Genomic DNA, 57671 nt, shown 5'->3' on the forward strand with positions numbered 1-57671 from the left:
CCCCATTCCCGCATCTCCCTAACAACTAAGTGGGCATTGAACAATAAATTCAGTGAGATTATTGGCACTTTTGGCGATGATGTTTCCCCCCATTTGTTCGACCAACTTTTTCACTAGTGCCAGTCCTAAACCAGTGCCACCATGTTTCCAGGGATCGTTTTGGGGTATGCGATAAAATTTATCAAAGATCCGGGGAAGTTCTGCGGTAGGAATTTCCACTCCTGTATTAGTCACGATGAATTGCAGCCAAGAAGATTGATTGATTAGAGAAATACTAGCTTCTTGTTGTGTTGTTTCTTGCTGAAAGGTGCTAAGTTCGATCGCAATCGTGCTACCTGCGGGAGTATATTTATAAGCATTATTCAATAGTTCTGTAACCACCCGACTGAGGCTGAATGAATCGCAACTTACTGTTGGCAAGTTTGGCGCAAGATTAACTTGAAAATATTGTCGATGATTTTGGCTGCGAACTTCAAACGGCTCAATAACATGGAGAAACCAATCTTTGAGGTTAATTCTTGCGAGTTGTTGCTGATAAGTTCCGGCTTCCAGATGTTGTAAGTTTAACAAGTCTTCTACTAAAAGAAGTTCCCGATCGCACTCTTCTTGTAAAATTGTCAAATACTGCAAAATTTGACGGTTTTGAGTTAATAAGTTAGAGTTTGCCTCCACTTGATTATCTTCTTGATTGGACAAAGTTGCCAATAGTTGAATTATCATTTTCATATTAGCGATCGGGGAGCGCAATTCGTGAGAAATGGTATGAAGAAAATCATCTTTAAGCTGATTGAGCCTTTGCAGTTCTTGGACTTGAGCTTGTGCTGCTTCATAAAGACGGGCTTGGCGGAGAGCGATCGCACATTGATTCGCCACCTGTTCCACCAAATTTACCTCCATTTCACCAAAACTAGAAGCACAAGTTTTGTATAACCACAAATCGCCTAAAATACCTGTTTCTGCTACTTGATTATCAAAAATTGGACAGGCAAAAATTGCTGCATGATTCCCACTTGAATCCGACTCAATCGGACAGAAAGCAAAGCAATATTTCTGCCTTAACTGCTGAAAAAGCTCAGGAAAATCTATGGGATAAAAAGTTTGTTCTTGAGTAAAATTTAGTCCAGGCTGTATCCATTGATATCGCATAATGGAATGTAAGCGATCGGAATGATAAAGGACAGCATGACAACAATTCACCTCCAACGCACTTCCCAATGCTTCCACAACCATTTGCAAAATTTGGTTTTGATCCAAACAGTCCCGCATTCGATCGGAAATCTGCTTTAAAGTGGCAGCAAAATTTAAGGATTGTTGTAATTGCAAGGTGCGAATTTGTACTCCTCGTTCCAAATTAATATTCAATTGCCGGACTTCTGCTTCGGCAAGTTGACGTTCATGAACTTCTCTTTCTAATTTCTGATTTTGTTCAACTAAAAGTTGCTGTTGTTGTTGAATTAATAATTGATTTTTAATTCTTGCTAATACTTCTAATTCTTGAAAAGGTTTACTAATATAATCTTGTCCGCCGATTTCAAATCCCCGGACTTTATCACTTATCTCATCCATAGCACTAATAAATATAATTGGAATATGGCTGGTAACTTCTGACTCTTTCAACTTTTGGCAAACTTCATAGCCATTCATTCCTGGCATATTAATGTCCAGCAAAATCAAATTCGGTGGATTTCGATGTACAGTTTGTAACGCTAATTTCCCAGTCAGGGATTTACGAACAACATAGCCTCGCAACTCTAGGATTTTAGCTAGCAACCGCAAATTGTCCGGGTGATCGTCTACAATCAGAATATTTGTTTCTGATGGGGACTTAAGTAAGTTAACCATAATAAAAAGATTTTTTGCTATAAACTATTGGCTATTTAAAGAGGAAAGAGTTGAGAGTAATTGAATAATTTCTTCAAACTGATAATTGTTTGCCAATTTAGTTAAATAGATGGCTAATTTAGATAGCATTGGCGGAAGTTGGACAATGAGTTCAGCAACGGCAACATCGTCTCCACAGACAGCAGAATTTTCCATTCGCATGAACCATTCTTCAGGTAATAAATTTAGTACTTTAAGATCGCATTCATCCCATAAATCTTGATTTTCTAACGCAGCAACAGAGTTTGGTTGCTGGTTTTCCTTGGGGTTGGGTTCTGCATAGGTGTATTCTAAACCCAAATATTCCTTCATTTTGAGAAATAAAGTTTCTTCTCGGAAGGGTTTGCTGATATAGTCGTTGCAACCTGCGGCTAGGGCGAGTGTGCGGTCGCTTTGCGTGCCGACAGGCGTATCGCTCTGAGAAGCTTGGGCAGTTAGAGCAATAATAATACTAGTAGGTTCCTTTTCCATTGCTCGAATTTGCTTGGTTGCTTCATATCCATCTAGTATTGGCATCCGAATATCCATCCAAATTAAATTAGGTTGCCATTGTTGCCAAATTTGCACTGCTTCTTGTCCGTTAGTAGCTTCTCGGACGGCAAAACCTAACTGCATGAGTAACTTAACTAACAGCAAGCGATTATCTTTTTGATCGTCAACTACTAAAATTCGCCACTGAGGTTGATTAGGAACTAAGCCAATCACTCGGCGGAAGTTCTCCTGAGACTCAATAATTACTGCATTTGTTAGAGTTACAGGAACAGTAAAGGTAAATGTACTTCCTTTTCCCAAAGTACTACGCACAGAAATTTCTCCTCCCATTAATTGCAGTAACTTGCGACTAATGGTTAAACCTAAACCAGTTCCATTGCTAGATTTTCTCCCCGCCTGCGCCTGAACAAAAGCATCAAAAATTGTCTCCAATTCTTCAGCTGCAATACCTACTCCCGTATCTGTCACTTGAAACTGAAGGGATAGCTTTGAGTTTTGAGTTGTAGGGGTAAGTTTTTCCCCAGATAAACCCGCCAACACTTCCCCTTGTCCCCTTGTCCCCTTGTCCCCTTGTCCCCTTGTCTCTTTGTCCTCAACTTCCCAACTTTCAGGCATAACTATAACTTGTAAAGTGATGCTACCTTGGTTGGTAAATTTAATGGCATTACTCAGGAGATTTAGCAAAATTTGACGTAATTTTTGAGCATCGCTAATAATAAATTGGGGTACTTCTGGAGCAATATCAAACAGCAATTGTAATTTTTTAGAACTTGCTCGTTCACCTAACATACTTTTGAGAGAGTGGAGTAGAGCAATTAAGTCAAAAGTCGTTTCTTCGAGCGTATAATGCCCGGATTCTATTTTGGAAAAGTCTAGAATATCGTTAATCAGGTTGAGTAGGTGATCGCCACTGCGACGAATGGTTTCTAAGTCTTCCTTTTGACTCAAAGTTAGGGAAAGATCGCGTTCCAATACTTGAGTAAAACCGAGAATTACATTGAGTGGCGTGCGTAATTCATGACTCATATTGGCTAAGAAAATACTTTTGGCTAAGTTTGCAGCTTCTGCGGCTTCTTTTGCTTGTCGTAGTTCGATTTCATTACGTTTGCGTTCGCGTAGCGCCGCTTGCTGTTCGCTAATATCTTGTCCGATGCCTAAAAAATATCCATTGGAAAGTTGCACATTTGCCCAGCTTGTCTCCAATTGTTGTCCAGTCGCAGTTAAGGTTTTCATATCTTGCCATTTTCCATTTGCCAACATCATGTGTTCCAACGCTGCTTGGTAATCTATCGGATCTGGATAACATTCTTGTAAAACATCTCGCTGTTGCCATGTTGCCAGTGACCAACCTAAAATTTTTTCCAATTCATGATTCACAAATTCTATTCTACCTTGAGAGTTAAACATGGCAATCATCACTGGAATGTGGCTGACAATTGTTTGAAACATTTCTTTTTGTTGCTTTAAGTCGGCTTCGGCTTGCTTGCGTTCGCAAAGTGCGGCTTGCCGTTCGGTAATGTCTCGTACCATAATCAACACTTCATCAGGCAGAAATGGCACTATTCGCACTTCTTCGTAACGTAGTTTCTCTTTAATTAAGATTTCATGTTCATAAATTTGCATCATGCCTGATTGCAGAGCTTTTTGAGTATACTGCATTCGCATTTGTGCTAAGTTTTGCGGTAGTATGTCATAAATGTTCACTCCGAGACGATCGCGATCGGGCCGAAAAATATTAAATTCATTACTAGCAATAAAATCTAAATAATCTCCGTTTGAGCGCATCCGAATCAACAAATCTGGAATTGCTTCAATAATTGCTTTTTTGGTGGCTTCGCTTTCCCGCAAAGCTTTTTCTGCCGCTTTTTTAGCTGTAATATCGCGGAGAAATGTGGTAAAAATTACCTCTCCGTTGAGCTTCAACTTAGAAATTGAAGCTTCAGCAGGAAATTCTGTACCATCTTTGCGCCGTCCAAAAATTTCTCCGCGATCTGCCATTTGTCGGGTTTCTCCCGGCGTGTTAGCATAATTTTGCACTTGGCGATCGTGAGATTTGGCAAAGCGTTCTGGTAATAGAAATGATAAAGGTTTTCCTAAAACTTCTTGATTTTTATAGCCAAAAATTTTCTCTGCTCCTTGATTGAACAAGATAATAGTTTGATTTTGATCGATTGAGATAATAGCATCGTTGGCAATGTCTAGAATTCCGGCTAATCGAGATTGAGAAATTTCTAAGGCTGTTTTAATTTCTTTTTTCTGGCTGATTTCCCATTGTAATTTTCGATTGGTTTGGGCAAATTGACGAATTCGCTGATAACTCAGTTGCACTAGATACACGACTAAGGCAAATAACCAAGCGGAAATTAATCCAGCTACTAGTACAACTTTTGGCAGCGGTGATTTTTCCTTTGCTAATAAGGCAAGATTTGGATAAACTTCTACTTGCCAATTAATTCCGTAAGCTTTAACTATGGTGGTTTTTTTCAGAGTTGATTGAGTTAGTAAGCCTTGACTGTAAATTAATTGGTTGCGATCGTATATTTGAACTTTGTAATCTTTGTTTATTGGTAAAATTCCCTCAAATATCTCAGGAAATTGAAAAACTCCTAAAATAAAGCCATCGAAGCGATCGCCCACAAATAACGGAATACTTACTAAAAATCCTTTGCCTCCTTGAGCTAAGGAAATAGATCCTGTAACAATTGGTTGACGAAGCGCTTGAGAAATCTTTAAACTAATTTGGCGACGAGGTTCTTGGCTCAGGTCTAGATTTTGTGCTGCTTCATTTCCCGCTAATGGTACTATCCAACGGACATGATATGAAGAATCGACATATTCGATCGCTCGATAACCATAAAAATCATTAACAAAAGCAGCTGCATCATTTTCCCAAACTGCTCTTGCTATTCCATTGCGGCTTTCCCATCGCTTTGCCATCCGCTGTAGAGCTCGGATTCGATTGCTCAGTTCATGGCTGAGATTTCTTTCTATTGTGGTTGCTTCAGCAAGAGTCAAATCTTCAATATATATATGTTGTTCTATGCTAAGCTGATACCACAAAAATAAAACAGCGACAGAAGCTATCACACCCAGTAATAACGACCAAATTTTCATCATGAGTGTGCGACGGATAACTTGCATAAGTGTGAGCGGGATTTTAATCATAACGCGATCGATCGATCGAGTCATTATAATTTAAAATATCTCGAATTTCCGGTGATTTCCCCCCCCGCTCAACAATCCGCAATATAAATTTTTGCTCCTAGATTATTATAGTAACAGAGTAAAATTTTAAATAATTTTTAATAGTCTGTTCGATGTGAATCTAGTACTAATGCAAGTTGCTACTTACTAACGTGGTGATAGGTAGTGGGTAGTGGGTAGTGGGTAGTAGGTAGTAGGAATCCCATTACCCATTACCTACTACCTACTACCAACCTCAATTTAATAACTAGGAACTGGAGTTATTAACAGAGAATGAGGTTTTTTCAATCCTACGGATCTAAGTGAAATATTAGGCAGAGATAAATTCTGCTGACAACTAACTAAATTAGGCATCTCTTGCCAACAATGACGACAAAACCAGTAAGTTTGATTTCCCCGAATGTGACGCAGCATTTGATCGGAGCAACAAGGGCAGGTAGCCATAATAAACCTCTTTTATTAAAACTTATTTTTTTAAAACGCTTTTCTTTGCCGATCGATCTCCTACCAGACACCTTGGTGAGGTAAGGAAACTGGGAACAAATCTTTCTCTGATTTCGTCCCAGCTTGGGTTATTAGCCACCTTCACTAAGCCATCAGCGCATTTTAGGTTAGAAAAAAATAATAAAAAATTAGTAAAGAACCTAAAATTATTACATTATTGATACATAGTTAAATATTTATTTACAATTTTCAACATTTGCTACCAGCCTAAAATTTCGGTTATTTCTTCGGTTAAAGTTATAGGTTGTACAGGTTTGGTAATGACTCCGGTAACGCCAATTTGAGTAAAACGATCGCGATCGCTAGGTAACACTTTTGCAGTGAGGAGAATTACCGGAATCGATTTTGTGGCTGGGTTAGACTGAAGTCTTTGATAAACTTCATAACCATCCATTCCTGGCATTGACACATCTAGGACAATAGCATCAAACCTTTGGGTTTGTACTATTTGCAAACATTCCTCCCCTGAAGCAGCTGTTATGGTCTTCCATCCCCCTAAATCTTCCAAACAAGCTTGCACTAGTTCCCGGAGATGTATTTCATCATCGACAACTAATATTGTTTTGCCGCTCATAAATTTATTTGTCGATAAGATATATTAGATATTGTCGCATATTTACTCATGCAAGCATAGCTCGATCGGGGATTCTCTCAAAGTTAGTTTTGAGAAAATTTTAGTATAAAAGAGTACTTGGTTATTATTAAATCCGTCAATGAGCTTATACCAATTCTCTATGAAGATGCGCTGCACGGAACCCCACCCCAAACCCCTCCCCGTACACGGGGAGGGGCAATGATTAAGCGCAATTTTACAGAGAATTGGTATTAACTCAAGTTGCTAGTTAGTTATATTTATTGTTTAGGCTGGTAGTGGGTAATTGGTAGTCGGTAGTAGGATTTTTATGAAATATTTTACTACCCATTACCCACTACCTACTACCAATTACGACTAGAAGTAAAGTAACTAGCAACTTGCGTTATCAGAAGGTTCCCCCCTTAGTAAGGCAGGCTAGTTCGGATCTAGGTTTCAGGCTCCAGAGTGCGTGAGTCCGTCAAGCTTGCGCTGTGACGGTGAAAGTGTCAACCGCAATTTCTCGGTAAAGTAAAGAAAAAAGTACTACCTTTACCTAGAACACTTTCAACCCAGATTTCTCCGCCATGCTGTTGAATAATACTCTGACAGATTGCTAATCCTAATCCTGTTCCTCCTTTGTCGCGGGAGTCGGAAGCATCAACTTGCTGAAAGCGCCCAAAGATAAGTTCTAATTGATCGGCGGGGATACCGCGTCCTCGATCGGTAACTTGGAACAAAACCAGATCCATTTGAGATTTAGCCTCAAGGGTAATTGTAGAATTAGGAGGGGAAAATTTGATCGCATTACTTAACAAATTTGTTAATGTTTGCACGATCGCATCCCGCGCCGCCCAGACTTGGACATCAGTAGAATTAATTTTTAGTGTAATCTGTTGAGCAGTGGCAAGTGCTTCCATGCCATTAACGGCTTGTTGGATTAAATCTACTGCTTGACAAATTGTTTTCTCTAAAACTACTCTTCCTGACTCTAACCGTTCTAAATCTAAAATATCGTTAACTAAATTTACTAAACGATTAGTATCAAGCAAAGCTATATCGAGCATTCGCTGAAACTTTTCGGGATTATTTTTATAAACTCCTGTTTTCAACAATCCTAAAGACATTTGAATTGCGGTTAAAGGTGTGCGAAGTTCATGGCTAACAATGCCAATAAATTCGTTTTTAATTTGTTCAATTTGTTGCTGTTCTGTGATGTCTTCGGCAATGCCAGCAACTCGAATAATTTCCCCGGCTTCATTTAGGATTGGGAAAGCTCGATCGCGAATCCAACGAATCGAACCATCGGGACGAATTATGCGATATTGCTCTTGTAATGGCTCTGTTCTTTTTCGATTAAAGAATGTAGATTCAACTTTTTGACGATCGTCTGGATGAATTGTATTTAGCCAATTAAAAGCGTTTTGAGAGAGACTTTCACAACTCCTTTGCCAGATAGTTTGATATGCTTGACTCACATAAAGATTGTTGTGAGTTTGAGCATCTTTGATCCAAAAAACTGCTTGAATGTTTTCGGCTAATTGACGGAACTTTTCTTCACTCTGTTGTAAAGCTTCTTCGGCTTGTTTGCGATCGGTGATGTCTTCAGCAATGCCAGCAACTCGAATAATTTTTCCGGCTTCATTTGCGATCGGGAAAGCTCGATCGCGAATCCAACCTACAGAATCATCGGGGCGAATAATCCGATATTCTAGATCGAAAGACTCTATATTTTGTAGTTCACAACATAAAAATTCAACACGCTGGCGATCGTCTGGATGAACTGTTTCTAGCCAATTTAAACGGTTTTGATAGACGCTTTCACAACTCCTGTGCCAGATAGTTTCGTAAGCCTTACTCAGATAAATAATTTTTTCAGTTTGAGTATCTTTGATCCAAAAAACTGCTTGGATATTTTCAGCTAATTGACGGAATTTTTCTTCACTAACGCGCAAAGCAGTTTCGATTTTTTTCTGTTCGCTAATATCTTTAATCAGCCAGCGAATCCCAGTAATTTTCGTTTTTTGATCGTAAATAGTAGAGGCAGTGATCGCTGCTGGGAAGAGATTGCCTTGGCGAGGTTTCATAGTTAACTCATAGCGTTGGCGAGCAAACCACTGCGTCAACTGGTTTAGAGCGGTGCGAAAAATAGTTCGATCTTGGTCAGAGATGTATATCGATAAGGGCTTGCCAACTAAGCTAGATTGACTGACCAGAAACAGGTTTTCTGCGGCTTGATTAGCTTCTTGAATCACTCCATTTGTATCTGTTACCAGATAACCATCTGGAGCAAAGTTAAACAAATCTTCATATCGGGAGCGATGCAGTTGTGAATCTGAGAGAGCGATCTCTAGTTGCTCATAGCTTTCTTGAAGGTTTTCCTGAATAATTTGTAGTTCTTCTAGAGTTACTTGTAATTCCTGATTGAGTTCTTCTAATTGAGTTGTGCGCTTTAGTAGTTCGGCATTAGCTTGTTGTAGGTCAATTTCTGCTCGTTGGCGATCGCGAAGTGCGGCTTGTCGATCGCTCACATCCTGTGCTAAAGAAAGAAGCGACACCAAATTCCCCGATTCATCGAGCAAAGCAGAATTGTACCATTCACAATCAATCACCCTGCCATCTTTGTGATAATTGCGATTATTACACAGGGTTTTATTTCCGTTTAACAAGTTTTCCTCGACTAATTTGACTTTTTCTAGGTCGGCTTCAAAAATAAATTGCCAATCGTACATTCTTTTACCCAAGACTTCTTGGGCACTCCAGCCAAAGATCCGCTCTGCTTGTTTTGACCACTGCTTAACTCGAAAATCGGCATCCCAAATAATAGTTGCCAAAGGGGTATTTTCAATGTGAAAAGTCAATTGATTATGAGTCAGTTTGAGAGCTTCTTCAATGCGTTTGCGCTCAGTGATGTCTAGCAAGAGCGAACCGATAGCGATTACCTGTCCAGTTTCGTCAAAAATGGGGAAATGAGAAACCAGCCAGTAATGCAGGGATTCGGGTAAACTTGGAGTAGTTCCTTTTATTTCTAACCTGCGAATCGCTTCTTTGGTATCAATTACCTTTTGTAGGGCTGGGATTATTTGGGGAGCCAAATCTGGTAATATTTCTGCTACATTTCTCCCAAAATATGCTTCGATCGGAAAACCGTTAATGTCTGCTAATGCTTGATTAATTTTGACGTAATTGAATTGTCGATCGTGAATCGCTAACCCGATATTGGCGGATGATGCGGCATTAAAGAAACTACCTAACAATCGTTCTCTTTCCATCACTTGCCGTTGTAATCTGGCACTAAGGATCAGTTCTTCTTGTAAGCGATCGTTTGCCTCTATCAATTCTGCCGTCCGTTGCGCTACTCGTGCTTCTAGTTCGGCATTCAATTGCTGTAAAGCAATTTCCGCTTGTTTGCGTTCTGTAATATCTTGGCAGATGCCAATCCACTCTTTGATTTCGCCATCACCATTGAAAATTGGCACAGCCCGAACCGCAAAATCCCGATAAGTACCATCTTTAATGCGAAGCCGAGACTCTGTTTCGTAAATAGTACCGTTGGTGCAGGATTCGATCCAGATTTGAGTGGTGCGATTGCGATCGTCAGGATGAATAACACTCAGCCAACCCCACCCCAAGCACTCTGCTGCGGGTTGTCCAGTTAGTTCTTCCCAACTATCCGACGCAATTATTGTTCTACCTTCAGCATCAGAACGCCAAACAATTTGAGTCGTAGCATGAACTAAGGAGCGGTATCGGAGTTCACTTTCTCGCAAGCTAGCTTCAATCTGTTTTCGTTCTTCTAGTTCAGTCTGTAACTGAGCAAATAACTCGGATTGCCCAATCGCAATGCTCACTTGTGCGGCTAACTGTCGCATCAATTCGATTTCGGAAGTTTGCCATTGCCGAGGCGCTTCGCAATGATGAGCAATCAATAATCCCCACAATTCATTTTGCTTGATAATGGGAACTACTATATTTGCCCTGACTTGGAAATTAGCCAATAGTTGTACGTGACAGGGATCGATTTCAGCTTTATAAATATCGGATTTGACAGTAATTAAGCCTTGTTTAAAAGGTTCAACATAGTTTTCGCCAAAGCAAGGATCGTAAATTTCAGTTGATAAAATAGCTGTCCATTCTGCGCCAACAGATTCTACTAGGACAGTTCCCCGCCATTGAGGGTTAAATTGAAAGATAATTACCCGATCGGTTTTTAGTATCCGGCGAATTTCATTTACAGTTATTTGCAGGGTTTCTGATAAATTAAGCGATGTGCGGATGCGTTGGTTGATTTCCATCACCAAGCGTTGTCGCTCAAATTGCTGCTGTAGTAAGTTTTGGGTTTGTTTGCGATCGTCAATTGCCGTAGCTGTTCCCGTCATCAAAATCGGTTCTCCCGCTTCATTATAAAAAGCGTGTCCCTTGCCCTCAACCCAATGAATGCTGCCATCTGCCCAAACTACCCGAAATTCTTGATAAAGAAGGCTATGATTTTGAATTGCCTCTTGTATTCCTTTGTGAACTGCTTCTTTGTCTTCAGGATGCAAACAATCTATAAAAGCTTGATATGTACTACCAAAGGTTCCGGGAACAAAACCAAATAACTGTTGTTGCTCTGGAGACCATTTCAATTTTCCTGTTACTATATTCCCATTCCACATCCCCATTTTTGCCGCTGCTGCTGCCATGAGTAAAGGTTCAACATTTTGCTGCACCAGTTTTTGGCTAAGTAGCTGAATCTTGTGTTGGCTATCTAAAAGATTACTGCTAAAAATGTTGATGGCTAAGGCAACTAGGAAGAAAACACCCAACCGCAATAAACTTTCTAATTGAAGACTTCCAATGTGATTCAAGGGAGGAATGAAGAAATAATCGATCGCCAATGTTGAGATGACAACTGCCACAAATCCAGGTCGAAAGCCGCCATACCAGGTACTTAAAATAATCGCCAGGTAAAAAAAGGAGCTAATTAAGGGATAGAGTAATGATTTCAACCAAAGTGTTAGTAGGAGGGCGATTACTGTTGAAGCGATCGCTACCATAAAAGGTAACAAATTTTGATACATTTTCTCGACTCCTCCCATTCCTTGTTTTGATTCAGATCTCTTACTCTCGTTCCCAGGTTGAACCTGAGAACGAAAACAGAGGCTCTGGCTCTAGATGCAAGAGTTCTATTTGATACTATTTTTACCTATTTTTTGATAAAAATCGATATCGATTACGTTCAATCCGGCTAAGTATCCTTGTTACCAATTCTGGCCCTAATACTGGTTTAGTAATAAAGTCATCGGCTCCAGCGGCAAAAGCTTGCTGAAGAGATTCTGCATCAATATGAGCAGTCACCACCAAAATTGGCAAATCTCCCCATTGAGAATCCTGTCGAATCACTTGGCACAATTCTAATCCACTAACTAAAGGCATTTCTACATCCAAAACTACTAAATTTGGGTTAGTGGCAATCAAGACTTCCCAAAATTTTTCCGGTTCAGCTAAAGTAAATACTTCTAAACCCCAAGGTGTCAACAATGCTTTTAAGTTAGTTAATACTAGTGGATCGTCATCTACGATTAATACTTTAGCTTCTGTAGTAACGGTTTGAAAAACACGGTTGATTGCCTGAAAAATTTGTTCAGTTGTGGCGGGTTTATGTAAAAATTGCCTTGCTCCTAAGCGTGAAACTGTTAAGCGATCGCTCAAACTATTTTTATCAGTAAACACAATTACCGGAATTTGTGGCGATTTTTCGACTAATTCCTGTAATAACATTAGCCCATGTTCTTCGGTATCAGAGAAACTCAAATCCAGCAGCACTAAGTCAGGAGGTGTTAAAGTAATTTGCGATCGCGCAGTTGACAAATTCAGTGCTACTTTGATCTCAATTGCCCAAGCGTCGGCTTCTGCTAATAGCTGTTCCATAAGTATGGCATCATTATCGATCGCCAAAACCCGATGTTTTTTTGGCACTGCTTCAGTTGTCAAATCTAAGGGAATAGGAGATTTACTTAATTCCTTTTGCAACGCTGTGACTAATTGGACAAACCGAGCCATATCTTCACTACTTAAAGGAAATTTTTTTTGCAAAAGATGTTCTATTGTCCGCGCCAATCTCGATCCTTCAGGATAACCAAATGAACCTAAAGAACCCGCCAATTTATGTGCTTCGTACTTGGCTGATTGGTATAATTTTTCGTCTAAATTTCCGGTTAAAAAAGCAGTTTTTGCCGCAGTTATCACAGCCAATTGTTCTTGCAATATATCGCGAAATTGCTCAATGACCTTATTAATAGATGTCATTACCTTGTGTTTTTTTTCTGTTTCTGCTTCCTGACTAACTGCACTATTTTTCGGACAAGGTTTCAGTCGATAACCCATACCATAAATAGTTTCGATAATCTCTTCAGTTAAACCCCCCGCCTTGAGTTTTTTTCGCACCTCTTTAATATGAGTATTAATTGCTCGTTCCGTAGGTGCGTCTTCAAATCCCCACAAGCGATCTAAAATAGCACTGCGGTTGAAAATGCGATCGGGATTTCGCAAAAACAACTCCAACAAATTATATTCCGTCGCCGTCAAAGGAATAACTTGTTCGCCAAAAGTTACCCTTCCAGAATTTAAATCTAAACAAAGATTTCCCCAAGTTAAGTGAGAAGATACTTGAACATCACTAGAAACAATAGCGCCACTTCGTCTCAATAAGGCCCGAATTCTTGCTAGCAATGCTTCTGGCGCATAAGGTTTGATGACATAATCATCCGCTCCCGCATCCAACCCAGCTACAATATCAGTATCAGAGCCTTTCGCCGTCAGCAAAAGAATTGGCTTAGTGTAACCTTGACTTCGCAGTTTTCGACACAAACTAATCCCATCAAGAATCGGAATTTGCAAATCTAGCACAATCAAGTCATATTCCCCGACTGTAACCAAATTTAGCCCAGTTTGCCCATCAGTCGCCAAATCAGTTATGTAGTGATGCGCCGCTAGCATCTTTTCCAGCGCCGTACTCACAAATGTATCATCTTCTACTAAAAGTATTTTCATCAGACTAAATTTTAATCAACTACTAAAAAATCCTAACTATTAACTTGCCAAATTAATTTTTTTATTTTGGGTTAACTGTTTATCACCACCGTTGCTAGAATTGTTTGAGAAGAAGTCCCGATCTGAGTTGATGAAATAGAACACAAATTTCTTATAGTCTAATTTATAGCATTCGCCACAATTGTTAGGGCAGTTCCTTTTTACCTGTATTCTCGTTCCCAGGTTGAACCTGGGAACGAGGTCTTGGGAGGTTCAACCTCCTTACTGGAACGCCCCTACCCTTAACCGAGAAGTATTGATTTCCTTTTTACCTGTTGCCTTTAAATCAAAATACAATGTCCTAACCGATATGTCCGTTGCTATATGACGATCGTCAAAATCAAAGAAGTGGGAAAAGTCGTAAAAGCAAAGGTTCTAGCCCTTCCTCCTGGGTTAACCGCCCTGACGGTTGCTATAATAAACTGCTACGCATTTAAATTGAATATTTAGGCTGATGGGGAGATGGGGGGATGGGGAGAGGGATTGACGGTTTTTGCCTAACACCAAAAATATACAATTTAGATGCGATGCAAGCTTATCACATCAATTACACAATATGCGATTAGAGTCCTGTTGTATTTGTTATTGGATAAATTAACAAACTAGTTTTTTGAATCCAAATTTTTCCAACATTATAGAAAATGCCAAAGAAATTAAGAGTAAGAATATCCAACCAAAGAATTTGATAATTAAGGCTTCTTTGAAGCTAAAAGTAAATTCACTAAACCAACGACTACCAAAAGACAGCAAGATTTGACTTAAAATACCATTAATACAAAAAATTCCTAAGCTGTATTTAGAGAGCAGATAAACTAATTTTCTGATTCCAGGTGAAACTTGACTTTCCACTACACTACTAAAACAGATAAACATTACAGGAACGCTGATAATACAGGAGTAAATTAAATAATCAAAAGGTGGAATCTTACCTTGAGTAAGGTTTGACAAAAGAGAATATTCACTTATGATTAAACAACTGAGTGATAGTAAAATTATGACCTTCCAAACCCTACTAAAACTAGTTGAAATTTGCATCAAAGAAGGCAGTTTATGATAAAAAAACACACCCATCGCTATATAGACAAACCAGTAAATGATTAAAGGTCGATCGATTTGTCTAAGAATCGGTATCAGACCCGGAAAAATTTGCTGAGATAAAGAAGCATAAATCAAAACAAAAATAACTACTTGACAGAAAACAGCAAGCAAAAAATTTCTAGCTTTTTTAAGTGAGTTTCTAACTAATATTAAAACTATAAAAAGTTGAAAGATAATCAAAAAATAGTAAGCCCCTGTAAATATATTACCAGTTAATATTTGTAAAGTTATAGTTTTTAAAGAATTTCCTGTAATCAGTTTCAACAAAGCGGCAATAGTAAACCAAAATCCAGCCGGAATTAAGAGCCTAGTCAGACGTTTTGTTAATAAATTCCACTTATTAAATTCTGGTTTATTTACTAATCCTCGTTCTAATAACAAAAAAGAAATTGTGAGTAATACGGGGACACAAAATTTTAATGGAGCAAACAAAATATCTAAAAGTAAGGCACTAGATTCATAACTAGAACGAGGTACAAACATGGCGTGAAAGGAAACAACTGCTGTAATGCTCATTGCTTTAAGAAGGTCAATAAAAAATAACCTATTGTTAAAGTTAGCTAATGCCTTTACTGAAGTATCCATATTTATCGAAGCTTGATGTTGTTGTTGCATTTCTTAATTAACTCTTTTTTTGAATCAAGATAAATTATTTTTTAAATCTTCACCGAGCTACAATTTTAGCCACTGCATAATAAGCAGGTTTCGGTTGGTAGTTTTGGTCAAAAAGTAGTGGTGCATCGGGACTTTTGTAAAAGATAGGAATCCAAGAAAAGCGATCGCTCAACCCCCAAGTTGTTAAAGTATTACAATTAGGTGCTGCTAAACAAATTCGAGTAATGTTTTCATAAACTTTGGCTTGCTCTGCTAACGTAACTGCAACTGGTTGATTGTGAATTTTAACATCCATTTCAGTAATTTTTACTTCTAATTTCAATTCATTTAACCGACGGATATTAGCGGCTACTTCTGCGTAATTCGGTGGTTTTTTAATACTAGTGTGCATCTGAAAACCTACGCCGTGAATCGGAACATTTTTTCGACGTAATTCTTTAACTAGATTATAAATAGTATCAGACTTTTTTCCTAAATCCTCAGCTTCAAAATCATTGTAAAACAAACGTGCATTCGGATTAGCTTCATGTGCCCAACGAAATGCCATTTCAATATATTCTGAGCCAATAGTCTTTAACCAAATTGAATCTCTGAAACTTCCGTCCTTGTTAACTGCTTCATTAACTACATCCCAAGAATTAACTTTTCCTTGGTAGCGTCCGACAACTGTATAAATATGCTTTTGCAAAATATCCATTAATTCTTGACGAGAAAACTGCCGATCTTTAAACCAATTGGGGAGATTGCGATACCAAACTAAAGTATGTCCATGTACCTGCATTTGATGATCTTGAGCAAAAGCAACTATATCATCAGCATCAGCAAAATTATAATTACCTCTTTCCTGACTTAATTTTCCAAATTTCATCGCGTTTTCTGGAGTTAAGGTATTAAATTCTCGTGCTAATACTTCTCGATATTTGGCATCTTTACGGAGTGGTTCAATTAGTACGGAAGTACCGATTTTCATCTGAGACTTTTGAGCTAATTGGCGTAAGGTTACATTGGTACTCGATCGAGCATTTACTAGATAATCAACTTCTTCATTTATAGTACTTTTTTCTTGAGAAATTCCCTGGTATTTATAGACAAAAATACTTAATACCAACATCACGCAAAATAGGATTATAAACAGAAATCTTTTTTTTAACATTATCTTATTTAAGCAATTAAATTTGCAGTTTATTTAACCTGAATTGATTTTTGTTTTGATTTCCAAATTTGCTTGAAAAGTGTTAGTACTGTGCGGGGAATTCGACCAGCAGACAGAAGTGAAATTAGGAAAGTATTAACTACAATTACAAGTAAAGGTTGGACGATCGCTTGGAGTGGTAAAGTTAAAGAATTAGTCAAGAAAATAACTATCCAAGTAGTCACAATTGCAGTAACGGTTGGTAAAATTACTGGGGTAGCTAATGTGTTCAGGCTCCATTTAGCAGCGCGACAAGTAGCAAACCAAAACCAAATAGTTGCTGCAATACCCATTACTAAAGTAACTGCGATCGCCACACCAACAGTTCCTCCTAATTTAGCACCAATAAAGTAAGCAGGAACAGATAAAGGAACTAAAGCCCAATTAATTGCTGCATTAATAGCAGGTTTATTAATCGCATTTAAAGCAGTTCCCAGAATTGACATAAATCCCCTAGCATAAGCAAAAATTAACACTATTTGAAACAAGGGAACTGACTCTCTCCATTCAGAACCATATACTAAGGGAATAATCCAAGGGGCAATAATAAAGCCAATACTATAAATCGGTGAATAAAATAAAGCATATAACTCCAGTATTTGACATAAATAAGATTTTCTTTTTTCATCATTATATTGAGAAAGAATAGAAAAATTTATCTTATTAATTTGGGATAAAGCAAAAGCTGGTAACATAGCTAACTGATAAGCTAAATTGTAATAGCCTAAAGATTTAGCTCCCAAGAATTTTCCTATTAAAAAATTATCACTATTGGTATTAGCATAAACTGCCAAATTAATGCTTACTAAACTACTAATAAAACTCCATACTTCACCCAATTTTTTTTTGTCTGGGAGAAGATAGTAAATAAATTGATAAGGGCAATACCAACGTTTTAATACTGCATCTGTAATTGCCCGACATATTTCTCCAGCAGCAAATGACCAAACACCTGCTCCGAATAAAGCAAATATTAATGCTCCTCCCATTCTGCCTATTCCTTCAGCCGTACTAATAATTGCTAGTTCTTTAAATTTCATTTGACGCTGGAGAATTGAACCACGAACGCCACTGCCAGCATTAATTAAAAACTTAAGAGAGACACAAGCAATTAACGGAAATAATATAGGTTGATTAAAAAACCAAGAAATAGGTAAACCAGCCAAACTTAAGAGCAAAAACATTGCAAAGGAGATATTAATGCCCAAACTGTAAACATTATCTACGAGTTTTTTATTATCTAATCCTCGCTGAATTAATACAGCACTTATAGCTTGTTCTTGAAATAAATCAGTTAAGGTTGTGATAATCAAAACCATTGCCCAAATTCCAAAATCTTTGGGAGAAAGAAGATGTGCTAAATAAATTTGAGCAACTAGCTGGGCAAGTTTATTAAGCGCGTAACTTATTGTTAGCCATAAACTGCTTTTCGCAATTTTACTAGCATTACTATCGGGCATAAACTCTCTACTTTTTATTTAAAGATAGATGGAACTATGGAGTATTTGTTGCTGGGCAAGTTCTTGTCCTTTTTGACCTAATTTTTCTCGCAGTTGTGGATTTTGACACAACAATGTTAGTGCATTAATAAGTTCTTCTGGTGAATTAGGATCGACTAGTAAGCCGTTTTCTTGATGAATTACTGCATCAACAACTCCACCAACACGAGCAGCTATTACAGGTTTACCAAAAAATCCGGCTTCTCGGTAAACTATGCCAAATCCTTCAATGCTTCGATCGGCAGTATCAAAGTAAGTAATCATGGCAAATATGTCGCACCCAAGGTAATATTTCGCTAATTCTTGATCGGGAACATAACCAGCAAAATGTACTCGGTTTTCTACTCCTAAATTTAAGGATAATGACCTTAATTCGGGTTCCATTACTCCTCGACCGCAAATGATGTAATGAACATCTAAATTTTTGGCGAGTAATTTAGGTAAAGTTTCAATAATGCGATCGAATCCTTTACGCGCAACTAAGCGACCTACTGATAAAATTACAATCGCATTTTCGGGAATACTATATTTTTGCCTCAGCTGAAAATGAAGTGTTCCAGGATTAAGGTCTGCGAGGGTTTTAATGCCAAATTTTTCTGGTCTAATATTTGGGTTAATCACATAAGTTGGCGTTGTAATATCAAAGTGTTGTTTGAGGTAATCACAGGTAAAAGAACTATTACAAACAACGCCTTCTACTCTCTGAAGCGTCCAATAAAATATAGCTTTAAATACAGGATTTTTTAAAGGACACAATAGGTCATTGCCATGCAAATAAATAAAGCATTTAACAGGTAACAAATAAGTTAATAGTAATAAGGAAGGAAAATCATAACCATGTGACCATTCAATGTAACGATAGCGGTAACGAAAATAAAGTTGAATTGCTAAAACAAATGAGCCAATTAGATTAAAAATCTGTTTAGCAAGACTGCTTAAAGTTCCAGTCTTGAGAAATTGTGGCAAATACCATCGATATACAGGAAATAGTTGCTTTCGATCGAATTTAGCAGCTTCTGGATAACTTGATGTTAAGACAATGATTCTTTGGGAGTCTTGCAAACAGCGATTGTAAACGTATTCTTCTATTCCTCCTTCTTTTGGTAAAAACGTTCGTGAAATAACTAAAATATCGCGTGAGGAAATTTGATTGTTAGTTACTGTGTCAATTCCAGTATGATTTTGCATAATAATTATTTACCTAGTTTTCATTATAGATTAGCTCATTTGTAGGCGTAAGTTGGGTAATTTCCATAATTTTGCGAGCATAGCCTTGTAAGCTACATTCAGTTTTTATCCAAAGTTGGCCTTGAGCAATTAAATTTCGCGAATTTGGATTATTTGCTATGTTAATGATTGTGTCAGCTGCGGCTTTAAAATCATTAGGAGCAACTGTCCATTCAGGGGCAAAATGATTTAGTATTTCGCTAATTCCACCAGTATTACTACCAACAACTGGTACGCCACAGGCGATCGCTTCTACCACAGTTCGACCAAAAGGTTCTCTAGGAGCTAATGTAACCACTACATCCGCATATTTGTAATAATTTTCTATTTCAAAAGTTGGTGGCAAAATTGAAAAACAATCTGCCACTCCTAACTTTGTTGCTTCTTCTTGTAAAGAACGGCTAGCTATTTGATTCGGCGTTTTATCTTCTCCTACAATAACACCATGATACTTGTAGCCTCTACGTTTAAGTTCAACTAACAGAGGCAATAAAGCAAATAAGTTCTTATCATTCATATCACCTGATAGTTTAATTCGGCTCGGTGTCAGTATTAATTTTTCTCCTTTATCCAAAATAGGTTTTAATTTCTCTGGCGGTGTCTTTTCAGAAAGATTAGAATTAAACTTTTCTAAATCAACTGGTTGATACAAAACTCCTTTTACAGGTGAAACAAAATTTTTAATATGACTAGCAGTATAGTGAGAATTGCAAATAGCCATAGGTTTCAACAAGGAAAAAAATACTTTTCTCCCCAGATATCCCAAATGATTATAAGATAAGGATAGATCGTGGAAAAAAAAGTAAACTGGACGACCGCTCCAGCGTAACTTAGGTGTCAAAATAGTAAGAGTGGGGACAACTTCACGCTGTACACAATTATCAAGCAATAAAGGAAAATCTTTAGGTTGTTGATGAATGAATTCTAAAGATTTTTGGAGAAATTCTTTCTGGTTTCCCGCTTGAATTATCTGTAAGTATTTTCCCGACCCTTTTTCTTTCAAATAGTTTTCTAACAAAGAACCCGAACAAGCTAATATTTTTAATTTATCACCCATACCACAGTCTGCAAATCCTTTGCTCATTAAAGATAAAGTTACTAAAGTTCCTCCTAATGTGTTCTGAGCACTAGGTAATATTAAAAGTTGTTTTTTTTGTACGTTTGAGATTAGCATAATTAAAAAAGATTTTACTAATTGTTTTTTTGTGGTTGTTTGCCTAATATTTTATACAAAGACAGTTTTTTGTTTTTGATCGCATTCAATTTATTTTTAACTAGCATTTGTCCATTCTATTAAACTAATAAACTAAAATCAGCAATCAACTAATCACTACCTATTGCTTTATAATTACTTATGGTTTTGAGTAAGTATTTTTGATTCACGAGAACGAATAATTAGAGATAAAATAACAAGCATCCAAGCTAATAATTCTCCATATTCCATTACAACACAGAGTAAAGTGTACATAATTAACACACTATAACTACACCAAGGTCTACCTTTAGAAGTTTGGAAAACCCAGGCAAATAAAGATATCCAAAAAGACAGAAACAACGTAGTTCCAACTAAACCAAGGTGATATAGTAAAGTTCCTAAAATAAAACTATGTGTACCAACCCGACCAAGCTCAAAACCTGGTAATACTGTCGGTCCAGGTTTCCAGTGACCTAAATATAAATTATCTGGAATCCGTTCAATAGTTTCTCGATAAATATCGCTACGAACTTTTGTCGAATCAGCACGGTATTTACCAGTTTCTTCTGACTTTTCATACGCAGTATTAATAAGAAAATTTGTTATGGGAGGAAATGATAAGGTTGTAAAACTAATTACTGCTATTAAAGCAAAACTTAAGTACCATCCCCGCTTTGTACCAAGCATGATTAAGTAACGCAAACTCAACATAATTGGTAAAGTTAACCAAACCGATCGAGTTCCACTTAATAATAATAAAAAAACACTTCCTCCGAATAGAAGTATTGACCACAGACGATTTTTTAAATCTAGAGCTAATGTAGCAATAAAAGCTACTACTAATGCTAGTAATTCTGGAATAATGAAGAAAAAACTCCAACGAGCAAATTTCCCAATACTAACATCACCTGGACGGTAAGGAATCAGATAATTTGCTAATCCTTTACCTGGTTCATAATTGCCTTCAGCATTACCTAGTAAACTGGAAAAAGGAGTACGAGGCGGAGTATAAGAGCCAGCACCTAAAATTAACTGACCGACTACCCAAAATGCTAACATTTGAATCACAAGAACTGAGCAAGCCCAAGCTACAACTTCTAGACGAATCTTAATTTTGTTGCTTTGAATATACCAAAGTAAAAAAGCAATAGGATACCAAAAAAGTAAGCTACGAACAAAAGCAGTAATACTTATTGGCTCCGAGTTAATTAAGTCATAAAAAAGTGAACCTAACTCACGATAAGTAGTAAAAATAAGTAAAGCTATTACAGTAATTTGTGGGCGTTTTAAGTGTATTTGTCCATAGTTACGTTTTTCGTAACAAAAAATCCCTAAAAGCAGCAAAGTTGGCATATATCTATATAGTCCTAATACCCACCATACGGGTATTAGGACTATATTTGCACAGACTAATTTTTCAGCAATGCTTAATATTTGCCAACGAATCAATAAATTATTAAATAAAGGTTCATTGTTTCTTAAAATTTTAGATAAGTCGCTAGGGAGGACTAAATTTTTCATGAATTTACCTCCTTGGTAATTTGCTGTTCATAAAGATAGCCTTCATTAGGTGTTTCCACTCTATTTACAACTAATCCAACCACACGAGCTTGGTGTCTTTTTAATAAATTAATGCTGTCGTTAAATGGGTTGCGATAACTATTTCCTGGGGAAACAACAAGTAAAACATTATTTACTACAAGTGCCATTAATAGAGATTCGCTTGTTAAGGTTAAAGGCATACTATCAATTAATACATAATCGTAATCTTTTGTTGTTTGAGCAAAATTCAAAGCCTTTTCAAACCCCCCTCGACTAATAAATTCATTAATGTTTTCTCCTTGGGGAATTATGGTCAATAAATCGAGATTGGGGCGAATAGATATTGGCAAAGAGGGAAAATCTAATTGTCGTCCTAGAGGAACTCCGAAGCGTTGAGTTAACTGAGTTGTATTAATATCTGCATCGACCATCAACACTCGAAATCCAAGAGAGGTTAAGGCGATCGCCAATCCCATTGTTACAGTAGTCTTTCCTTCCCCTGCGATCGCACTACTAACCAACAAACGACGATTAGGCAAAAGAATCATACTCACAGCTGATGCTAATCGTTGATACTCTATAGAAGTTTCCAACTGGGAATCATTACCAGTTGCAAAACTTTTAAAGCGAGGAATACTTCTTAGCACTGGAATATTCACTGTATGAATATCCTTAACATTGAGTAAAGGATTACCACTTTCTAGCCACAAAGCTAAGGCTACACTACCAAAAACAGACGCTAAAATTATTCCTAAAATAATCGGGCGTTTTCCGGCACCACTTGGTTTATCACCAGCTCTCGGTTGATCCAAAATTTGAACACTAGGGTAAGCACCAAAAGCATTTAACTTACTCTCCTTTACCCTAGCAACTAAACCATTATATATACCTTCCGCTATGTCAGTTTGTTGTTGCAATTCATTTAATTTAGCCTGATCTTTAGGAATTGCTTTCAATTCCGCACTCAATTGATTAATTTGATTTCTTAATTTTTCAGCCTGTTGTTCCAATGCAGCAAATTGACTTTCAGCTAAAATTAGTTGCTGCATTAAAGGAGCTGAATCATTACCAATTGACGAATCTACTTTCACTTGCGTCAATTGTTCACCAGTAGCTTGAGTTAAAAATCTTTGTTGCTGACTAAGTAGCCGATTACGCTGCTCTAGCAAATTACGAACTAGAGGATGAGTAGGTAAAAATTTACTTTGTGCTTCCACTAAAGCCGCTTCTACTTCAGACAACTTTTGTCGCAAGTATTGATAATTTGTATCTTCCTTTAACTTTAAAGATTGAACAGCTATATTAGGAGTTAAACCTAAACGGCTTGACAAAACAGCAACTTCAGTTTTTCTAGCTTGGGCTTCTGCTAGAGTTTGCGCTTCCAACGTTTTTAAGTTATTAATACTAATAACTATTTTATCAGTTTGGGAATCATTATTAACTAATCCAGAAGTTTGTTTAAAATTAGCCAAGGTTCTTTCTGCTGTTTGTAAATTATTAAAAGCTTGTTCAAGTTCTTTTTGTAAAAATTCTGTTCGTTGTTTGCCGTCATCTTGGCGTAATTCATTTAATCGTTCTTTAAATACTGAAATAAAAGCGTTAGCTCGTTTTTCTGCTAGTTCCGGTGTCGAGCCTTGAGCATCCACAGAAATGATCGTCGTCTCACTTTGCGGAGAAACTTTAAATAAAGACTTGTACAAATCCAATCGTGGATATTCTTGTTTTTCAGGATCGGTTTTCCATAGTTTACCGATTACTTCATCACTATTCATGATCGATCGCAAAGTATTCAAGGGATTAACTTGTTGAGAAAACTGAATCCCTTCATCGCTGAGATTCCCTAATTTTCCTAAGTTAGCGTTTAAATCACTACTTGGATTCGGAAGAATTAATTGAGCACTAGCTGTCCACTGAGGTTTTAAGGTTAATATGCTAAAAGCACCAATTACTAGAATAAATAAATTTAGTCCTAGTAAAGCTTTGCCATGTCTCATTACTATTGTAATAAACATTTTCATCTTTTTTGTATTCGCTTAATTTCCTACTTGTCTACATTCCTACTAAATTACCTTAATTCTCTCCTCTATTACTCAATGGATAAAGTATAAATCTTTTTTTTCCTTTTCTAGAATATTGGTATTTTTCGGCTTTTCAGCAGGATAGCACTTGACTAAGTGTTCGACTAGTTTGGGGCTATCAAATAGAGCACATGGTAGAGGAGAAGGTGGTTTCTTTATCGCTTCTTCAAGTGTTTCTAGGGATAAACAATGTTTCACACCTAATGATTCCACACACTGAGCAAATAATAATTGGTGATCGTCAATATGTTCTCCGTAACGCGCCAGTCTTGGTACTAGAATAAAAGAAGCTTTCTTAGCAGCTAAAGATCTAGTAGAACCTTGACCTGCGTGAGAAATCACTAGGCGCGACTTTTCCACCAATGTCACCATGTTACTTAGGCTAACAATTGAAAATGTAGTGACTTGTGGATATTTTTTTAAAGCAGAAATTTCTGTTACCCCATGCTGAATAACCACAGGTTCAGAAATTATGCCTTTTTCGATCAAGATACCTATCCAATCTATTACTCGATTAAAAGGATAGGGAATTGTTCCTAAAGTTACAGTAATCATTGGCTGTGTTTGGGTTAATTTGAAAATTTGCCTTGCTACAAGTAGAGCGCATCCCAAAGTAAAGACTTTTAATCAACATTGCAATGATGTTGACGATTTGACTGATTCTTCCTGATCCCAAGGGTTAAACAACGCCTTTATAAATTGCTTTGGGATACTTATCGCATAGGTTTGACCATTGCACATAAAACTCTTGGGAAAAATGATAGACAAGTTTACCACTAAGGCTTAAGTCATGAAACCGAGAAATGCTTTCAATATAAATAAAAGGAATTCCTAATAACTTAGCAATAATAGCAAAACTTACCGCAATGCTCGCTCCCGTTGACACTACTAAATCAGGTTTTTCTTTGATGATGATTTTAATTACCGCTGGTACATTCTTGAGGAAAGCTAATAAATCTCTTGGCCCTTGATAAGGCAACCAATGAACTGTTTCTTGCTCTTCAATCAGAACTTCTGTATCTTGCTTAAAGTCTGTAATCCACACTCTTTTGTGTTGAAACCAAAAATCTTTTAAACTACGCATTGTTGAAAAATGTCCACCTGATGTTGATGCTAAAAGTAATTTCATAGGTTACACCTCACAAATACCTATCTAAATCATGAATGCCCAAATCACGGTTTGTTTTGCTAGAGATTAAGAAAAGTCTCTTTTTTTTCAGTGGTTACCTCACTACTTTTGTAAATAAGTACGTGAAATTTACTAGAGAAAGTCGCTACTGGTGAAACTACATATTTTTTTTGTAAAGTTTCTTTGCTTAGTATATATTTCTAACATTTTTGCAATAATTAGTCAATTAACGTTAAATAATTCATAAAAAATTCTTATAATGTTAATATAGAATACGTATTTTTACTGTCGATCGACCTAGCTTTTCTCATTAAAGAGACAAGTTGACAAACTCAATTATATGAAGTTTTTTTGAAGAATAGAGAATTTCCCGGATTGATTTTTAAAGAGTAGAGAATTTCCCGGATTTTTTTTTAAATTAGAGAATAGCTATAAATGTACAGAAAGATAAAAATTATCAGTAATATAAGAATTTTTCATAAATATCTGCAATAGTTCCCATCCAACCTTTTTCATTGGCTGTCGGGGGTTACTCGCTTTGGGTTTATCCTATCAAGTAGTCATGGAACGTACCCGAACTCGCATTTGGCATGGATCGACAACCGCAGAAGTTGCCTTACAGCCTGACTACTTGAAAGATCCTAATGCCTGGGCTGCTTTTGTTGAGAAACTGACGCAAAAAACAGTTGTTACAAAAGAAGCAGATGATGGGGTGTTGCAACGAAAGATTCGAGCTTATGGCAATTTTACTGAGTATGTTCCGATCGGTTTGCTGTTTTCGATCGCACTGGAATTGATGCAAGCTTCAACTGGCTTGATTTGGATGCTGGGTGCAATAGACATCTCCAACAAAGAATGTAGAGACGTTGCATGCAAGGTCTCTACAAAGGTTTCAGACAACGCAACTTTATATTTCTGGAGATGTCTAATGTTAATTGTGGGAAGGATTGCCCATGCTTGGGGACTGATTCAAATTTATGGGCTTTCGCCGGGACGAGCGATCGGCTTTTTCGGCACTTGGCTAGTCTACATTATTGGTAGCATAGCTTGTCTATACTATAGTGTCCAGCAATTTTAAGTAGGTGAACTAATCATTTGTTTGTCGCTCAATTCAAACGGAAAACCACTTAGTTGCTGTAGTTATATTTGGGTAAAAGATCGCTATAAAAGGCGTAGCTAAGTTAAGACTTCGACAGATTATCTAAATGTAGCACCATATCATGTCCGGCTAATCAGCCATAGTATCCTTAATGCACAACTTTGTAGAGACGTTATATATAATGTAGAGACATTATGGGTAATCTTGCCAGACATGATATAAATTCATGAATTAACCCTACTAGAGTTTATTTTCTGAAATTAGCTTAAAGTTTCTTTATTTTTTCTATTTATTTACGCCATCTCAAATAGTATAAAAGGACAACCGACCAATCCTCAAAGGGCTTCAATTTCCCAACAAGTAACTCAAGCATTACTGGGTGAGGATTTACATCTGGTATTGGTTTAGGAGGTTCAGGTGAAACGATCGCTCTTTCATGAATGGATTCAACAATTCAAAAAGCAAATTCAACAAACCAGACAAATCAACCAAAAGTTACAGGCCCAAATCATCCAGCGACGGCAAGTAGAAGAGAGTTTGCGAGAAAGTGAAAGCAGATATCGTCAATTGATCGATCGCATAAATACTGGGTTCGTAGTTCACGCACCTGATACTAGCATTTTGTTATGTAATGCAACCGCTTGTGATTTATTAGGGCTGTCGATGGATCAAATGTTGGGAAAAACAGCGATCGATCCAGCATGGCATTTTATTCATGAAGATGGCACGATCGTACCCATAGAGGAATACCCTGTCAATCGAGTTTTATCTACAGGAATTCCCCTGGAAAATTATCTGCTAGGAATTAGTAGAGGCTGTGGGCCAAAAACTTGGTTATTAGTTAGTGGATTTCCCGAATTTGATGGCAAGGGTCAACTCAAACAAATTGTAGTTACCTTCATTGATATTAGCAAACTGAAGCAAGCAGAAGCAAACCTGCGAGAAATGACTGGGGTATTAGAAAATGCAGTCTCAGGCATTTCCAAACTAGACGTTCAAGGACGCTACCTCTACGTTAATAAAACTTATGCCAGCATCACTGGCTACCAACCAGAAGAAATGATTGGGATGTCTTGGGAACGGACAGTGCATCCTGATGAACTAGAGAAAATGCTGGTTCTTTATCACCAAATGGTAAAAGAAGGCAGAATAGAAGTTGAAACTAGGGGAGTTCGCAAGGATGGTGCAATTTTTTATAAACAATTGGTGATGATTGCATCCTACGACGAACAACACCAACTTTTGGGGCATTACTGTTTTCTGAAAGACATTAGCGATCGCAAACTTGCAGAACTTGCCCTGAAAAAAGAATCGCTACGCAGTAAAACACTTTTCGATATTTCAATGGATGGCATTGTTGCCATGAATCATCTAGGAGATGTAGTACAAGCCAGCCCCAGTTTTGCTCGGATGATTGGCTATACCGTAGAGGAAACCTTACAACTTAATGTAGCGGATTGGGATGCTCAGTGGACGAAAGAAGAACTACAAATTTTCATCAACAGAGATGAGATAATACCTCTGTTTGAAACAAAGCATCGCCGTAAAGATGGTTCTGTGTATGACGTAGAAATTAGCTGGAACCGAGTGGAATTAGAACACGAGAGAATACATTTTTGTATTTGTCGAGATATTAGCGATCGCAAACGCATTGAAAAAGAACGCCAACAAGCTGAAACTGCCCTACGCCTGAGTGAAGCTCGCTTTCAAGCATTCATGAATCATAGCCCTGCCGCTGCTTGGATTACCGATGCCAATGGCATAATACTATATCTCAGTCAGACTTATTACCAATCTTTTCTCATCCAAATTGAAGATTTAGTTGGTAAATCTATTTTTGAAATTTATCCTCAAGAAGTTGCCCAACAATTTCTGGAAAATATTCAAACAGTTGCTCAAACTCAGCAGGTACTTGAAGCAATTGAAATTGCTCCGCGTCGAAATGGTGAAATGGGCGATTTTCTAGTTTATAAATTCCCTATTCCTGACCCAACTGGACAAACATTGGTGGGCGGAGTAGCAGTTGATATGACTCTACAATATCGAGCCGAAGCAGCATTACGTCAAAGCGAAGCTACAAAACAAGCCATTATTGAAGCAATCCCAGATTTACTGATCCGAATGCGTTCTGATGGTACTTATCTAGATTTTATTTCTGAAAATAAGTTGACTCTGATCGATTCAGAGCAGATTAGTCAGAATCTCAATATTTTTGATGTCTTGCCTCATGAACTAGCTCAACTTTGCATGAATTCTATGCAACAGGCTCTCCAAACTGGAAAGACGCAAGTTTATGAGCATCAGATTTTAATCAAAAATCGACTTATTTATGAAGAAGTGCGAATTGTGCCATTACAGCTACAGCAAGATCAAGTATTGGTCATGGTACGCGATATTACCGATCCCAAACGTGCAGAAATCGAACTGAAACATCAAACAGAAATCTTACAAGCCATGTTTGACCACATTCCGATCATGGTAACGATGTTTAACGAAAACCACCATGTCGAATTCATCAATCCTGAATTGCAAAAAGTATTAGGCTGGTCACTAGAAGATTGGAAACAACGAAATTTGTTAGTTGAGTGTTATCCCGATCCCACCTATTACCAAGAAGTACTAGATCATATCACCGCAGCTAATGGTAAATGGAAAGACTATATTACCTTAACAGCTTCCGGTCAAAGCTTGTACACCTCTTGGGCAAATGTCCGACTTTCTAACGGCTACTATATTGGCATTGGACAAGATATTACAGAACGCAAGCAATTTGAAATTCAACTGCAACTAGCCAAAGAAGCCGCAGAAGTAGCAAATCAAGCCAAAAGTATCTTCCTAGCTAACATGAGCCATGAATTACGTACCCCGTTAAACGTAATTCTCGGATTTACGCAAGTAATGAGCCACGATCTATCCCTGAGTAGCGAACAGCAAGAAAACCTGCAAATTATTCGCCGCAGTGGGGATCATCTGCTCAACTTGATTAATGATGTGCTAGATTTATCAAAAATCGAAGCTGGACACACCACGCTTAACCTGTGCAATATTGACTTAGTAGCCCTATTGCATTCACTTCGCAGTATGTTTAGCCAAAGAGCGATCGCCAGAGATCTCGACTTTAACTTCTATATAGATCCAGATTTACCTCAATACATCAGCACCGATCCCAGCAAACTCCGTCAAATACTAATTAACCTCCTCAGCAATGCCATCAAATTCACCAAACGAGGCAGCATCTCCTTGCGCGTGAGAGTCGATCGTCAACAAGAAGAAGTAAAACACACAACAGAAAATCACCGTATTTCCTCAAAGCTTCACTTCCTGAGATTTGAAGTAGAAGATACTGGCAGCGGTATTGCTGAGAAAGATATGAATAAAATTTTTGATGCTTTCGTACAAGCTGAAGCTGGTAGAGGAACAACGGAAGGAACAGGATTAGGTTTAACCATTAGCCGTAAACTTGCCCATATATTAGGAGGAGAACTTAGCCTAACTAGCACAGTAGGAAAAGGCAGTTTATTCACACTGATCTTGCCAACTCAAATTGCTACTAGTGCAGAAATACAAATAGAGGAAAGCGATCGCCAAGTCATTGGACTGGTTCCTAATCAACCTAAATATCGCATATTAGTAGTCGACGATCAAACCGAAAACCGTTTACTGTTAGTTAAACTATTAACTCAGTTAGGATTGGACGTGCGAGAAGCAAGGAACGGACAAGATGCGATCGCCATTTGGAAAGAATGGCAACCTCATCTCACCTGGATGGATATTCGGATGCCTTTGGTTAATGGCTATGAAGCTACAAAATGGATTAGAGAGCAAGAAATTATCTTGCGGGAAAGTGAAACAGATGTGGAAAATGAGGAATCAAAATTCAATTTGCAACATCAACGATCGATTATTATTGCTCTGACTGCTCATGCTTCGCAAAGCGATCGTGACCTTGCCCTCGCCGCAGGTTGTGATGACTACATTTGCAAACCATTCCAGAAAGACACCTTATTTGAAAAAATGGCAAAATATTTAGGAATCTCTTATATTTATGCCGAAAATCAACCGGAATTGCACAATCATACCAACCTTTCTCCCGCCCAGACATTAACTACTGAGAGTTTATCTGTAATGTCAGAAGAATGGATTGCCCTATTAAACTACAAGGCGCTATCCTGCGATCAAGATGCAGTTTTGGAATTGCTCGAGCAAATTCCTGCTGAGAACAGCCAACTTGCAGATGGATTACGCCAACTGACACAAAACTTTGAATTTCCTGAAATCGTCAAGTTAGCTAATTTGCCTATGAATTGGGAATCCTAAAGTTGAGAGGGAAGTTTATTGTTATGAATATAACTACATCTGACCCAGACAAAAAAACCAAAATCAGTATTTTAATTGTCGATGACCAACCGGACAATTTAAGAACTTTGTCTGCAATTTTAAGAGATGAAACGTATACAGTGAGACAAGCGATTAGTGGCAAAATCGCTTTGGATGCAGTGCAAGCAAATCCCCCAGAACTGATTTTGTTGGATGTGCGAATGCCAGAAATGGATGGTTATGAAGTTTGTTCGATCCTGAAAGCTAATCCTGCCACTTGTCATATTCCAGTAATTTTCTTAAGTGCTTTGAATGATGTTAATGATAAAGTGAAAGCCTTTAAAGCTGGCGCAGCAGATTACATCACTAAACCGTTTCAAGCTGAAGAAGTGTTGGTTCGGATTGGGCATCAGCTAACAATTTATCAGCAGGAACAGCAACTATTAACTCAGAATCAACAGCTAAAAAAAACTGAGGAAATGTTGAGGTTTCAGGCAGAACAAGAACGGTTAATGGCTCAGATTATTCTCAAAATTAGGCAATCTCTTAATAAAGAAGTTGTTTTCCATACAACGGTTTCTGCGATTCAACAATTGTTGCAAGCCGATCGCGTATTAATTTATCAAGTATTTGCTAATCATACGGGAAAAGTAGTTGCTGAATCAGTTGTCGCAGGTTTTCCAGCTATTTTAGGAAAGTCTTTCCCAGAAGAAGTATTTCCTTTACCCTATCATGAACTTTATAATCATGGCAGAATTGGCATTATTAATGATATTTATGCCCAAAATTTAGACATGGCTCCTTGTTTAATTGAATTTGTGGAACAATGGGCAGTTAAAGCTAAATTAGTGGTGCCAATTTTGGCTAATGAAAAGCTTTGGGGATTGCTCATTATTCACCATTGTTCTGCTCCTAGAAGTTGGCTGAGTTCAGAAGTGAGTTTACTTTCGCAATTGGCTTGTCAAATAGCGATCGCTATTCAACAAGCCGAACTCTATAATGAAATTCAAAGCTTCAGTAACACTTTGGAAAGAGAAGTCTATATCCGTACTTTAGAACTACAGCAATCGCTCAATTTTGAAGCAACACTGAAACGGATTTCTGATAAAGTACGCGATTCATTGGATTCGCATCAAATTTTAGAAATTGCTGTCAAAGAATTAGCGGTCGCGATCGAAGCACAAGCTTGTGATGCTGCTCTCTATAGTCTCGATCGTCTTACCTCGAAAATTCATTATCAGTATGTTGTTCCAGGACTACCCACAAATCAAGGGCAAGAAATTCAAATCCGAGATGCTTTTGAGATTTATGGACAATTACAAAAAGGCTATTGCTTCGCCTTTTGTCAGACTCAAGCTACTAACATTCGCAATCATTCGGCAACTTTGGTCTGTCCGATTTTTGATGGACAATTGGAACAACCGGAAGTTATTGGCGATCTTTGGGTATTCAAATCCATTAATTCCAGCTTTAGCGAGATGGAAATTCATCTGGTGCAACAAGTTGCTAATCAATGTGCGATCGTACTCCGACAAGCTCGACTTTATGAAACGTCACAATCTCAAGTTAAAGAGCTCGAACGACTCAATCATCTCAAAGATGATTTTCTCAGTACCATCTCTCACGAACTGCGTACTCCAATTTCCAGTATTCACATGATTACTGGCTTATTAATGGGGCTTACCAATCAAGGAGAAACTTTCATTCAAGACACTGTTCAGTCAGAAGCACACAACAAAGAAGCAATTCACTATTTGAGAATTTTGCAAGAAGAATCTGAGCGGGAACTCAACTTAATAGAAGACTTACTTAATCTTCAGCACATAGAAGCTGGAGTTTATGCTACTCAACCTATCCCAATAAATTTACAAGATTGGCTGCCTCATGCGATCGAAAGTTTTGAAATTCGCGCATATAATCAACAGCAAACACTCCAACTAGAAATTGAACCTAATCTTCCGACCCTAACAGTTGACTTAAGTAGCTTTAGCCGCATATTCACCGAATTACTCAATAACGCTTGCAAATACACTCCATCAGGTGAGACGATCGCAATTTCTGCTTATACCCAAGGAAAAAATTTCTATCTGAGCATCACAAATACGGGTAGCGAAATTGCACCTGAAGAACTTCCTCATATCTTCAATAAGTTCTACCGCATACCCAACAACGATCCTTGGAAATACAGCGGTGTTGGCTTAGGATTGGCATTAGTGAAGAAACTGGTTGAACAGATAGGCGCGACAATTACCGTTCAAAGCAATAACAATCGCACTCAATTCATCGTTCAATTACCAATTATCGAATAAACAGCTCTTTTGTACTTCTGGTAAGGGAATGCAAGGGGACTGGGGACTGGCGAACTTCTGAGTTTTGATACCAAATCCGGGTCAGTTACCCCTTTTATGATTAGGCGATTAAAATACGTGCTATGCACACGCTACGCGAACGTGGCTACACAAACAAAGTCCGCCTACACGGACTAAAGAATAACGGGGGTATTTAAGCCGGACATGATATCAGGTGAGAAATTGTCTGCTAAACCCGCCCGTACAGAGTTGGAGGAAAGTTTAAGGAGTTGTACGTTTTGAGTTTTGAGTTAATGAACTTCTTCTTATCCCCTTGTCCCCTTGTCCCCTTGTCTCCTTGTCCCTCCTGCTCCCCTGCTCAAGAGCTCCCCTGCTCAAGAGTTCCCCTGCGACTTCAACTGGTTCTCTTAATACACTATGTAGCATTTGCATCAGTTCTTGAATAGTGAAGGGCTTATTGATGAAGTTTTTGATTCCGCTTGCCTCTTTCAATTTATCGTTAGACACAAATCCACTGACTGCGATCGCTTTAATGTGCGGATCAATTTTTTGCAAAGTTTGAATTGTGGTTATTCCATCCATTGATGGCATCATCATATCAACTAACGCTACAGCAATCTTGTTTTTGTGTTGAGCGCAAAGCGAAATAGCTTCAATTCCATCACTGGCTGTTAGCACGCGGTAGTTATAGGTTTCTAGCGAAACTTTAGTAGTTTCTAAAATTGCCTTTTCATCATCTACAACGAGAATCCATTCCGCATTTCCGTTGAGCGAATTAGGCGATTCTGCTTCTGGGGAAACGGATGCTTCTACGGCTGGTAAATATACTTTAAACTCACTTCCTTCACCAATCTTGCTAGACACATCAATGAATCCTCCATGACTTTTAACAATCCCCCTGACTGTAGAAAGCCCTAATCCTGTTCCTTTACCAATTTCTTTAGTTGTAAAAAACGGTTCAAAAATTTTATCTGCTATTTCAGCGGACATTCCAGTTCCTGTGTCTTTAACAGTAAGTTTAATGTAGGAGCCAACTGTTGCATCAATATTCATCCTGGAAAAGTTTTCATCTACAAATATGTTTTCGGCAGAGATGGTGAGTTTACCGCCATTTGGCATTGCATCACGAGCATTGACTACCAGATTCATCAGCACTTGATGCAGGTGAGTGGCATCGCCAGACACTAACCAAAGTTCTGATTCTACATTAACCAGTATTTCAATAGATTTAGGAAAAGTTTTCTCAGCAATTTGCTTAATTTCGTAGATCAGATGTTTCACTTGTACGATCGCTCTTTTACCCTCCACGCCACGAGTAAATTGAAGTACTTGTTTGACCAAAGCAGCGCCGCGTTTACTGTTTGTTTCAATGATTTCAAACAAATGCTGGCTTTGTTCGTCGGCGTTGGGGAACTTGAGTTTTAATAATTGTGCTGTAGCCAGAACTGGAGCCAAAATGTTGTTGAGATCGTGAGCAATACCGCCTGCAAGTGTACCCAAACTTTCCAGCCTTTGAGTGCGGAGAAATTGTCTTTCCAGTTGTTTTTTTTCCGTGATGTCTGTATTAACTGTCAAGACAGATTTTGGTTGTCCCTGTGTATCACACATTAACGTCCAACGGCTAGCAGCAATGATTTCTTTTCCTTGTTTATTGACTTGATATAATTCACCTTGCCAAGCACCAGATGCTGTTAAACTTTGCTGAACAATTTCCAGTTGCTCGACCAAATCTGGTCGATACAAAAGTTGATTCACGTTTCGATCGATCGCCTCTTCAAAATTCCATCCGTAGATCTGCTCTGCCCCTTTGTTCCAATACCGAATTTTATCGTCTAAATCTCGGACTATAATCGCATCTGTTGTGATGTTGAGTAGAGCTGCCTGTTCCCGAATCTTGTCTTCTGCTTGTTTGTGCTGAGTTAGGTCAAGAACAAAGCTAACGATCGCCTGTTGAGATTCATCAAGCAAAGCGCCGCCAATCATTACCGGAATGCGGCTTTTATCTTTGCGGAAGTACTCTTTCTCAAAGGTATTAAATGCTCCTGAACAGGTTAATTCTACGATCGCTGCTTGATTGAGATGAGCATATTCTGGAGGTGTGATTGTATGCCAGTTTAAATTTCCAGATGTTAGGTCTGTGCGATCGTATCCAATGATTTTTAGAAAAGCATCATTAGCATCTGTAATCGTGCCATCTGTCATGCTAAACACCACCCCAATTACATTGGATTCAATTAAACGTCTAAAGCGGGATTCACTGCGTTGTAAAGCTCTAAATGCTTGCTCCCGTTCTGCTTCTACCTGCTGACGCTGTTGAATTTCCTTTTCTAATCGCTCATTTTGTTCAGTTAATCGCTTAGTCAGATTTTGCAGCCGAAAGTGAGTATTAACTCGTGCTAAAACTTCCTCATGATTGAGCGGTTTGGTGATGTAATCGACTGCTCCGAGATGTAAGCCTTTGACTTTATCAACGTTGTCGGTAACAGCAGTGAGAAAGATGACTGGAATCTCTTTTGTAATTGAATTTATTTTTAAACGACGACAGGTTTCAAATCCGTCTATTCCGGGCATGAGAACATCTAGCAAAATCAAATCGGGTGGAGCGTATTCTGCTAGACCGATCGCTCTTTCTCCATCTTCCGCTACCACGACTTTGAAACCATCAGCCTCTAGCAAATCGAGTAGTACTTCTAGATTGGTGGGCGTATCATCGACTATTAAAATAATACCTTTCTCAGAAATATTTGTTTCCATAAATACCTCTTCAATACATTTCAATTTTGCTGCAAAAATTCTAAAATTTGCCGTCCCTTAAATTCTTTAGCAAGCTGTCTCAAGTGGCTGGCAAAATGGCTCCACTGCGGGTTCGATTCCTCTAATTGTGTAGCTCGTTTCGCGATCGCTCTTAAGTCTCCTCGCATAGCTAAATCGAGAAAAATAGCGACCTCTTCTCTAGATGGAATTGACATTACAGGAGAAATTGAAGAACTCACTTGGTTATTTTCCAATTTATCTTTCTCTTTTAATGGTTCCCCAATTTCGCTCTCATTTTCATAAATCCATTCCAACTTCAAATGTTGTTGCAATTTCTCAAGCAGATCCTCTTCTCGAATCGGTTTTGGTAAAAAATCATTACAGCCGACTTTAATACTTTGTTGTTGATCGAATTCAAAGACGCTTGCCGAGATAGCAATCACGATAATATCTTTCAAGGCAGGTATCGATCTGAGCCGACGAGTTGCTTCAAAACCGTCTAGATTCGGCATTACCAAATCAATTAGGATGGCATCAGGCTGAAATACTTGTGCCTTATTCAATCCATCTTCACCATCCACAGCGTCTAACACCTCAAATCCGATCGGCTCTAAAAAATTGACCAAGATAGAGCGATTCGTCGGTTTGTCGTCTACAACTAAAATTTTCCGCTTTTCGCCTTTGATTCCAATCACCGTGCGCTGTAAGACATTCGCCGCATTTGTCGATGAATGAATTTCCGGCAAGTCTAAGTCAAACCAGAAAGTGCTGCCTACACCCAAGCTACTCTTAACCTGAAGCTTTCCGCTCATCATCTCCACTAGTTGACCGCTGATGGCTAATCCTAATCCTGTTCCTTCTGTTTTGCGGCTATTTTCGCCTACCTGTTGAAACGGCTGAAAGATTTCGTCGAGCTCATCGGCAGCAATACCAACGCCTGAGTCTTTGATTTGAAAGCGAATCTTCTCCTCGTGATAACCTACTTTAAATGCGATCGCTCCCATTTCAGTAAACTTAATCGCATTTCCCAGTAGATTTAGCAAAATTTGGCGCAAACGTTTGTCATCTGCTCGCACCACTTTGGGCAGAGGAGATAATGTTTCATAAATTAACGTAATTCCTTTTTGTTCAGCTTTAATTTTGCAAATCTCGACAATACTTTGTAAAAATTCATCAAAATGAAACTCTCTGGGATAAAGTTCCATTTTGCGAGCTTCAATTTTAGACAAATCTAAAACATCATTGATCAGCGTTAGCAAGTGTTCTCCACATTGGTGAATGATGGCAATGCGATTCTTTTGCTGCTCAGATAAAGCTTGATCTTTTCGACAAATTTGAGTATAGCCTAAGATGCCATTAAGCGGTGTACGGAGTTCATGACTCATATTTGCTAAAAATTCACTCTTGGCGCGGTTAGCAGATTGGGCTATTTCCTCGGCGCGTTGGCGATCGCGTACTTCTTGCCGAAGTTGTAAAGTCCGTTCTTCCACTTTTAATTCCAGAGTTTTACTGTAATCCTCTAATTGTTCGTGAGATTTTTGCAAGTCAGCGTTAGCAGTTCCTAAATCTTGATACAGACGTGCATTTTCAATAGAAATCGCCGCCTGAGAAGATAAAACTTGTAAAACTTCTACTCGTTCTGCTGTAAAAGCACCCGTTGTTAAATTGTTTTCTAAATAAAGAATACCGATTAGTTTGCCTTGATGAACGATCGGCGCACATAAAACAGATTTCGGTTGTTGAGCAACAATATAGCTATCAGTTATAAAAATTCCCTCACGATTAGCATCATTTAAAACTACATTTTCCTGCGTTTGTTGCACATAATTAATAATCGATAATGGTAACTGTTGGCTGGTTTCTACAACAATAGATTGTTCGACAGTAATCTCATCTTGATTAACTCGTCCAGTTGCTTCTATAAAGAGTTGTGTAGATTTTTCTAAAATTAATATTCCTGTTTCTGCTCCCGCATTTTCCAGTAAAATCTGCATCAACTTTGTCAGCAATTTGCTGAGAATAATTTCACCCGAAAGAGCTTGCGCTGCTTTCATAACAGTAGCTAAATCCAGGTTTTTATCAGTTTCAGTATGATGGGTAGTTATTTGGTGATTTGTAGTATTTGTGCCATTCTTGACTGAAGTCCGAGTCAAAAATTGGGGATATTTTTCTTTTAAATACTCAACTTTAGCTTGAGCGCCCCAAACTTGATAAGCATAATGTGCCTTTTGGAGATAGAGTTGCGCGATCGCATCTTTCCCCCATGACAAATAGAATTTGGCAGCGAGTTCATTAGCAAGTGCTTCTTCATTCAAATATTTATTTTCTTTAGCCAATGCAATGGCTTTATCATACAGTTCCATTGCTTCTACTTTTTCACCTAAAACCCGATGCCGCTCTGCCTCTACTAAATAGAATTTGTGCAGATAATTCATGGGAGCATGATGCGCCCAATTCTGTATTTTTTCTTGATTAGCTTTTACTCTGCCAAGAATGTCTCGCTGTTCTGACTGGGGAACGTCAGAATATACCGCCAGCTTGACTAAAGAGTCATAGAAATGAAAGAGAGAAATATGGGGTGTTGCGACAACTGCGTCCAAATAATTTTCTTCGATTACGGCATTTTCGAGCGCTTCTGAGTAATTTTCAAATAAATAACAAAGTAAAAGTTTATTCAAATAGGTGTAAGCGATCGCTGCTCTGTCGTTTGCTTGCTCGTGTAGTGGCAGCCCTATTTGTTCATCGTAAGCTTCACCCTGGAGACGGCAAGGATTTTCACTTTGCCCCAGCAGATTTAAGGTAGCCTGCCAATAGATTTCATGATAATTAAGTGCTGTTTTTTGCTTGATTTTATCAATCGCATCTCTATTGATTGCCATCTCTCTTGCAAGGGCAGTCAATTCTTTGCTGCTGTAGTAAGCGAAATAGGATCTCACTAATAGACCAAAAGCACCAAATTCTAAATCTCCTGTCTCCATCCCAATAGAATAAGCTGACATCAAAGGCTCTAACGTTTGTCTCAGGTGCTCTTTCCAGGGTCGGATAAAGATATTGACGATGACGATTGTCTTAGCTTTAATTTCTTGAGTATTTAATCTTGACAGCAGATTTAAAGCTAATTGACCAAACTGATAGCCCGAATCAATATCTCCCACAACTCCGCACAGTAGAAGACCATAATTGGCATAAGCAGTAGGAGAAACCGGAGCATTACCGTGTTGGACTGATAGATCGACTTGTTTGCACACTGCCAATGGTAACAGTGTAGGAGCAGCAATATAGGCGGGAGCAAAGATACTTGCTAAAAGTTTAATAGCTGCTAGTTCGTAGGGATCGCTCATTTGAGGCAGATCGACTAAATCCTCAATTCGTCTCCCATTCAAAATCGCCGCAGTTTCGGAAAGTGCTTGTCCAATATCAGATGGAACTGGGTTTTCGGGAAAATTCACTTCCAACAGCTTTAAGGCTTGTAGTGCCGTATTAATTGCTTCTAGCAGTTTGTTCTGCAATACATGAGCTTGAATCTGAATCTCATATACTTTCACTTTATCCAACAAAGTTTTAGCGCAGTTTCGCACAATGTCAACGAATCGCTGTACTGCTTCAAAATCACTGCTCAAATATGCCGACTCTGCTGCTTCGGTATGCAGTGCTAATGTCAGTTCGTACTCAGTCTCCCAACTCAAATTTCCTAACAGTTCTAAACCGACTTGCAAATATTTGTTTGCCGCAACAGAAGCCATTGCTGCTTTGGCTTTCTGTCCAGCAATTAAATTAAGCTTGGCGATTTCAACTCGTTCCGCTGAATCTGTAATTAACTCAATGCCTAAATTGAGGTGATCGACAATTTCAAATATCTTTTCTGATAATGTTTCTGGTGACGTATTTTGCCAAAGCAAACGACCAATTTGTAAGTGAGTGGCTTGCTTAAAATTATCATCAATTAGCGCATCAGCTGCTTGTTGCACTCGGTCATGCAGAAACTTAAATCCCAGGTTCATTAGATGCGGATCGATCGAATCTTCTATTGGAAGTGTTAATTCAGAAGTTGGTAATATTAAGCCTTCTGCAATGGCTGGTAAAATATTTTGATAGGTAACGGTTGGCGATCGCTTATAAATAGTTGCCAGAGTTTGCAAGTCAAATCTATTACCCACACAAGCTGCTAACTGTAACACCTGTTGAGTAGATTCAGGTAATTTTCGCAACTTCTGAATCATCAATTCAACAACATTATCTGTAATGTCAAGTGCCTCAATTTGGGTAATATTCCATTGCCAATATGCTTTACTTCCCGGCGCTGAACTATTAAATTGAAGCAGATTTTCCTGATACAATGTTTTCAAAAATTGAGTAACAAAGAAGGGATTACCTGAAGTTTTTCGGATAACTAATTCAGCTAATGTTTGAACAGAAATTCTATCATTATGAAGTGTGTCAGCAATGAGGTTGCTAATATCTGCAAGGGCTAAGGGAGCCAAGGTAATTTCATGAATAATAATGCTTTTAGACAGCATTGAATCAAGAGCGATCACTAAAGGATGGCTCAAACTAACTTCATTATCTCGATAGGCTCCCAGTAAAAATAAATAGCCTGTTTCTGCATCAGTTAGGATCGCATCCAGCAATTTGAGTGTAGCAGAATCAGCCCATTGTAAATCATCCAGAAACAAAACTAAAGGGTGTTCTGGCGAGCAGAAAACACGAATAAACTTTTGAAAAACAACATTAAATCGGTTTTGGGCTTCCGTTGGAGCTAATTCTAGCGCAGTGGGTTGTTTGCCAATAATCAGTTCTATGTCTGGAACAACATCAATAATAATTTGAGCATTATTACCAAGAGCTTTTAAAAGTTTGGTTCCCCATTGGGTTAGTTGAATTTCATTTTCAGTCAAGAGTTGTTTTACTAATGATTGAAAGGCGGTAATAATTGCAGAGTAAGGAATATTGCGTTGAAATTGATCGAATTTGCCAGAGATGAAATATCCTCTCGCTCCAACAATAGGTTTGCGAATTTCATTAACTAATGACGATTTTCCAATACCAGAATAACCTTTAACTAACATGACTTCAGTTTTGCCATCTGTAACGCGAGCGAAAGTTTTCATTAACAAGTCAATTTCGCGATCGCGTCCATACAATTTTTCTGGAATCGAAAATTGGCTAAATAAATCGAATTCTCCTATCTTAAAACCAGAAATTGCACCAGAAAGATAAATTTCTAAATCAGCTTTCAATCCCAGCGCACTTTGATAACGTTCTTCTGCCGTCTTAGCTAGTAATTTCATCACAATATCGGACACTGCTTGTGGAATATCCGAATTGATAAGATGAGGTGGAATGGCTGTTTTAGCAATGTGGCAATGAATTATTTCTAAGGTATCAGTCGCTGGAAATGGCAGCTGCCCAGTCAACATTTCATAGAAAGTAACACCAAGAGAATAAAAGTCTGTGCGATAGTCGATCGATCGATTCATTCTCCCAGTCTGTTCTGGAGACATATAGGAGAGTGTTCCTTCCAGAACATTGATGCGATCGATCGTTGGACTTTCTGTTGATAAACGGGTAGAAATACCGAAATCAATTAACCTAACTTCACTTGTTTTTTCATTGACGAGAATGTTATGAGGTTTAATATCTTTATGAATAATATTTTGCTGATGCAGCTGCGCCAGAATTTCCGCTAAGTGAATGGCTATTGGTAAAAAATTGTTTAATTTAAATGGTTGTTTAGCGATCGCTTTTGCCAACGATTCTCCATCGAAATCAGACAGAATCAACGCTAATCCATTACCGTAGCTTTCTAAAGCTAATGGTTCAACAATTTCTGCAATTTCTAAGTCTTGTAAAATTTGATATTCGTGTTTTAACCGATTTAGCTGACCGATCGTTGGATACTCAGCTTTTAGAGTTTTAATAATGACAGACGTTGCTCCTAAATTGTTTTGACACGCTTTAGCTCGGTAAACACAGGTAGTAGCTCCTTCATAAAGGATTTCGAGCAAATTGTAACCAGCGATCGTCGTACTCATTATTTTTTCTGTGGTTTGTCCTCTAATTTGATAATATCAAATACCTCATTTGAGCACATTTCTCTGTTCCCCGCTCTCCGTTCCCTGTTTTCAATCAAAATCCTAATTAAACAGCGATCGTGCTAATCCTTGAATAACAGCGTTCGCGTAGCGTGTGCGTAGCACGTATTTCAATCGCCCAATCATAAAGGGAGTAGCTGACCCGGATTTGGTATAACAGATAATGGGTAGTGGGATTTCTACTACCCACTACCCACTACCCACTATTTACTAGGACTCAAGCGCAACAACATACCTATTAACTTGAGTTAATCTCAAGTTCCTATTGGCAAGCCATTACAGCAACGTGATAGGCATTGTTACGAGCGCTAGAAACATTAAAGTTAATCTGAAAAGGTTGCCTTCCAGAGGGAGAACGAAAATTTCCTGAATAACGCTGGAATCTTTGAGCTGCAATTGTTTTCCTAAATACTTCCGCACTGCTACCGTCATTGTATTTAAAAAACAATCTAGCATCGTAGTTAGCAGTGTTTTCTGGCAATAACATAGCAACGTATGATTTAAATCTGACTCCCGTAGGAACAGCAAAATCGGTATTTTCATTGCCTACCCGTACCACTTTTCTAACCTGCGGCTGCCCTGTAGTAACTTCCTTAAGAAAAACACAACTTTTCTGTAACGGGGGGAGAGGCGGGGGAGTTGCGGGAGCTGCGGGAGTTTGAGCATGGGAAATAGCGGTAAAAAAAGCAGCAGATACTCCAGCAGCAACAATTCCACAAAGTACTAAATGAGATGTTTTCATATTACGTCCTTAATTTTTTTACAGAAAATCAATGTCAAAATTGAAAGATTTGGGAAATCAATCGACCTTCAACAATGCCTATTTCGTCGAGCTTGCCAAGCATGATGCTGATATTTTTACCTTGGGCAACCATTACATTGTTTAAATGCCCTAGCCGCTCTTGCCTTTAAGCTTGTTGGGGCAGTGAATGCAAGTGCATAGCCGTCACATCGCAATAGAACAAGAATTACTTGCTCCTGTTTTACATCCCCCTAAAGAAAGAGAATATTTGGTTTCTTGCCTGTTGTCAAGGATCGCTTCGGAGTTGAACAGAGGGTTCAAAGCGGACTGGTTTAATCAATAAGGGATTTAGTACACTAAACTGCTAAGCATTTAAATTGAATATTTAGGCTGATGGGGAGATGGGGGGATGGGGAGAGGGATTGACGGTTTTTGCCTAACACCAAAAATATACAATTTTAGATGCGATGCAAGCTTAAGTACGGAAAAACCTCTCTGCCTGAAACCTAGATCCCCCCTAACCCCCCAAAACACAAGGGGGGAAGTTAATTAAGTCCCCAAAACACAAGGGGGGAAGTTAAGGGGGTTGGGGGATCGCCAGTGCGTAAGTCCTAAATTTAGCGATCGCTTTTTCCCTTTGGCATGAAATGACAAGAAATTGGTCTGTGCTTGTTCAAAAATTTAGATGTGCTTTGCGTAGGAGTGAGTCTTGTTATACTGATTTTTCTATATCTGGCTACCAATTCAAACTGAGACGAAGAAAGAAAATATTTGTTCCCTGTTCCCTTCCCCCACCAAAATTTCCGGTTCGCTAATCCAACAGTCTGTTTTCTAATGTGTGTACGATCGCGCAGATGCACATCAAATACATTTAGGGCTATAAGCATTTGGGTTCATTAATTAAAACTCATGATTTCATCAATTAACACCAGAGGTTAGGTTAACAATGAAAACCAAGGTTGAGGATTTTACCCCACACGATCTCTCCCAGCTTAATTTGGAACCGCGTGGAAGGGTTTTTCCCAGCCCCATGCTTTGGAAACATCATATTTTTTATCAAATATTGCCCGATCGCTTCAGCGATGGTCGGGAGGCAGAGCGTCCGATGTTCGACTATCGCCATCCCGAACAATACCGAACTCAAGACAAACGCGCCTGGATGTCAGCTGGCTTACGCTTCACAGGGGGAACGCTTCAGGGCATACGCAGCAAGTTGGATTACTTGCAAGGATTGGGAATTACAGGTTTGTGGCTGAATCCTGCTTTCAAGCAAAGAGCAGATTTGCAAACTTATCATGGCTATGCGATCCAGAATTTTCTCGATATTGACCCTCGTTTCGGCACGATTCAAGATTTGCGCGACCTGATCGATGATGCACACGATCGCGGAATGGTCGTTGTGTTAGATGTTGTGATCGACCATACTGGTAATAACTGGTTCTATGGGCCAGACCTGACTGGCATTACTGAAGAATCACTGCCTTACCGCTATGAGCCGCCTTACAGTTTTGCGGGCTGGCGTTCCGGCACGGGTGAGTGTATTCCTGAAATTCAAAGCCTGGAAGATGGCTGCTGGCCCAAGGAATTCCAATCTTTAGATGCCTATAACCGTCGGGGTGCGATCGTCAACTGGAGCAATCCCGACCCGATGGACCCGAATGCGGAATTTCGCCGGGGCGATTTTTTCGATTTGAAGAAGCTGGATGGCTACCACAAAGCCACGTTGGAAGCGATCGTTCGTTGCTATCAATACTGGATTGCTGTAACTGATTGTGACGGCTTCCGCATTGACGCTGCTAAACATATTCCCAAAGACATCTGTGCTCAGTTCAGTTTTGCGATCGCTCGCTATGCTCAATCGATCGGTAAGGAAAACTTTCTCCTCGTAGGCGAAATCACCGATAACTTGATGTCGTTCAACTATCTATCTTTGTTCGGCAGTGTTTTCGATCGAGCATTAACCGCAGTACTTGATATTAACAACTCCCCAAATCAGATGGCAGGGGCGGCTCGCGGTACACTCAATCCGATGGACTTCTTTCAACGCTTCCGTACCGATTCCGATCTGGCTCGTTACATCCAGACTGGACGGCTCCATGTCTCCATCCTGGATGACCATGATATGTCCTGCAAGTCCCACAAGCAGCGTTTTGCCGCCCATAACTCCACACCGCACAGCTACTGGCAATCGGCTCATGCGGTTGGCATTCAACTGCTAACTCCCGGTATTCCCTGTATCTACTACGGCACAGAGCAAGCTTTTGATGGCAATGAGGGTTATCACGACTACAGCATTGAACCCAACCGCTTTGGTGAAGACCGTTATATTCGGGAAGATATGTTTGGGGGGCCGTTTGGGGCATTTCAAACTACAGGTTGTCATTTCTTTAATCCTGAGCATCCCACCTATTTGCGGATTGCTGCGATCGCTCGAATTCGCAACGGTAATAATTCGATCGGACGCTCCCTAAGAATGGGTATTTGCTATCCTCGTGAAACCTCCTTCTGTGGCTATCCCTTCCAGATTCCAGGGGCAGGTGAACTCTTTGGCTGGTCTAGAATTCTCTCCTATCACGAGATTGTCATGGTGATGAATACTCATGGATTAGAACCTAGAGGAGCCGATGTCACCGTAGACGGAAACTTGAATCCTCCAGGGTCAAAACTGCGGGTGCTTTACCGGGCTGATTGGACAGATGAACAACTCAAACAGCCTCCCACTAACGAATTTATCGCTGTTGAGCAGACTGCCGAAGGTCGTGCTTATGTGCGGCTGTCTTTGCCACCAGCAGGGATGGTCATTTTGGGCTAAACACATTGCTTTTCCTCTCTTGATATTCATGTTCATGCAAACCATCCACGAGTAGATAGTGATAGTAAATGAGAAATTCAGCTAAGAATTTAGTAGGGTTATTCATCGCATTCCTTTTAACGCTTCTTTTAAGTAGTCTTAAATGGTTGCCATTAGCTGTAGCTCAACAGCCACCTTCCCCTCCTCATATCCTCTACATTATGTCGGATGACCAAGGATGGAAAGATGTCGGGTTTCACGGTTCCGATATCAAAACACCAAACCTCGATCGGCTTGCTCAGAGTGGGGTACAACTCGAACAATACTATGCCCAGCCCATGTGTACACCATCAAGAGCCGCACTGATGACTGGCAGATATCCCCATCGCTATGGACTACAAACATTAGTGATTCCTTCAGCTGGTAAATATGGTCTGGCAACCGACGAGTGGCTGCTACCCCAAGCACTGAAAGAAGTGGGTTACAAGACTGCCATCATAGGCAAGTGGCACCTTGGTCATGCCGATCGCAAGTATTGGCCCCGACAACGGGGATTTGATTACCAATACGGCCCGATTCTTGGCGAGATCGACTATTTCACTCACTCAGCACATAACAAGATTGATTGGTATCGAGACAATCAGTTGGTTGAAGAAGAAGGCTATGTGACGACATTGTTGGGTCAAGATGCAGTAAAACTGATCGGAGAACACAATCCAAAGACCCCACTTTTTCTTTACTTGGCATTTACCGCACCCCATGCTCCCTATCAAGCACCACCGGAGTATCTAGACCAGTACAAAAACATCACTGACCCTAACCGTCGTACCTATGCTGCCATGATTACAGCGATGGATAACCAGATTGGTCTGGTGCTGGCGGCGCTAGACAAGCGTGGGATGCGTGACAACACGCTCATTGTCTTCCAAAGCGACAATGGCGGACCCCGATCGGCTCAATTTACAGGTGAGGTCGATACCTCTGGCGGAACCATCCCTGCTGACAATGGTTCTTTCCGCGATGGCAAGGGATCGCTATACGAGGGCGGCACTCGCGTTGTTGCACTAGCCAACTGGCAGGGACACATCAAGCCAGGTTCGGTGGTTAATCAACCGATTCACATTGTAGATATGTACCCAACATTGACAGGTCTTGCTGGTGTGCCTTCTGGTAAGAGTAAACCACTCGATGGATTGAACGTTTGGTCAGCATTAAGTGGTGAGAAGCCCTCCGCCCGTAATGAAGTTGTTTACAACATCGAGCCATTTCGTGCCGCACTTCGTCAGGGAGACTGGAAATTGGTTTGGCAGGTGACGCTGCCGCCTCAAGTCGAACTCTTCAACCTGGTACAGGATTCTTCGGAGAAGACCAACCTTGCTGACAAAAACCCGGAGGTCGTGTCCAAGCTGAAGCAGCAGATTGAGGGGATGTCTGGTGATGCCGTCTTCCCGCTGTTTTTAAAAGAATCATTTGGTGCGGCAAAGAGCATACTTTTTACCTCTGTTTCCACGCCTGATGAGAAGGAGGCGATCGAAAATCAACCATGACGGTCATCCGGTTTTTGCAAAACAACTCCAGCAAAAGGGGCAAGGGCGATCTGATTTGTGTGAGAGTTCCAGAGTGTAGTTGAGTCAGTGGTCAGGATCGGTTGAGGTTGTTTCCAACGATCGGATAAAGACAAGGTGAATTTCTGAGTATGTGCGTTGAGTACGATCGCATACTCGCCACATTCATACCCATAAACACGATTAACATCATCAAGTAACCAAGATTGACGCGGTTGCTGCCAAAGTTCAGGCGTTTTCCGACGCAAGGCAATTAACTGTTTGTAGAACTCCAGCAAAGAGGTATCTTGTTCTGCGCCCCACAGCATTGGTAATCGAGATTCTTCCAAGCGCCCCACGTTTTCTAACTGACTTAAGCCCACTTCGGTTCCATAATAAATGATTGGGGGATTGGGTAAGGTAAATTGACATAATGCTGCCAGTTTCAGGCGGCGTTTATCGCCATCCACCACCCACAAAAACCGATTCATGTCGTGGTTATCTAAGAAACTGGGTAAGACTAAACTCGACCCGAAATAAGCCAAATGCTGTTCTAATGCACGATCGAACTGACTGACGCTGAGGTTTTCAAACACAAAGAAGCCGCGCAGGAGTTCTAATAATCTAAAGTCTAAACAACCATCCATTCGTCCGGTGTACGATCGCATTACCGATGGCGGTTGGGTAATTTCTCCCAGCGTCACACTATCTGATTTTGTGCGTCGAGTTGCGTCACGAAACATAGACCAGAAGGCATGAGTCACCCCATGAGCATAATCTAACCGAAAACCATCACAACCCTGTTGTAACCAATAACAGGCGTGTTCGATGAAATACTCCCGCACTCCCGGATTATCTGAATTTACTTCGGGTTGTCCAGGAACATCAAAAAAGCAATCGTATTCTAATGGATGGTCGCGAAATCGAAACCATTCGTAGCTAGGATGTAGACGATCGCTCAAAGCTGTTTGGAAGGCAGAATGTTTGTCGGAAACATGATTCACCACGTAATCTAAAATAATCCGAATTCCACGTTGATGGGCTTGTGAGATCAGGTTTTGCCAGTCTTCCATTGTGCCAAGGCGAGGTTCAATGGTGCTGTGATCGATCGGATCGTAGCCATGATGGGAAGGACTGGGAAAAATGGGCGTTAACCAGAGACAGTTTACGCCTAAATCTTGCAAGTAATCCAGTTTTGATAAAATTCCGTTTAAAGTGCCACCATAAATGCAACTGCGATCGTCTGGTGTGTGAAAAGCGGTTCCTGGATCTGGTGCAAAGCGATCGACAAAAATTTGATAAATAATCGCTTCTCCGATCCACGCTGGAATCTTTTCCCCATCAACAACGAATTGATAAATTTGCGGTTTATTGTTTCGATACAGCTTTTCTAATGCTTTGAAATCAAAATCTTCTGCGTTACTCGACTGTTTTAGCGCATCCACATCTACATAAGGACTGGCGATCGTTTGATTGGTTATCGTGGTTGCAGTTATCAAATATGATACTTGCGTTCCTTGCGCTTGACCTGGAATAGTAGCTTCCCAATGTTCTAGATAACACCATTGCAAAGTATCCCATTCAATCTGAGTACGTTGCATTGGTAGCGTTACGATCGATGGATGCTCGAAATCCAAGGAAGATAAGAGAGCAGAGGTATCTGTTGTGTAATGAAGGCTAACGGATTTAACCGCAATTTCTGCCCCCACTCGCACGGTGATGAGAATCGGTTCGTTTTCTGTGGGATCGATCGCTCTCAAGGTAACATCATGAAATAACCCGATTCGTTCCATCCGGGCTTGTTTCAATCGTCCCTGAGAGGTTGAAAGCGGACCAAAGATAAATTCAGGAAGTTGGGGAAATTGATCTTTCATCGATCCTATCAAATTGGCTAGTACAAGAAGGCTCCAAGGCAGAAGGCAGAAAGCAGAAGGAAAGAAGGCTTTTATATTCAGCTTTATTACCTTTTTTCAACTGATTGGTGATTTCTGCTGCGCTGCACTAGCTTTACAATATCCGATCTCCTGGTAAAAAATCCTTAAATAAATTTTTTGTTTGATAGGTTCTTAAATTACAAAACTTGCTGCGTGAAATGTCATGAGAACCGATTTTTAATTTCTTATGTGAACTTGTTAAAAAACTGGACAAGTCATTTCTAGAGGAGGGTAAATATTATTAATAGGTGCGACTAAGATGGATTTATGCACTATAGTAACCCAAGTTGTTAGTTACAAATATTGTCGATTCGATCCTCCCTAACCGCTTTAAAAGATCCCCCCTCCGCCCCCCTTAAAAATGGGGGAACCAGCGGAAGCTTTGCTATTAACATCACGGGGGGAATCGGATTCAAAGTCCCCCTTTTTAAGGGGGATTTAGGGGGATCTTGCGCTAGTAAGAATTTGCGATCGCTACTTTGATAACTGTTATAGTAGGGAGAAGATCAGCGTAGTTGTAAATTTATGAGTACTCCTACAAGAAAAAAGAAAACCATCCTATTTTTGGCAGCCAATCCTAAAAATACTAGCCCTTTGAGTTTAGAGCAAGAAGTTAAAGAAATTGAACATGGTTTACAAAGAGCAAAAAAGCGTCACAATTTCCAACTAGAAAAAGAATTGGCAGTGACACCCAGAGATATGCAGCGAGCAGTGTTAGGATTTAATCCAGAGATTGTCCATTTTGCAGGACATGGTGCGGGAGAGGATGGTTTAGCTTTTGAAGATGGAAATCAAAAGATCAAGTTGGTGAGTGCTAAAGCATTGGCAAGTTTGTTTGAGTTATTTAAAGACCAAGTGGAGTGTGTGGTACTGAATGCTTGCTACTCGGAAGTGCAAGCAAAAGCGATCGCACATCATATACCCTACGTTATCGGCATGAAACAAGCAGTAGGAGATAATGCGGCACGCGAATTTGCAGTAGGATTTTACGACGCATTAGGCGCGGGGAAAACAGTAGAATTTGCGTATAAAATGGGCTGCGTCAGTATCAGTATGGCGGGTATCCCAGAAGAACTTACGCCAATATTATTAAAAAGCTCAGATTTTGCTGATTCCGATTTACCAGAAGAACTAATTGAAGATGAAAATTCTGATTTGCCAGATAGCAGTACAATTGAGGAATCATCTGGGCGATCGACCATTGCACAACCCATTTCACTCACAGAATTAGATAACCCAGAAGGTTCTGTTAGTTTGAATTCTCCCCTATATATAGAACGTCCTCCCATTGAATCAGATTGTTATGAAACAATTGTTAAACCAGGTGCATTAATCAGAGTGAAAGCACCGCGACAAATGGGAAAAACTTCTCTTTTGCAACGCATTTTACACCATGCTAAACAACAAGGACATCAAACGGCTTATCTGAATTTTCAAGCTGCTGATGCAGAATTTCTTAGTAGCATAGATAAATTTTTACAATGGTTTTCTGCCAGTGTTGCTAATGAATTAAATTTGGACGATCGTCTAACAGAATATTGGAAAGGCGTACTAGGTAGCAAAAACAAATGTAGTAACTACTTTCAACGCTACTTACTCACATCTGTCACCGAACCATTAACATTAGGATTAGATGAAGTCGATCAGATATTCCATGATGAGAAAACTGCTCAAGAATTCTTTGGTTTACTAAGAGCATGGCACGAAAGAAGTAAAAACGAACCAACTTGGCAAAAACTACGTTTAGTCATCGTTCATTCTAAGGAAGTTTACATTCCTCTTAATATTAACCAGTCGCCGTTTAATGTTGGTTTACCCATTGAATTACCAGATTTAAACTCAACACAAGTTACTGAATTAATAAAACGTCACGGGTTAAATTGGTCGAATCATGAAATAGAACAATTAATCGGAATGGTAGACGGACATCCTTATTTATTGCGAAAAGCACTTTATAATTTTGCGCGAGGACAATTAACCCTAGAAAAGTTTTTAGAATCAGCGCCTACCGAAGCAGGAATTTACGACGATCATTTGCGGCGACATTTAACTAATATTAAAGCCGATCCGAAATTAGAAGCAGCAATGAAACAGGTAATATCTGCTTCTGTTCCAGTGCGGTTGGAACAAATGGAAGCGTTTAAACTAAGAAGTATGGGATTAGTAGAATTGCGAGGTAATGATGTAGTTCCATTATGCAACCTTTATCGCTTGTATTTCAAAGATATGTTAGGAGTCCGTTAAGGTACGTTGTTGCGCTTCAGCGCCAGCTATAGCGCTAAAGCGCAACAACGTACATTTATAATTCAAAATCAAAAATAAAAAGATGGTTTACGAATATCAAGTTGGTGGTAGTTTACCAATTAATGCGCCTACTTATGTCAGACGAAAAGCTGACGAAGATTTGTATGCAGCATTAAAAGCAGGTGAGTTTTGTTATGTACTCAATTCCCGACAAATGGGTAAGTCTAGTTTGCGGGTACAAACAATGCAACGCTTACAAAATGAGGGAGTTGCTTGTGCTGCTGTTGATATTACTGCTATAGGAACTTCCGATATTACTGCTGAACAATGGTATGCCGGAATCATCGATTATTTAGTAAATGGTTTTGAACTTTACGGCAACTTCGATTTAGATGATTGGTGGACGAGTCACGGCTTATTGTCTCCTGTACAAAAGTTTAGTAAATTTTTAGGTGAAATTCTTTTAGAATCTATTGATAAAAATATTGTAATTTTTGTTGATGAAATTGATAGTGTATTGGCTTTACCATTTAATATTGATGACTTTTTTGCGCTGATTCGGGATTGTTTTAATCAACGGGCAGATAAACCAGAATATAACCGTTTAACTTTTGCTTTGATTGGGGTGGCAACGCCTGCGGATTTGATTAGTGACCGTCGTCGTACACCATTTAATATTGGTCGGGCAATTGAGTTAACAGGGTTTCAATTAACGGAAGCTGAACCTTTAGCAAAAGGTTTCGCTAATCGAGTGGAAAATTCCCAAGAATTGTTAGCATCGGTGTTATCTTGGACTGGCGGACAGCCTTTTTTAACCCAAAAGATTTGTAAGTTAATCAACAATTCCCTCAATTCCCAATCAATCGAACATCCCCAGGTTTGGGTAGAAAATTTGGTGCAAAAGCGGGTAATTGAAAATTGGGAAACCCAGGATGTACCAGAGCATTTAAAGACGATTAGAGATCGCATTCTCAGAAGCGAACAACGCGCCAGCAGATTATTAGGAATATATCAGCAAATCCTCCAATCAGAACCGAGTCCCCAGTCCCCAGTCGATGGCGGTCCCCAACCTCCAGTCCCCGCAGACGATACACCAGAACAAATGGAACTGCGACTTACAGGATTAGTGGTCAAGCGTGAGGGGAAACTGAGAGTTTATAACCGAATTTATCAGACTGTTTTTAACTTTGATTGGGTAGAGAAAGCATTAGCTAATCTCCGTCCTTACAACGAAAACTTTCGGGCTTGGGTAGATTCTAATTATCAAGATGAATCGCGATTATTGCGGGGTCAAGCTTTGGAAATTGCCCAAGCTTGGGCGGCTGGGAAAAGTTTAAGTCACCAAGATTATCAGTTTTTGGATGCTAGTCGGGAGTTGGAAAGGCGGGAAGTTGAGCGTTCTTTGGCAACCGAGAGAGAAGCTAATCAAATTTTAAGTGAGGCGAGACAGAAAGCAGAGTTGGCGTTAGAGGATGAACGGGTAGCCAAACAACAAGCACAAAAGATTAGGACTAGGACTGCGATTTTTGCTGGGGTAGTTGGATTAATTGCAGTTGGGGCAGGTGTTTTTGCTATTTACCAAGTCATGCAAGCCCAGAATTTAAGATATGCAGTAGAGAAAACTGTCTTTTCCCAAGCATCATTTAATTCTGGAGATGGACTCAAAGCACTACTGGAAGCATTAAAGGCAGGGCAAGCATCCAAACAACTAAATTTTTCGGAAGAATCTATTACAAATTATATTCAAGAGCAAGCTATCGCTGTCCTTGAGCAAACAGTTAATAGGGGTGAAATCAGAGAACGCAATACTTTGTCAGGTCATCAGAGTTATGTCAATAGTGTCAGTTGGAGTCCCGATGGTCAAACTCTGGCAACCGGAAGTTGGGACAAGACGGTGAAACTGTGGAACCGACAAGGAAAGTTGCTGCAAACTCTCACAGGTCATCAGAGTTCTGTCAATAGTGTCAGTTGGAGTCCCGATGGTCAAACTCTGGCAACCGGAAGTTGGGACAAGACGGTGAAACTGTGGAACCGACAAGGAAAGTTGCTGCAAACTCTCACAGGTCATCAGAGTTCTGTCAATAGTGTCAGTTGGAGTCCCGATGGTCAAACTCTGGCAACCGGAAGTTGGGACAAGACGGTGAAACTGTGGAACCGACAAGGAAAGTTGCTGCAAACTCTCACAGGTCATCAGAGTTCTGTCAATAGTGTCAGTTGGAGTCCCGATGGTCAAACTCTGGCTACCGGAAGTTTAGACAAGACGGTGAAACTGTGGATTTTGGATGTCAATCAACTCATGGCTTCCGGCTGTGATTGGGTTAAAGATTATCTAGAAACTCATCCTGATGAAGCAAAGGAAGAACGGCGTATCTGTGCCAACCTCGCCAAAAAGTAGGTTCTCTGGTGTTTTTGGGGACTAGGTGACAAGGAGAGAAATCAATTTAACTACTGAGATCCCCCAACCCCCTTAAAAAGGGGGCTTAGAAGGTTCCCCCCTTTGTAAGGGGGGCTAGGGGGGATCTAAGTTTCAGGCTTCAGCACGCAAGCCCTAAAAATATACAATTTAGATTGCGCTTTAGTTTATTAACTGATTAGTAATTCTGTAGGTGTGATGAATGTTGTTAAAACCTAAATTTTTTAATTATTTAGCTTGGTTTGCGCTCTTATTTGGGATTATAATTCGCTGCTTTCAATATTTGAGTAATCGCTCTTTGTGGGGAGACGAAGCAAGTCTGGCGTTGAATATTGTCGATCGCTCTTACCTAGAATTACTACAACCTTTAGATCATAATCAAGCTGCACCTTTCGGGTTTTTGTGGATTGAAAAATTAGCAACTCAGCTATTTGGACACAGCGAATATTCATTGCGCTTGTTTCCTCTCATTGCTGGAATCGCTTCTTTATTTCTTCTTTATGAATTAGGTAAAAATACTGTATCTGTGGTTGCTTTACCGATCGCACTAATTCTATTCGCTTCCCTCAAAGAACCTCTTTATTATGCTACTGAAGTTAAGCAATATTCTAGCGATGTTATGGTAGCATTGCTGCTTTCTCTAGTTTTAATACCCCTAAAAAATCAAATTTTAACCTTACCCAAAATTATCTTATTTGGTGGCTTGGGAATATTAGCAATTTGTCTATCTCATCCAGCTATTTTTGTCTTAGCAGGAATTGAGAGTGCCAATTTTCTGTTAACTCCTGCTAAAAGACGAAGAGAAATTCTGATTAACCGTTTACCCCTCTATTTTATTTGGATTATTGGTTTTGGCTTTTTCTATTCTTTAACTTTAGCAAATGCCGCCAAAAATCAAAACTTACACAATGCTTGGAAACCTGAATATCCCCAATCTGTATTAGACTTAGGCTGGCTAATAAATTCTTTGAAAAGGTTCTTCAATAATCCATTAGGATTTGAAACTATAGACGAAATTTCTTTAATTGTGTTTATCATAGGTAGCATTATATTCCTGAGAAAAAACAAACAGATGTTTCTGGTGTTAATGTCTCCATTATTTGTAACTTTGGTGGCGGCATATCTTCATAAATATCCTTTTCGTAACCGCTTAATTTTATTTTTAACTCCTTTTTTCATTTTAATCATTGCTGAGGGTGCAGCATTTCTAACTTCTCAATTCAGTAAGCAGAAAAAGCTGAGAACAACAGCCGGAGTAATAATTATTAATTTATTAATCCTTCCACCTTTAATTTTATCAAGTATATTTTTCTTTGTTCCAGAAACGAGACACGAAATTAGACCTGTAATTGAGTATATACAAGCTAATCAACAACCCAATGATGGCATATTTTTAGTTGGAGGCTCGCCCGATCAATTTGAATATTATGCAGCCAAATATGGCTACTCTAAATCTATGTATTTTATTCTTCCTTATAACGACTTTTTTAATCCTGAGACATTTTCGGAACAAAATTGGGAAGAAATTAAACGCACATCATCACACCTACAAAATAAACAGCGTGTTTGGTTTATAGTTTCTGGATTAAGGAGAGAAAGAGAAGTTATAGTTAAGCCTAGTCTCGATCGCTTAGGGCAAAAACTGGACTATTTCAGCAAGCCAGGATCGCTGACTTATCTTTATCAGATGAAATCAGGTGAAAGCAGACAATAAAGTTGTACACTTGTGGCTCTAGGGCTGACCTATGGAGGATAAAGTTGTATACTAAGAAGCTTATTATGTGGCTTTGGAACTGCTTAGGCGATCGCTGAGGTGTAAGCCATCGCCACTACCAAATCAAATCCGATCGGCTGTTGTGGAGTTGTCGAGCGAGCGTACACAGTGGAAAGATTTGTCTTGTTTGATGCAAATCTTTGATCTCAACTGCGATCGCTTGATATTGATTTTTTTATTTTGGCACAGACCAAGAACGAACTTCGCCCAAAGTTACAGGAATCCTGTCGCTCACATCAACTGTAAACCGATAAACTTTCTTCGCCCTCCGACCATTTTCAGGATCGAAAAACTTTCGTTCAGTTCAATATCTTCTGACCAATAAGGTTTGCACTCAAAAAACGGGTAATTCTAAAACAAATCCGGGTAAGACATTTTCTCCGGATAAACTTGTGGGTAATTGAACAATTTCAACGGTTTGATGCGGACGGTAGATTTCTACTTGTTGCGCTTGGGGATTAATCAACCAACCTAACCGCAAACCGCTGTTGAGATATTCCTGCATTTTTTCTTGCAGTTGGGTTAGGGAGTCGGTACGAGAACGCAACTCTATCACAAAATCAGGACATAATGGGGGAAATTTCTCTTGTTCTTCTGGTGTTAATGATTCCCAGCGTTCGTTGGCGACCCAAGCAACATCGGGAGAACGGTCTCCCCCATTCGGTAAGCGAAATATGGTAGACGAACTAAAGACTCTGCCGAGTTGAGTTTGACGATTCCATAACCAAAGAGGGCCGTTTAAATCGGCTTCTCGATTTCCACTAACTCCACCGACGGGAGGCATAATTATTAATTCTCCTTTGGGTGTTCGTTCCAGTTGCCAATTTTGATTGTCTTGGCAGAGTTGGTAAAATTGCTCGTCGCTTAAGTCTACATTTTTTAAATTTAAAATTACCGGAGTGGAAGTAATCATTGCTGAAAATTCCCCATGCCAAGGAAACGCCGTAATTTAAAACTTGGATACTCTTACCATATCACCTCTCGTTGCAACAATCGCGAGTAGTTGGATCGACACCAAGCTGACGTGCTATTCCTCGTAAACTAACAGTTGAATCTTGCCATTAAGTCCCTAGCAACTGATACGTTTAGCCATCTGATTACCTCATCCAGATGGTTAATACAAGCCAGTCTCCAGAACTTATCGCTCTGGAAAACCTGGCAAGTAAAATTTCCGTGCTCATTGTACAACTTTATTGTTCAGTGTACAAGTTTCAGGCACGGTGTACGACTTTATTGGCAAGTGTACAACTTTATTGTCTTTATACACCTTATTCAACTGTTACCGACTTCGCCAAATTTCGAGGTTGATCGACATCTAAACCTCGTCTTGAAGCGATATGATAAGCCAACAATTGCAAAGGAATTACTGTCACAATGGGAGACAATAATTCATCAACTAAAGGAACTGGTAAAACTTGATCGAAAACATCAGATTCTTCACCTTCATTAGCAGCGGTTACGCCAATTAAACGGGAATCGCGGGCTTTGGCTTCTTGGGCATTGGAAATTACTTTTTCGTAAACTGGACTACCGGGCATTGCGATCGCCACTACCGGAACTTTAGCATCTAAAAGAGCGATCGGGCCATGTTTCATTTCCCCAGCCGGATAACCCTCAGCATGAATATAACTAATTTCCTTCAGTTTCAGCGCCCCTTCCAAAGCAATTGGATAATTAATTCCCCTACCCAAAAAGATAAAATCTTGCGTCTCCGCAAAATCATGGGCTAACTCTTCAATATATCTTTCTTGGCTTTCCAAAACCATTTCAATTTGTGCCGGAAGCAATCGCAAAGCATCCAAAATCTTTACTATTGCTGTAGCAGATAAAGACTTTCTCCGATAAGCCAAATCCAAAGCCAAACAATAAAAAGCAATTAATTGTGCCAAAAAAGTTTTCGTCGCCGCCACCCCAATTTCAATCCCAGCATGGGTGTCAATAATATGAGAAACTAATTGACCAAGAGAACTTTCAGGACGATTAGTAATTCCCAATAATCTAGCCTCAAACTCCGCAGACTTACCCAACCTGCGAGTTTGTTCCATTGACAACGCAGCCAAAGTATCAGCCGTTTCCCCTGATTGTGTCACCCCAATAGTTAAAGTATTTGCAGTTAACGGCGGTGGTGCATAACGAAACTCCGAAGCATACTGCACAGTCGTCGTAATTCCGGCCAACTGTTCCAACAAATATTTTCCTACCAAACCAGCGTGCCAAGAAGTACCACAAGCCAAAATTTGAATATGTTCTAAATCTGCACAAAGTTCTTCTGGTAATTCCAATTTAATCGGTGATTTCCCATTAGATGCCGTCCAATCACTATCAAGATAAGCTTCTAAACAAGCCCTGACCACCCC

General features: G+C 39.4%; 29 protein-coding genes and 1 pseudogene (1 of these 30 running past the window's edge). 8 read left to right on the forward strand and 22 right to left on the reverse strand.

What is annotated here, in order from left to right:
- Window positions 1-18 precede the first annotated feature (18 nt).
- From IQ264_RS11485 to pssD, 15 genes are all read right to left on the reverse strand, one after another.
- Window positions 19-1842 carry a response regulator gene (locus IQ264_RS11485; RefSeq protein ID WP_193980916.1) on the reverse strand — a complete coding sequence of 608 codons (1824 nt, stop codon included), beginning with the start codon at window positions 1840-1842 and terminating at the stop codon, window positions 19-21.
- Between the two features lie 24 nt (window positions 1843-1866).
- Window positions 1867-5562, reverse strand: coding sequence for a PAS domain S-box protein (locus tag IQ264_RS11490; RefSeq protein ID WP_193980917.1), 3696 nt, complete (start codon window positions 5560-5562; stop codon window positions 1867-1869).
- A 255-nt stretch (window positions 5563-5817) separates the two neighbouring features.
- Window positions 5818-6021: a hypothetical protein gene (locus IQ264_RS11495; RefSeq protein WP_193980918.1), complete on the reverse strand. Its 204-nt coding sequence runs from the start codon at window positions 6019-6021 to the stop codon at window positions 5818-5820.
- A gap of 259 nt (window positions 6022-6280) precedes the next feature.
- Complete coding sequence (locus tag IQ264_RS11500; protein ID WP_193980919.1) at window positions 6281-6655, reverse strand: response regulator; 375 nt, start codon at window positions 6653-6655, stop codon at window positions 6281-6283.
- 506 nt (window positions 6656-7161) lie between these two features.
- Complete coding sequence (locus IQ264_RS11505) at window positions 7162-11715, reverse strand: PAS domain S-box protein (RefSeq protein WP_193980920.1); 4554 nt, start codon at window positions 11713-11715, stop codon at window positions 7162-7164.
- Window positions 11716-11836: 121 nt separating this feature from the next.
- The gene (locus IQ264_RS11510; protein WP_193980921.1) at window positions 11837-13687 is read right to left on the reverse strand and encodes a response regulator; all 1851 of its coding nucleotides are present in this window, start codon (window positions 13685-13687) and stop codon (window positions 11837-11839) included.
- Window positions 13688-14320: 633 nt separating this feature from the next.
- Window positions 14321-15439 carry an acyltransferase family protein gene (locus tag IQ264_RS11515; RefSeq protein ID WP_193980922.1) on the reverse strand — a complete coding sequence of 373 codons (1119 nt, stop codon included), beginning with the start codon at window positions 15437-15439 and terminating at the stop codon, window positions 14321-14323.
- 49 nt (window positions 15440-15488) lie between these two features.
- Window positions 15489-16550, reverse strand: a complete 1062-nt coding sequence (locus IQ264_RS11520; RefSeq protein WP_193980923.1) for an endo-1,4-beta-xylanase — start codon at window positions 16548-16550, stop codon at window positions 15489-15491.
- 71 nt (window positions 16551-16621) lie between these two features.
- Window positions 16622-18091: an oligosaccharide flippase family protein gene (locus IQ264_RS11525; protein WP_193980924.1), complete on the reverse strand. Its 1470-nt coding sequence runs from the start codon at window positions 18089-18091 to the stop codon at window positions 16622-16624.
- 18 nt (window positions 18092-18109) lie between these two features.
- Window positions 18110-19318 (reverse strand): glycosyltransferase family 4 protein, encoded by a 1209-nt coding sequence (locus IQ264_RS11530; RefSeq protein ID WP_193980925.1) that lies wholly within the window; start codon window positions 19316-19318, stop codon window positions 18110-18112.
- A 13-nt stretch (window positions 19319-19331) separates the two neighbouring features.
- Window positions 19332-20531: a glycosyltransferase gene (locus IQ264_RS11535; protein ID WP_193980926.1), complete on the reverse strand. Its 1200-nt coding sequence runs from the start codon at window positions 20529-20531 to the stop codon at window positions 19332-19334.
- A 174-nt stretch (window positions 20532-20705) separates the two neighbouring features.
- Window positions 20706-22073, reverse strand: coding sequence for an O-antigen ligase family protein (locus tag IQ264_RS11540; protein ID WP_193980927.1), 1368 nt, complete (start codon window positions 22071-22073; stop codon window positions 20706-20708).
- Entirely contained in the window at window positions 22070-24106 is a 2037-nt protein-coding gene (locus IQ264_RS11545) for a GumC family protein (protein ID WP_193980928.1), read from the reverse strand. Before IQ264_RS11545 ends, IQ264_RS11540 begins: the two co-directional genes overlap by 4 nt.
- A 78-nt stretch (window positions 24107-24184) precedes the next feature.
- Window positions 24185-24727 (reverse strand): glycosyltransferase, encoded by a 543-nt coding sequence (locus tag IQ264_RS11550; protein WP_193980929.1) that lies wholly within the window; start codon window positions 24725-24727, stop codon window positions 24185-24187.
- A gap of 124 nt (window positions 24728-24851) precedes the next feature.
- Window positions 24852-25301, reverse strand: coding sequence for a PssD/Cps14F family polysaccharide biosynthesis glycosyltransferase (gene pssD, locus IQ264_RS11555; protein ID WP_193980930.1), 450 nt, complete (start codon window positions 25299-25301; stop codon window positions 24852-24854).
- 538 nt (window positions 25302-25839) lie between these two features.
- On the opposite strand from pssD, the gene IQ264_RS11560 reads away from it, so the two are divergent.
- The 3 genes from IQ264_RS11560 (at window position 25840) to IQ264_RS11570 (ending at window position 33026) form a co-directional block, all read left to right on the forward strand.
- On the forward strand, window positions 25840-26379 hold the full coding sequence (locus tag IQ264_RS11560) for an MAPEG family protein (RefSeq protein WP_228061470.1): 540 nt from the start codon (window positions 25840-25842) through the stop codon (window positions 26377-26379).
- A 438-nt stretch (window positions 26380-26817) separates the two neighbouring features.
- Entirely contained in the window at window positions 26818-30717 is a 3900-nt protein-coding gene (locus IQ264_RS11565; protein ID WP_193980931.1) for a PAS domain S-box protein, read from the forward strand.
- A 23-nt stretch (window positions 30718-30740) separates the two neighbouring features.
- On the forward strand, window positions 30741-33026 hold the full coding sequence (locus IQ264_RS11570; RefSeq protein ID WP_193980932.1) for a response regulator: 2286 nt from the start codon (window positions 30741-30743) through the stop codon (window positions 33024-33026).
- A gap of 261 nt (window positions 33027-33287) precedes the next feature.
- Here the strand turns inward: IQ264_RS11570 and IQ264_RS11575 are convergent, their stop codons facing one another.
- From IQ264_RS11575 to IQ264_RS11585, 3 genes are all read right to left on the reverse strand, one after another.
- On the reverse strand, window positions 33288-35780 hold the full coding sequence (locus IQ264_RS11575; protein WP_193980933.1) for a response regulator: 2493 nt from the start codon (window positions 35778-35780) through the stop codon (window positions 33288-33290).
- 20 nt (window positions 35781-35800) lie between these two features.
- The gene (locus IQ264_RS11580; RefSeq protein ID WP_193980934.1) at window positions 35801-41812 is read right to left on the reverse strand and encodes a hybrid sensor histidine kinase/response regulator; all 6012 of its coding nucleotides are present in this window, start codon (window positions 41810-41812) and stop codon (window positions 35801-35803) included.
- 322 nt (window positions 41813-42134) lie between these two features.
- Window positions 42135-42614 carry a hypothetical protein gene (locus IQ264_RS11585; RefSeq protein ID WP_193980935.1) on the reverse strand — a complete coding sequence of 160 codons (480 nt, stop codon included), beginning with the start codon at window positions 42612-42614 and terminating at the stop codon, window positions 42135-42137.
- Between the two features lie 946 nt (window positions 42615-43560).
- On the opposite strand from IQ264_RS11585, the gene IQ264_RS11590 reads away from it, so the two are divergent.
- Window positions 43561-45426 carry an alpha-amylase family glycosyl hydrolase gene (locus IQ264_RS11590; RefSeq protein ID WP_193980936.1) on the forward strand — a complete coding sequence of 622 codons (1866 nt, stop codon included), beginning with the start codon at window positions 43561-43563 and terminating at the stop codon, window positions 45424-45426.
- A 68-nt stretch (window positions 45427-45494) separates the two neighbouring features.
- Window positions 45495-46952 (forward strand): arylsulfatase B, encoded by a 1458-nt coding sequence (locus tag IQ264_RS11595; RefSeq protein ID WP_193980937.1) that lies wholly within the window; start codon window positions 45495-45497, stop codon window positions 46950-46952.
- On the opposite strand, the gene IQ264_RS11600 is transcribed toward IQ264_RS11595, so the two are convergent.
- Complete coding sequence (locus IQ264_RS11600; RefSeq protein WP_193980938.1) at window positions 46943-48823, reverse strand: glycoside hydrolase family 13 protein; 1881 nt, start codon at window positions 48821-48823, stop codon at window positions 46943-46945. The genes IQ264_RS11595 and IQ264_RS11600 overlap by 10 nt on opposite strands.
- A 585-nt stretch (window positions 48824-49408) precedes the next feature.
- Here IQ264_RS11600 and IQ264_RS11605 point away from each other — a divergent pair.
- From IQ264_RS11605 to IQ264_RS11615, 3 genes are all read left to right on the forward strand, one after another.
- Window positions 49409-51127, forward strand: a complete 1719-nt coding sequence (locus IQ264_RS11605) for an AAA-like domain-containing protein (protein WP_193980939.1) — start codon at window positions 49409-49411, stop codon at window positions 51125-51127.
- 82 nt (window positions 51128-51209) lie between these two features.
- Window positions 51210-53522, forward strand: a complete 2313-nt coding sequence (locus IQ264_RS11610) for an AAA-like domain-containing protein (protein WP_193980940.1) — start codon at window positions 51210-51212, stop codon at window positions 53520-53522.
- 220 nt (window positions 53523-53742) lie between these two features.
- Window positions 53743-55254 (forward strand): glycosyltransferase family 39 protein, encoded by a 1512-nt coding sequence (locus tag IQ264_RS11615; RefSeq protein ID WP_193980941.1) that lies wholly within the window; start codon window positions 53743-53745, stop codon window positions 55252-55254.
- Window positions 55255-55489: 235 nt separating this feature from the next.
- Here IQ264_RS11615 and IQ264_RS11620 read toward each other — a convergent pair.
- The 3 genes and pseudogenes from IQ264_RS11620 to glmS form a co-directional block, all read right to left on the reverse strand.
- A pseudogene (locus IQ264_RS11620) lies at window positions 55490-55609 on the reverse strand (hypothetical protein); the annotation flags it as partial.
- 39 nt (window positions 55610-55648) lie between these two features.
- Window positions 55649-56227, reverse strand: coding sequence for a Uma2 family endonuclease (locus IQ264_RS11625; protein ID WP_193980942.1), 579 nt, complete (start codon window positions 56225-56227; stop codon window positions 55649-55651).
- Window positions 56228-56582: 355 nt separating this feature from the next.
- On the reverse strand, window positions 56583-57671 hold the 3' portion of the coding sequence (glmS, locus tag IQ264_RS11630) for a glutamine--fructose-6-phosphate transaminase (isomerizing) (protein WP_193980943.1). 813 nt of this gene lie beyond the right edge of the window; only the last 1089 of its 1902 coding nucleotides appear in the window; the start codon falls outside the window, past its right edge; it ends in the stop codon at window positions 56583-56585.

It is taken from the genome of [Phormidium] sp. LEGE 05292 (genome assembly GCF_015207735.1).
Classification (GTDB): Bacteria; Cyanobacteriota; Cyanobacteriia; order Cyanobacteriales; family Aerosakkonemataceae; genus Floridanema.

What these genes read in the sequence shown, in the direction of transcription:
- IQ264_RS11485 (WP_193980916.1), bottom strand. Translation starts at nt 1,842, where the DNA reads ATGGTTAACTTACTTAAGTCCCCATCAGAAACAAATATTCTGATTGTA.
- IQ264_RS11490 (WP_193980917.1), bottom strand. Translation starts at nt 5,562, where the DNA reads ATGACTCGATCGATCGATCGCGTTATGATTAAAATCCCGCTCACACTT.
- IQ264_RS11495 (WP_193980918.1), bottom strand. Translation starts at nt 6,021, where the DNA reads ATGGCTACCTGCCCTTGTTGCTCCGATCAAATGCTGCGTCACATTCGG.
- IQ264_RS11500 (WP_193980919.1), bottom strand. Translation starts at nt 6,655, where the DNA reads ATGAGCGGCAAAACAATATTAGTTGTCGATGATGAAATACATCTCCGG.
- IQ264_RS11505 (WP_193980920.1), bottom strand. Translation starts at nt 11,715, where the DNA reads ATGTATCAAAATTTGTTACCTTTTATGGTAGCGATCGCTTCAACAGTA.
- IQ264_RS11510 (WP_193980921.1), bottom strand. Translation starts at nt 13,687, where the DNA reads ATGAAAATACTTTTAGTAGAAGATGATACATTTGTGAGTACGGCGCTG.
- IQ264_RS11515 (WP_193980922.1), bottom strand. Translation starts at nt 15,439, where the DNA reads ATGCAACAACAACATCAAGCTTCGATAAATATGGATACTTCAGTAAAG.
- IQ264_RS11520 (WP_193980923.1), bottom strand. Translation starts at nt 16,550, where the DNA reads ATGTTGGTATTAAGTATTTTTGTCTATAAATACCAGGGAATTTCTCAA.
- IQ264_RS11525 (WP_193980924.1), bottom strand. Translation starts at nt 18,091, where the DNA reads ATGCCCGATAGTAATGCTAGTAAAATTGCGAAAAGCAGTTTATGGCTA.
- IQ264_RS11530 (WP_193980925.1), bottom strand. Translation starts at nt 19,318, where the DNA reads ATGCAAAATCATACTGGAATTGACACAGTAACTAACAATCAAATTTCC.
- IQ264_RS11535 (WP_193980926.1), bottom strand. Translation starts at nt 20,531, where the DNA reads ATGCTAATCTCAAACGTACAAAAAAAACAACTTTTAATATTACCTAGT.
- IQ264_RS11540 (WP_193980927.1), bottom strand. Translation starts at nt 22,073, where the DNA reads ATGAAAAATTTAGTCCTCCCTAGCGACTTATCTAAAATTTTAAGAAAC.
- IQ264_RS11545 (WP_193980928.1), bottom strand. Translation starts at nt 24,106, where the DNA reads ATGTTTATTACAATAGTAATGAGACATGGCAAAGCTTTACTAGGACTA.
- IQ264_RS11550 (WP_193980929.1), bottom strand. Translation starts at nt 24,727, where the DNA reads ATGATTACTGTAACTTTAGGAACAATTCCCTATCCTTTTAATCGAGTA.
- pssD (WP_193980930.1), bottom strand. Translation starts at nt 25,301, where the DNA reads ATGAAATTACTTTTAGCATCAACATCAGGTGGACATTTTTCAACAATG.
- IQ264_RS11570 (WP_193980932.1), top strand. Translation starts at nt 30,741, where the DNA reads ATGAATATAACTACATCTGACCCAGACAAAAAAACCAAAATCAGTATT.
- IQ264_RS11575 (WP_193980933.1), bottom strand. Translation starts at nt 35,780, where the DNA reads ATGGAAACAAATATTTCTGAGAAAGGTATTATTTTAATAGTCGATGAT.
- IQ264_RS11580 (WP_193980934.1), bottom strand. Translation starts at nt 41,812, where the DNA reads ATGAGTACGACGATCGCTGGTTACAATTTGCTCGAAATCCTTTATGAA.
- IQ264_RS11585 (WP_193980935.1), bottom strand. Translation starts at nt 42,614, where the DNA reads ATGAAAACATCTCATTTAGTACTTTGTGGAATTGTTGCTGCTGGAGTA.
- IQ264_RS11590 (WP_193980936.1), top strand. Translation starts at nt 43,561, where the DNA reads ATGAAAACCAAGGTTGAGGATTTTACCCCACACGATCTCTCCCAGCTT.
- IQ264_RS11595 (WP_193980937.1), top strand. Translation starts at nt 45,495, where the DNA reads ATGAGAAATTCAGCTAAGAATTTAGTAGGGTTATTCATCGCATTCCTT.
- IQ264_RS11600 (WP_193980938.1), bottom strand. Translation starts at nt 48,823, where the DNA reads ATGAAAGATCAATTTCCCCAACTTCCTGAATTTATCTTTGGTCCGCTT.
- IQ264_RS11605 (WP_193980939.1), top strand. Translation starts at nt 49,409, where the DNA reads ATGAGTACTCCTACAAGAAAAAAGAAAACCATCCTATTTTTGGCAGCC.
- IQ264_RS11610 (WP_193980940.1), top strand. Translation starts at nt 51,210, where the DNA reads ATGGTTTACGAATATCAAGTTGGTGGTAGTTTACCAATTAATGCGCCT.
- IQ264_RS11615 (WP_193980941.1), top strand. Translation starts at nt 53,743, where the DNA reads ATGTTGTTAAAACCTAAATTTTTTAATTATTTAGCTTGGTTTGCGCTC.
- IQ264_RS11625 (WP_193980942.1), bottom strand. Translation starts at nt 56,227, where the DNA reads ATGATTACTTCCACTCCGGTAATTTTAAATTTAAAAAATGTAGACTTA.